49 protein-coding genes and 1 pseudogene are annotated in these 52,269 nt (G+C 65.5%); 19 read left to right on the top strand and 31 right to left on the bottom strand.

The annotated features are described in order from the left end of the window. From ACKODO_RS11515 to ACKODO_RS11500, 4 genes are all read right to left on the bottom strand, one after another. Window positions 1–293, bottom strand: a 293-nt coding sequence (locus ACKODO_RS11515) for a hypothetical protein (protein WP_408983571.1), incomplete at its 3' end; no start/stop codon positions are given. Window positions 294–505: 212 nt separating this feature from the next. Beyond that, complete coding sequence (gene soxX, locus ACKODO_RS11510; RefSeq protein ID WP_408983570.1) at window positions 506–946, bottom strand: sulfur oxidation c-type cytochrome SoxX; 441 nt, start codon at window positions 944–946, stop codon at window positions 506–508. Beyond that, on the bottom strand, window positions 943–3,114 hold the full coding sequence (locus tag ACKODO_RS11505) for a molybdopterin cofactor-binding domain-containing protein (protein ID WP_408983569.1): 2,172 nt from the start codon (window positions 3,112–3,114) through the stop codon (window positions 943–945). Before ACKODO_RS11505 ends, soxX begins: the two co-directional genes overlap by 4 nt. Before the next feature lie 11 nt (window positions 3,115–3,125). Further along, a complete protein-coding gene (locus ACKODO_RS11500; RefSeq protein ID WP_408983568.1) occupies window positions 3,126–3,575 on the bottom strand; it encodes a (2Fe-2S)-binding protein in 450 nt (149 codons plus the stop codon). A gap of 228 nt (window positions 3,576–3,803) precedes the next feature. Between ACKODO_RS11500 and bchJ the strand changes: the two genes are divergently transcribed. After that, window positions 3,804–4,088 carry a bacteriochlorophyll 4-vinyl reductase gene (gene bchJ / locus ACKODO_RS11495; RefSeq protein WP_408983567.1) on the top strand — a complete coding sequence of 95 codons (285 nt, stop codon included), beginning with the start codon at window positions 3,804–3,806 and terminating at the stop codon, window positions 4,086–4,088. 138 nt (window positions 4,089–4,226) lie between these two features. Here bchJ and pufM read toward each other — a convergent pair whose 3' ends face one another. From pufM to ACKODO_RS11440, 11 genes are all read right to left on the bottom strand, one after another. After that, complete coding sequence (pufM, locus tag ACKODO_RS11490; protein ID WP_408983566.1) at window positions 4,227–5,183, bottom strand: photosynthetic reaction center subunit M; 957 nt, start codon at window positions 5,181–5,183, stop codon at window positions 4,227–4,229. A gap of 52 nt (window positions 5,184–5,235) precedes the next feature. Then, window positions 5,236–6,081, bottom strand: a complete 846-nt coding sequence (gene pufL, locus ACKODO_RS11485) for a photosynthetic reaction center subunit L (protein ID WP_408983565.1) — start codon at window positions 6,079–6,081, stop codon at window positions 5,236–5,238. Between the two features lie 148 nt (window positions 6,082–6,229). After that, window positions 6,230–6,391, bottom strand: a complete 162-nt coding sequence (gene pufA, locus ACKODO_RS11480) for a light-harvesting antenna LH1, alpha subunit (protein WP_408983564.1) — start codon at window positions 6,389–6,391, stop codon at window positions 6,230–6,232. Window positions 6,392–6,433: 42 nt separating this feature from the next. After that, window positions 6,434–6,580 (bottom strand): light-harvesting antenna LH1, beta subunit, encoded by a 147-nt coding sequence (pufB, locus tag ACKODO_RS11475; RefSeq protein ID WP_408983563.1) that lies wholly within the window; start codon window positions 6,578–6,580, stop codon window positions 6,434–6,436. 123 nt (window positions 6,581–6,703) lie between these two features. Then, entirely contained in the window at window positions 6,704–6,997 is a 294-nt protein-coding gene (locus tag ACKODO_RS11470; protein ID WP_408983562.1) for a hypothetical protein, read from the bottom strand. After that, complete coding sequence (gene bchZ / locus ACKODO_RS11465) at window positions 6,994–8,442, bottom strand: chlorophyllide a reductase subunit Z (protein WP_408983561.1); 1,449 nt, start codon at window positions 8,440–8,442, stop codon at window positions 6,994–6,996. The genes ACKODO_RS11470 and bchZ overlap by 4 nt, the downstream gene beginning before the upstream one ends. Continuing rightward, window positions 8,442–9,992, bottom strand: a complete 1,551-nt coding sequence (gene bchY / locus ACKODO_RS11460; RefSeq protein WP_408983560.1) for a chlorophyllide a reductase subunit Y — start codon at window positions 9,990–9,992, stop codon at window positions 8,442–8,444. The genes bchZ and bchY overlap by 1 nt, the downstream gene beginning before the upstream one ends. A gap of 36 nt (window positions 9,993–10,028) precedes the next feature. Next, on the bottom strand, window positions 10,029–11,072 hold the full coding sequence (locus tag ACKODO_RS11455) for a chlorophyllide a reductase iron protein subunit X (protein WP_408983576.1): 1,044 nt from the start codon (window positions 11,070–11,072) through the stop codon (window positions 10,029–10,031). 2 nt (window positions 11,073–11,074) lie between these two features. Continuing rightward, entirely contained in the window at window positions 11,075–12,007 is a 933-nt protein-coding gene (gene bchC / locus ACKODO_RS11450; protein ID WP_408983559.1) for a chlorophyll synthesis pathway protein BchC, read from the bottom strand. 111 nt (window positions 12,008–12,118) lie between these two features. Then, a complete protein-coding gene (locus tag ACKODO_RS11445) occupies window positions 12,119–13,231 on the bottom strand; it encodes a methyltransferase (RefSeq protein ID WP_408983558.1) in 1,113 nt (370 codons plus the stop codon). A 7-nt stretch (window positions 13,232–13,238) separates the two neighbouring features. Then, a complete protein-coding gene (locus ACKODO_RS11440) occupies window positions 13,239–14,099 on the bottom strand; it encodes a polyprenyl synthetase family protein (RefSeq protein ID WP_408983557.1) in 861 nt (286 codons plus the stop codon). A 149-nt stretch (window positions 14,100–14,248) separates the two neighbouring features. Here ACKODO_RS11440 and crtD point away from each other — a divergent pair, with 149 nt between their 5' ends. Continuing rightward, complete coding sequence (gene crtD / locus ACKODO_RS11435) at window positions 14,249–15,805, top strand: 1-hydroxycarotenoid 3,4-desaturase CrtD (RefSeq protein ID WP_408983556.1); 1,557 nt, start codon at window positions 14,249–14,251, stop codon at window positions 15,803–15,805. A gap of 873 nt (window positions 15,806–16,678) precedes the next feature. On the opposite strand, the gene ACKODO_RS11430 is transcribed toward crtD, so the two are convergent. The 14 genes from ACKODO_RS11430 to ACKODO_RS11365 all read right to left on the bottom strand — a co-directional run bounded on the left by ACKODO_RS11430 (window position 16,679) and on the right by ACKODO_RS11365 (window position 33,090). After that, window positions 16,679–17,728, bottom strand: coding sequence for a phytoene/squalene synthase family protein (locus ACKODO_RS11430; protein WP_408983555.1), 1,050 nt, complete (start codon window positions 17,726–17,728; stop codon window positions 16,679–16,681). Further along, window positions 17,721–19,271 (bottom strand): phytoene desaturase family protein, encoded by a 1,551-nt coding sequence (gene crtI / locus ACKODO_RS11425; RefSeq protein ID WP_408983554.1) that lies wholly within the window; start codon window positions 19,269–19,271, stop codon window positions 17,721–17,723. The genes ACKODO_RS11430 and crtI overlap by 8 nt, the downstream gene beginning before the upstream one ends. Before the next feature lie 11 nt (window positions 19,272–19,282). After that, entirely contained in the window at window positions 19,283–20,179 is an 897-nt protein-coding gene (bchO, locus tag ACKODO_RS11420) for an alpha/beta fold hydrolase BchO (protein ID WP_408983553.1), read from the bottom strand. Further along, window positions 20,176–21,942, bottom strand: coding sequence for a magnesium chelatase subunit D (locus tag ACKODO_RS11415; RefSeq protein WP_408983552.1), 1,767 nt, complete (start codon window positions 21,940–21,942; stop codon window positions 20,176–20,178). The genes bchO and ACKODO_RS11415 overlap by 4 nt, the downstream gene beginning before the upstream one ends. Continuing rightward, window positions 21,939–23,156 (bottom strand): magnesium chelatase ATPase subunit I, encoded by a 1,218-nt coding sequence (gene bchI, locus ACKODO_RS11410; protein WP_408983551.1) that lies wholly within the window; start codon window positions 23,154–23,156, stop codon window positions 21,939–21,941. Before bchI ends, ACKODO_RS11415 begins: the two co-directional genes overlap by 4 nt. 9 nt (window positions 23,157–23,165) lie before the next feature. Continuing rightward, a complete protein-coding gene (gene ispH / locus ACKODO_RS11405) occupies window positions 23,166–24,158 on the bottom strand; it encodes a 4-hydroxy-3-methylbut-2-enyl diphosphate reductase (RefSeq protein ID WP_408983550.1) in 993 nt (330 codons plus the stop codon). Further along, window positions 24,155–26,068, bottom strand: coding sequence for a 1-deoxy-D-xylulose-5-phosphate synthase (dxs, locus tag ACKODO_RS11400; protein ID WP_408983575.1), 1,914 nt, complete (start codon window positions 26,066–26,068; stop codon window positions 24,155–24,157). Before dxs ends, ispH begins: the two co-directional genes overlap by 4 nt. A 113-nt stretch (window positions 26,069–26,181) precedes the next feature. Continuing rightward, window positions 26,182–26,460, bottom strand: a complete 279-nt coding sequence (locus ACKODO_RS11395; protein WP_408983549.1) for a hypothetical protein — start codon at window positions 26,458–26,460, stop codon at window positions 26,182–26,184. Next, window positions 26,457–26,972 (bottom strand): TspO/MBR family protein, encoded by a 516-nt coding sequence (locus ACKODO_RS11390; protein WP_408983548.1) that lies wholly within the window; start codon window positions 26,970–26,972, stop codon window positions 26,457–26,459. The genes ACKODO_RS11395 and ACKODO_RS11390 overlap by 4 nt, the downstream gene beginning before the upstream one ends. Continuing rightward, window positions 26,969–28,168 (bottom strand): geranylgeranyl diphosphate reductase, encoded by a 1,200-nt coding sequence (locus ACKODO_RS11385; protein ID WP_408983547.1) that lies wholly within the window; start codon window positions 28,166–28,168, stop codon window positions 26,969–26,971. The genes ACKODO_RS11390 and ACKODO_RS11385 overlap by 4 nt, the downstream gene beginning before the upstream one ends. A 12-nt stretch (window positions 28,169–28,180) precedes the next feature. Continuing rightward, window positions 28,181–29,521 (bottom strand): BCD family MFS transporter, encoded by a 1,341-nt coding sequence (locus tag ACKODO_RS11380; protein WP_408983546.1) that lies wholly within the window; start codon window positions 29,519–29,521, stop codon window positions 28,181–28,183. Further along, window positions 29,521–30,459 (bottom strand): chlorophyll synthase ChlG, encoded by a 939-nt coding sequence (chlG, locus tag ACKODO_RS11375; protein ID WP_408983574.1) that lies wholly within the window; start codon window positions 30,457–30,459, stop codon window positions 29,521–29,523. The genes ACKODO_RS11380 and chlG overlap by 1 nt, the downstream gene beginning before the upstream one ends. Window positions 30,460–30,556: 97 nt before the next feature. Beyond that, window positions 30,557–32,002: a transcriptional regulator PpsR gene (gene ppsR, locus ACKODO_RS11370; protein WP_408983545.1), complete on the bottom strand. Its 1,446-nt coding sequence runs from the start codon at window positions 32,000–32,002 to the stop codon at window positions 30,557–30,559. 137 nt (window positions 32,003–32,139) lie between these two features. Next, window positions 32,140–33,090, bottom strand: coding sequence for a B12-binding domain-containing protein (locus tag ACKODO_RS11365; protein ID WP_408983544.1), 951 nt, complete (start codon window positions 33,088–33,090; stop codon window positions 32,140–32,142). A 476-nt stretch (window positions 33,091–33,566) separates the two neighbouring features. Here ACKODO_RS11365 and bchF point away from each other — a divergent pair, with 476 nt between their 5' ends. From bchF to ACKODO_RS11285, 16 genes are all read left to right on the top strand, one after another. Then, window positions 33,567–34,106: a 2-vinyl bacteriochlorophyllide hydratase gene (gene bchF, locus ACKODO_RS11360; protein ID WP_408983573.1), complete on the top strand. Its 540-nt coding sequence runs from the start codon at window positions 33,567–33,569 to the stop codon at window positions 34,104–34,106. Next, the gene (locus tag ACKODO_RS11355; protein WP_408983543.1) at window positions 34,103–35,407 is read left to right on the top strand and encodes a ferredoxin:protochlorophyllide reductase (ATP-dependent) subunit N; all 1,305 of its coding nucleotides are present in this window, start codon (window positions 34,103–34,105) and stop codon (window positions 35,405–35,407) included. Before bchF ends, ACKODO_RS11355 begins: the two co-directional genes overlap by 4 nt. 2 nt (window positions 35,408–35,409) lie before the next feature. Further along, window positions 35,410–37,014, top strand: a complete 1,605-nt coding sequence (gene bchB / locus ACKODO_RS11350) for a ferredoxin:protochlorophyllide reductase (ATP-dependent) subunit B (RefSeq protein WP_408983542.1) — start codon at window positions 35,410–35,412, stop codon at window positions 37,012–37,014. Continuing rightward, window positions 36,989–40,708, top strand: a complete 3,720-nt coding sequence (locus tag ACKODO_RS11345; RefSeq protein ID WP_408983541.1) for a magnesium chelatase subunit H — start codon at window positions 36,989–36,991, stop codon at window positions 40,706–40,708. Before bchB ends, ACKODO_RS11345 begins: the two co-directional genes overlap by 26 nt. Next, complete coding sequence (gene bchL, locus ACKODO_RS11340) at window positions 40,705–41,610, top strand: ferredoxin:protochlorophyllide reductase (ATP-dependent) iron-sulfur ATP-binding protein (protein WP_408983540.1); 906 nt, start codon at window positions 40,705–40,707, stop codon at window positions 41,608–41,610. Before ACKODO_RS11345 ends, bchL begins: the two co-directional genes overlap by 4 nt. After that, complete coding sequence (bchM, locus tag ACKODO_RS11335) at window positions 41,610–42,335, top strand: magnesium protoporphyrin IX methyltransferase (RefSeq protein ID WP_408983539.1); 726 nt, start codon at window positions 41,610–41,612, stop codon at window positions 42,333–42,335. Before bchL ends, bchM begins: the two co-directional genes overlap by 1 nt. After that, window positions 42,332–43,756 carry a BCD family MFS transporter gene (locus ACKODO_RS11330; protein ID WP_408983538.1) on the top strand — a complete coding sequence of 475 codons (1,425 nt, stop codon included), beginning with the start codon at window positions 42,332–42,334 and terminating at the stop codon, window positions 43,754–43,756. The genes bchM and ACKODO_RS11330 overlap by 4 nt, the downstream gene beginning before the upstream one ends. 23 nt (window positions 43,757–43,779) lie before the next feature. Then, a complete protein-coding gene (puhA, locus tag ACKODO_RS11325; RefSeq protein ID WP_408983537.1) occupies window positions 43,780–44,556 on the top strand; it encodes a photosynthetic reaction center subunit H in 777 nt (258 codons plus the stop codon). Next, window positions 44,553–45,233 carry a photosynthetic complex putative assembly protein PuhB gene (gene puhB, locus ACKODO_RS11320; RefSeq protein WP_408983536.1) on the top strand — a complete coding sequence of 227 codons (681 nt, stop codon included), beginning with the start codon at window positions 44,553–44,555 and terminating at the stop codon, window positions 45,231–45,233. Before puhA ends, puhB begins: the two co-directional genes overlap by 4 nt. 21 nt (window positions 45,234–45,254) lie before the next feature. Next, window positions 45,255–45,746 (top strand): photosynthetic complex assembly protein PuhC, encoded by a 492-nt coding sequence (puhC, locus tag ACKODO_RS11315; RefSeq protein ID WP_408983535.1) that lies wholly within the window; start codon window positions 45,255–45,257, stop codon window positions 45,744–45,746. Between the two features lie 20 nt (window positions 45,747–45,766). Then, a complete protein-coding gene (locus ACKODO_RS11310; protein WP_408983534.1) occupies window positions 45,767–46,111 on the top strand; it encodes a hypothetical protein in 345 nt (114 codons plus the stop codon). Beyond that, complete coding sequence (gene acsF, locus ACKODO_RS11305) at window positions 46,108–47,190, top strand: magnesium-protoporphyrin IX monomethyl ester (oxidative) cyclase (RefSeq protein WP_408983533.1); 1,083 nt, start codon at window positions 46,108–46,110, stop codon at window positions 47,188–47,190. The genes ACKODO_RS11310 and acsF overlap by 4 nt, the downstream gene beginning before the upstream one ends. 10 nt (window positions 47,191–47,200) lie before the next feature. Continuing rightward, window positions 47,201–48,067, top strand: coding sequence for a putative photosynthetic complex assembly protein PuhE (gene puhE, locus ACKODO_RS11300; RefSeq protein ID WP_408983532.1), 867 nt, complete (start codon window positions 47,201–47,203; stop codon window positions 48,065–48,067). A 38-nt stretch (window positions 48,068–48,105) separates the two neighbouring features. Next, window positions 48,106–49,317, top strand: coding sequence for a 5-aminolevulinate synthase (gene hemA, locus ACKODO_RS11295; RefSeq protein ID WP_408983531.1), 1,212 nt, complete (start codon window positions 48,106–48,108; stop codon window positions 49,315–49,317). A 124-nt stretch (window positions 49,318–49,441) separates the two neighbouring features. Beyond that, window positions 49,442–49,828: a c-type cytochrome gene (locus tag ACKODO_RS11290; protein WP_408983530.1), complete on the top strand. Its 387-nt coding sequence runs from the start codon at window positions 49,442–49,444 to the stop codon at window positions 49,826–49,828. Between the two features lie 208 nt (window positions 49,829–50,036). After that, the gene (locus ACKODO_RS11285) at window positions 50,037–51,203 is read left to right on the top strand and encodes a M20 aminoacylase family protein (protein WP_408983529.1); all 1,167 of its coding nucleotides are present in this window, start codon (window positions 50,037–50,039) and stop codon (window positions 51,201–51,203) included. A 113-nt stretch (window positions 51,204–51,316) separates the two neighbouring features. On the opposite strand, the gene ACKODO_RS11280 is transcribed toward ACKODO_RS11285, so the two are convergent. Together ACKODO_RS11280 and ACKODO_RS11275 are read right to left on the bottom strand one after the other, a co-directional pair. Continuing rightward, on the bottom strand, window positions 51,317–51,568 hold the full coding sequence (locus ACKODO_RS11280; RefSeq protein WP_408983528.1) for a hypothetical protein: 252 nt from the start codon (window positions 51,566–51,568) through the stop codon (window positions 51,317–51,319). 61 nt (window positions 51,569–51,629) lie between these two features. After that, window positions 51,630–52,121: pseudogene (locus ACKODO_RS11275) on the bottom strand (oligopeptide/dipeptide ABC transporter ATP-binding protein); the annotation flags it as partial. On the opposite strand from ACKODO_RS11275, the gene ACKODO_RS11270 reads away from it, so the two are divergent. Continuing rightward, on the top strand, window positions 52,122–52,269 hold a 148-nt coding region (locus tag ACKODO_RS11270; RefSeq protein ID WP_408983572.1), incomplete at its 3' end, for an ATP-binding cassette domain-containing protein. It abuts the pseudogene before it with no gap.

Raw genomic sequence — 52,269 nt, 5'->3', positions numbered from 1 at the left:
TTGGGCGCCAGCGTCGCGTCTTCGTGCAGCGAGGGCGTGAGCAGCTCGCGAACCAGAGCCAGCTGCTCAGGGCTCGCCTCGGGGTAATCCCTCTCGGGCTCGATCGTCTCGCCCCGCTGGCGGCGATACTCCAGCTCGATCGGCACCAGCAGCCGGGCCAGTTTGGTTTGGTCTGGGGAGCCAACCTGCCGGAGCCACTCGGTCCACTTCGGTCCGCGCCCCCGCTGCCAGAGGGCGTCGAACTGGTCGACCAGTTGGTCCAAACGATTAGCGCCCGGTTCTTTGTCCGTCACGGCAAGTGGCTCCGCGGAATAGCGATTTTGAGTGTGGTGATTTTCTCCCGCTGGGGAGCGGTTTGCAATTGGCAGAGCGTGTTTGAGGGTTCGACCGGCGGCTAGCGCCGTGCCGCTCAGTTTTTTGTGTTTGAGGGACCGAAATGTTTTGTTCCATCATCAAATTGCAAAGCCAGCCCGCTCCCGCCGCGATCTCGCCGCGCCGGTCGAGTTCACTCCCGGAGTGTCGTGAGAAAGGCCGTGACATCCTCGATCTCCTCCGCGGTGAGGATCGGCTTGCCGGCGAAGGCTCGCCCGATCCGGTTGCCACCCTCGCTTTTGAAATAGGGCGGCATGATGGTGTCCGGGTTGATCGCCGTGCTGTCGATGAGGCGCGCGCGGATCTGCCCTTCGGTCCAGCGCGATCCCGTGCCGGCGAGCGAGGGCGCGAGATCGCCGTGGAACCGCTCCTCGGGGAACGGCCCGGCATGGCACAGCAGGCAGAGCCCGCGCCGCCGGTCCACCACGATCCGCCGCCCGTTCGCCGGATCGGGCGGGCGGGAGGTGGCGAGCGGTGCGGCTTCCGGCACCACCCCCTTTTCCATGGGTGCGCCGATGGCTGTCGGCCCCGCGAGCAGGGCCGCAAGGCCGATCGCCAGCGCCACACGCCTCATGCGCGGCGCAGATCCGCGTTCTTCAAGGGCAGCGAGCGCACGCGCTTGCCCGTGGCGGCGAAAATCGCGTTCATCACGGCCGGCGCCGCGACCGCGATGGTCGGTTCGCCCACCCCGCCCCAGAAATCGCCGGAGGGCACGAGAATGCTCTCGACCTTCGGCATCTCGGCCATGCGCAAGGCGGGATAGGTGTCGAAATTCTCCTCGACGATCCGCCCGCCCTTCACCGTGCATTCCTGATGGAACGCCGCCGAGAGGCCATAGACGAACGAGCCCTCGACCTGTGCCGCCACCTGGTCCGGGTTCACCACATGACCGGGATTGGTGGCCGCAACGATGCGATGGACCTTGATCTCGCCGGCATTTGAAACGGAAACCTCGGCCGCCGCCGCGACATAGGAGCCGAAGCCCATGATCTGCGCGAGGCCCTTCGCCGTGCCCGGCCGGGAAGGCGTGCCCCAGTCGATGCCTTTCGCCACGGCCTCCAGCACCGCGAGATGCTTCGGCGAATTCTTCATGAGCCTGCGGCGGAATTCCAGCGGATCGACACCCGCCGCATGCGCGAGCTCATCCATGAAGCATTCGACATAGATGGCGTTCTGGTTGAGGTTCACCCCGCGCCAGAAGCCCGGCGGCACATGCGGGTTGCGCATGGCATGGTCGATCAACAGGTTCGGGATGCCGTAGCCGAACGGCCCTTCCGCCCCTCCCGGATTGAGGCCCTGGAACACCACCGGGTCGCGGCCATTCTGCAGGCCCTGCGGGTTCACGCCCGCGAGGATCGACTGGCCGGAAATGCGCATGTGGAGGCCAACGAGGTTGCCGTCCTTGTCGAGCCCGCCCACCATCCGCGCCATGGTGATCGGGTGGTAGGTGCCCTGAAGCATGTCCTCCTCGCGGCTCCAGAGGAGCTTCACGGGAATACCGGGCATCTCCTTGGCGATGAGCACCGCCTGCGTGACAAAATCCGAGCGGCCGCGCCGGCCGAAGCCGCCGCCGAGATGCACCTTGTGCACGTCGCATTTCGCCGTCGGCAGGCCGGAGGCCTCGATGGCTGCGGCGAGCGCGGATTCGCCGTTCTGCGTCGGGCACCAGACCTCGCATTTCTCAGGGGTCCAGAGCGCGGTCGCGTTCATGGGTTCCATGCAGGCATGGTTCTGGAACGGGTAGGAATAGGTGGCCTCGATCTTCTTCGCGGCGCCCGCAATCGCGGCCCTGGCATCGCCCGCCCTGTTGCCCTCGAAGGCCTGCCCGGCCTCAAGGCCGTCATGCAGCATCGCCGCGATGGTCTCGGAGGAGGCATTGGCATTGGGGCCGTTATCCCAGACGATGGGCAGGGCATCGAGCGCGGTCTTTGCCTGCCACCAGGTCTCGGCGACCACCGCGACCGTGTGCGGATTGACCTGCACGACCTTCTTCACGCCCGGCATGGTCATGATCTTCGCAGCATCGAAGCGCGCGATCTTGCCGCCGAAAACCGGGCAGGCCCGGATCGCGGCATTGAGCATGCCCGGCAGCCGGATATCCGCGCCATAGACCTGTTTGCCGTTGAGCTTGTCGACCGTGTCGAGCCGATTCACGGATTGGCCGATGGTGGTCCAGGTCTTGGGGTCCTTGAGCGTGACTTCTTTCGGCGGCTCGAGCTTAGCGGCCGCTGCAGCCACCGCGCCATAAGTCACCGCGCGGCCCGTGGGGATATGCGTGATCACGCTCTTCGCGGCCCGGCATTCGGAGGCCGGAACGCTCCAGGCATTGGCTGCGGCCTGCACCAGCATGATTCGCGCCGCCGCGCCGCCCTCGCGGACATATTGATGGCTCTCGCGGATGCCGCGCGACCCGCCGGTGGAGAAATTCCGCCAGACGCGGTTGCGCTTCAGGTTCTCGCCCGGCGTGGGATATTCCCAGCCGACCTTCGACCAATCCGCCTCGAGTTCCTCCGCCACGAGCTGCGCGAGGCCCGTCAGCGTGCCCTGCCCCATCTCGGAGCGGGCGATGCGCACGATGATCCGATCATCCGGGTGGATCACCACCCAGGCATTGATTTCCGGCGTGCCGGCTTGTGCTTCCGCCGCCGAGAACGGCACGGCGAAACCGAGCGTGAAGGCCCCGGCCGAAGCGGCGGCACCCTTGAGGACGGATCGGCGGGAGAGCGAGAAAGGCGCGTTCATGTCCGTTCTCCTCAAATGCCGGCCGCGAGCTTGATGCCCGCCCGGACGCGATTATAGGTGCCGCAGCGGCAGATATTGGTCATCGCCTCATCGATATCGGCATCAGTCGGCTTGGGCTTCTTCGCCAGAAGCGCCGCGGCGGCCATGATCATGCCGGATTGGCAATAGCCGCATTGCGGCACTTCGAGTTGCAGCCAGGCCTTCTGGATGGGGTGGGAACTGTCGGGCGAGAGACCCTCGATCGTCACGATCTTCTGGTTCTCGGTCACACCACCGAGCGGGATGGAGCAGGAGCGCACCGCCTCGCCATCGACATGCACCGTGCAGGCGCCGCATTGAGCGATGCCACAGCCATATTTCGTGCCGGTGAGGCCTGCCTGCTCGCGCAAGGCCCAGAGCAAGGGCGTGTCGGCCGGCGCATCGATCTCGACCACGCGCCCGTTCACGTTGAGCTTCGCCATATAAACCTCCCCCTCGGCGTTTTCGCCATGCGGATCGAGCCGCTTGAGACAAGAAGATAACCGAGCCCGGCTTCTTGTCACCGTTACGACGAAAGTCGGATTCTCACGATCTCGTGAATTGATCGGCACGCCGCTGCAGGCAGGGCGGCGGGAAGCGCGGGAAGCGTGCAGATCGCTATCTCCCCGGGGGATCGCATTCCCCGGGCTGCGTAGCTTCGGTTGCCCCTGTTGCGCCCACGCCTCGCGCTGCGGATCCTTCTGAAGGCGGTTGAGCGCCATGGCTGGACCTTTGCCGGTCTCTTCGCCTGGAAAGCCACGCCCGAGGGCTTCGAACTGACGCTTCTGAACAATCCCGTGAGCCGGACCATCCGCGCCGATCAGCCGGTCTGCGATTATGATGCTGCGACCTTCGAGACGCTGTTCCGCGGGCTGGCGGGGCCCTCGACCCGCGTCGAGGAAACGGCCTGCTCCGCCAAGGGCGACGCGGCTTGCATGTTCCGCGTCACGCTCTGATGCCGAACAGGCAAAAAAACAGGCCACGCTCGGGGGGCGAGGTGGCCTGTTAGACGAAACCGGCGCTGAATGGCAGGAGAGCGAGCGGTTCCGTTTATCCGGAGGACACCGGATAACTCTCAAGGCTGGGGCCGGACCCTAGACCGGCGGCGGAGTCGCCGGCCACATGTTCGGATCTGCCGGAACGATCAGGTGCTTCACGCCCCAATCATACCAGTTATCCACCACCGTGCCGGTGAGCAGGATGCCGATGCCGCCGGTGATGGGGGTGAGGATCGCGAACCAGAAGGCCCAGCGATGGATCGATTCCATCGTCGCGTTGAAGCCCATCGTCCATCTCCAGAAGAGGGCCGCACGCTCGGAAGCCGTACCGCGATCCGTGATCTGCTCGATCTCGCGCTCGCCGCCGTAGCGGGAGACGGCCAGGATGGTCGCGGCGTGCATCGCGAAGAGCAGCGCCGAGCCATAGAGGAAGACAATCGAGAGCGCGTGGAAGGGGTTATAGAAGAGGTTCCCGTAGCGGATCGAGAAGTTCTGGGTCCAGTCCAGATGGCTGAAGATGCCGAAGGGCACCGCCTCGCTCCAGCTGCCCATCATGATGGGACGGATGAAGCCCAGCACGAGATAGAGCCAGATCGCCGCCGCGAAGGCCCAGGCCACATGCGTGCCCATGCCCAGGGCCCGGGCTCGACGATAGGTGCGCACCCACCACAGCAGGATGGAGGCGGTGAGAAAGAACCCCGCCAGCAGCCACCAGCCGCCCTCCGCCAGGGGCGGAATGGTGAGGCCGTATTCCGGCTTTGGCGGATCGAGCGAGAGCCAGAAGAGCTTGCGCACAAACTGCACCGGATCCCAGTTCACCGATGCCCACATGTTGAGGCCGATGATCTCGATTGCGACGATGCCGCAGAAGATGGAGGTGAGCCCCGTCCAGCCGAGATAGACCGGTCCCAGCTGTGCATCGCCAAGCTTGCCGAGCCAGTAGGAAGTCAGGGTCTGCTTGCCCCGTTCCGAGTCGCTGTTCTTCAGGGGAACGCCGAGATCGGGCTCGCCGTGGACCTGAACCTTGGTGAAGATGTTTTGATAATAGGCCATGTTGAAGTCCTCGCCACTTGGGGGAGCAGAGACCTGGGAAAGTGCCGGCCGGTCAGCGCGGAGAAATCGCGGTATCGGCCCAGAACCGCCAGTTGAGCCACCAGTTCCACCAATCCGCCCAGTTCTCGGTCCAGTATGGACCCGAGATGATGATGCAGACGGCGCTCCAGAAGCCGGATGACAGCGCAAGGAACAGCCCCAGGCGATGGATGCCCAGCGTGCCGATCGAGTAACCGATCGTGTCGCGGAAGAAGCTGTTCTCATGCTCGGGTGTCTTCACAGTCTCACCCTTGGCCGGGTTCGTGGCCGAGAGGATGAGGCCGCCATGCAGGGAAAGCGCCAGCGTGGTGGTGAAGAAGAAGGTGATGGCGATCATATGCGCCGGGTTGTAGTGGAACTGGAGATACTGATACCCCGTGTTCGACACCCATTGCAGATGGCTGAAGATGCCATAGGGAAACCCGTGTCCCCATGCGCCAAGGAGGATCGGGCGGAACACAACCAACGTGACATAGGCGAAGATCGCGACGCCGAAGGCGAAGGGTACATGATAGCCCATGCCGAGCTTGCGGCAGATTTCGACCTCACGCAGGGCCCAGGAACAGAAGGCACCGATCGCGCAGAACGTGATGATCTGCCAGAGGCCACCCTCCATCAAGGGCGCGAAGGCGAGGCCATAGCTGACATCCGGTGGATTGATGCTGATCAGCCATGGGTTCCAGGTGGGCCCCTGGCTTGCGCCGAAGATGATGAGCGTCGTGCCCAGAATGGCGAAAAAGGCCGAGGTCACGCCGAAAAACCCGACATAAAACGGCCCGACCCAGAAATCGAAGAGATCGCCGCCGACGAGCGTGCCCCCGCGCACGCGGTATTTCCGTTCGAAGCTTAGCAGTGCCATGGCTGCCTCCCAGTGCCCAGCGCCGTCAAACCGGGCGGACGAAAGCGTTTGAGGGAAGGCCGACGGGGAGCCCGATGGACACCTCGTCGGCCGTTATCGTCACCCGGTTCAGGTCTTCCATCACAAAGACCCTCCCGGACCAGTGCCGTTATTTCGGGGCCGCTTTCGCGGCCACCGGCGCGTTCAGCCAGCTGTTATAGCGAGGCGTGCTCAACTGGATGAAGTGATTGATCATCACCATCAGAAAGGCGAACGTGCACACCGCCACCAGCGTTCGCCGTGGATCAAAGATATACCAAATTTTCCACATGTATTTGTCTCCGTGTTTCTCGAGAATGAACTCGAGTCATGCTTAGAACCACGGTCGCCACATCCAGATAAGGATATGCGCGATCAGCGAAACGGCGGCGAATCCCAGTGTTCCTTGCATGAAGAAACCATGGAATTCCTTCGCCTCATTTTCGGTGAGGCCCGTCAGGGACCCTCCTTTGTCAGCCATGAGCGTTGTCCTTTCGGCTTTCCGGGGCTGGAAGTTACCGTGCATCTCCCGCACGGCCGGTGAGCTGCAGCCTTGCCCGCAGCATGCATCGGAGCAGGCCGGAGCCCGTTCCGCGGCAATTCTTCATCCCATGAAGATCCAGGGGATGATGGCTCCTGCATCCGCACGCGCTTCCATGAAGACGGAGGTGCGGTTGCGGGGGCCGGGAGTGTTCTTGGCACGCATGAGGCGGCGCCCGATCACGACGGGAACCAGCATGCAGGCGGTGACGAAGGTGATGCGCCGGCAAAGCCGGGCCTGATCCGCGCGCGATTTCAGGCGCTGCGGACGATCGAGCTTGGTGGCGTAGCTCATGGCAGGCTCCTTCTTGTTCTTGCGAGGGTCGGAGGGCGCATAGGTGATCGGCACATCCGTCATGTCTGCATCTCCGGTTTTGCGCGTGCTTCAGCATCAAGATGTTCGGGCTGCACGATTGTGAGGCCGGCAGCACGCGCCTGGCGTTCCGCGTTGTCGCGCAGGCGTTTGGCAGCGGAGATCCGCACCAGAACGGGTTGACGCTCGAGGAAGCGATCAAGAAGCGCCTTGGCTTCGCGCTCCCAGGTCAATTCGCGATGCTCGCGGGTGGGGGTTGCCTCCACCGCATCCATCTGGCTCGCAAGCGGCAGGATGTGGAACAACGCATCGAAGAGCGCATTGCACACTTCCTGCACGAGATAGACCGAGCCGGCATAGCCCATGAAGGGCGTGCCCGTATGCCGCCGGATGATCGCGCCGGGGAAGGAAGCCGGTATATACATGGCCCGCGCGCCCGCTTCCGCGAGATACATGCGTTCATTGTAGCTGCCGAACATGACGAGCGGCGGCTTTTCGCGGATCGACCGGATGATGGCTTCCGCATCCGTTTTCGTGCCGGCCGAGCGCGAGACCGCGAGCGTGCAGGGCAGGCCCATCTCGTCTTCGAGGAAATGGCGGACACCGCGGGCATAGGTCTCGTTCGCGACGATCGCGAAGGAGGCCGTGCCGAAGAAATCCTGCGTCACCGAGCGCCAGAGATCCCAGATCGGCTTGATGGTCGTGTGCTTCTCGCGCGCGATGAAGGGCTCGGGGTCGAGCCCCAGCAATTCGCCGAGCGAGCGCAGGAATTTCGTGGTCGAGTGCAGGCCGATCGGCGCCTGGAGATAGGGCCGCTCCAGCGCCTCGCAGAGCATGCGGCCGAATTCTCGGTAAAGGCAGACATTCACCTCCGCCTCGGCGAGCTTGCCGATATCGGCGAGATGCGTGCCGAGCGGGAAGCACATATGCACTTGCGCGCCGATCCCCTCGATGAGGCGGCGGATTTCGGCGAGGTCCGACGGCATGTTGAACATGCCATAGGCCGGGCCGATGATGTTGACCCTGGGCTTCGCGCCTTCCGCGCGCGGCTTCGGTTTCGGCACCTTCTTCGGGCCGAATTCGCTCCACAGCCACATCATCGCGCGGTTGGCGCTCTGCCACTGGTCCTCGTCGATCGTGCGTGGCAGGAAGCGCTGGATGCTCGTGCCCTGCGGGGTGACACCGCCGCCGATCATCTCGGCGATGGAGCCGGTGACCACCACCGAGGGCAAGCCGGAATCCAGCACCGAATAGGCCTGTTTCATGGCATTCTCGGTGCCGTGCTGGCCCAGCTCCTCCTCGCCAAGGCCGGTGACGACGATCGGCAATTCATGGGGCGGCAGCGCATCGGTGTAATGCAGCACCGAGGTGACGGGGAGGTTCTCGCAGCCCACCGGGCCGTCGATGATGACCTGCAGCCCCTTCACCGCCGTGAAGACATAGACCGCGCCCCAATAGCCCCCTGCCCTGTCGTGATCGAGGATCAGCATCACGGGATCTCCTCGGCCATGCGCTTCGCCTTGATGGCACGGGCCTCAAGACGCTTGCGCTTGTCAGGATCGTCGACGGGTTCGCCCGAGGGCCAGATGCCGGCGGCATGGCAGGTTCCGACGCCATCGAAGAATGCGTTCATCGCGTCGAAACGGGCCTTGTTGCCCAAAGCGCCATTGATGACCTGGGCGAGGCTGCCCGCACCCGCCGGACCCATGAGGGGCCGCGCGGAGATGAGGTTCGTGAAATAGAGAGCCGGTATCGCCAGTTCCTTCGCCTTCTGCACCACGGGCGTGGTGCCGATAACAAGATCGGGCCTGAACTCGGCCATCGCTGCGAGATCCTGCTCGAGCGAGGCGCGATATTGCACCTGCACACCATGGGCGAGCAGCCAATCGCGGTCATCATCCGACCAGACCGTGCGCGGGCAAGCGGTGCCGACGTAGCGCAGATCCGCGCCGCTTTCGACGAGGAGGCGGGCGACCAGCAATTCAGAGCCCTCATAGCCTGAAAGCGTGATGCGGCCCTCGATGGGCTTCGCGGAAAGCGCGCCCCTGATGGCGGGCAGGATCTTGTTCTGCGCAGCCGCGATGCGTTCGGCCGGCACGTTGCAGGCCTGGCCGATCTTCTCGAGCCAGGCGGCGGTGCCGTCATGGCCCACGGGCGCAGAGCCCACCACGCGGCGTCCCGCGACCTCGAACTCGCGGATCGACGCGGTGTAGAAGGGGTGGATGGCGGCGACCGCCGCGCAATCCAGCGCGGCGTAGAGTTCGCGCCATTCGCGGGTGGGAACCACGGGGCCGGCGGCAAGGCCCATAGGCTCCAGCATCATGCCGATGCCCACGGGATCGGCCGGGAACATCTCGCCGAGCAGCGTCACGGAGGGCTTCTCGGATTTACCCCCGCGCGGCGCCTGCACCGGGCCGTGCTCCGCCTCCTGGCGGGCATAGTTCAGCATCGCGCCGGCGAGGATATCCTTCGCCTCGGCATGGGTCGGCACACCGAAGCCCGGCACATCGATGCCGATGATGCGCACGCCGTTGATTTCCTTCGGGAGAAGCCGCAATGGCACGCCGGACGCACTCGGCACGCAGAGGTTGGTGACAACCACCGCATCATAAAGCTTGGGATCCGCCAGCTTGAAGACCGCGTCGCGGATATCCTCGAAGAGCTTGCCGGTGACGAGCGTCTCCGAATTGAAAGGCACATAGCCCACGCTCCGGCGCGCGCCGTAGAAATGCGAGGTGAAGGTCAGGCCATAGACACAGCAGGCCGAGCCCGAAAGCACGGTGGCCGTGCGGCGCATGCGCAAGCCCACGCGGAGCGAGCCGAAAGCCGGGCACATGCTCTGCGGCTTCTCATGCGGGCCGGCGGGGTAATCGGTCTCGTACCGCTGAAGCGTCTCGCCGAGGCCGGCCTCGGCCGCGCGGGCCTTCAGGCTGGACTTGTCCGCGTGGCAGCCGATGCCATCCAGCTGCCCCACAGGCTTCGCTTCCAGCGCAGGCGCGCCAGATGCAGAAGCATGGATCGGGTCCAGGTGGTCAGTCATCAGAAATTCCCCGGCGGAAACAGGCGATTGGAAGGCTCAGACGTTGTCGTAGACCACCTCCAGCGTCGGCTTCACGAGATCGGACTTGCCGCACATCTGCTCGAGCGTGGCCGGCACCAGCACCACGTCGCGGCCAACGGAATCGCCATCGAACAGACCGAGCAGGCCATCCGGCGTCAGCGGCTTCGGGCGCATCGGCGGGGCTTCCGCCACGTTCCTCGCGAGGTTTTCAAAGAGCGGGCCCCAGGGGCTGCCGGGGCGGCCGATGATCTCGTATTTCGCGCTCTTGCGGCGGATATCCTCATCTGCGGGAATGGCCGCGAGAACGGGAATCCCGGCGGCATCCGCGAAGGCCTGCGCCTCGCCGGTCCCGTCATCCTTGTTGATCACGATGCCCGCGACGCCGACATTGCCCCCAAGACGGCGGAAATATTCCACCGCCGAGCAGACATTGTTCGCGACATAGAGCGATTGCAGGTCGTTTGAGCCGACGATGATGACCTTCTGGCACATGTCGCGCGCGATCGGCAGGCCGAAGCCGCCGCAGACCACGTCACCCAGGAAGTCGAGCAGCACGTAATCGAAGCCCCATTCATGGAAGCCGAGCTTTTCGAGCAGCTCGAACCCATGGATGATGCCGCGCCCCCCGCAGCCGCGACCGACTTCCGGCCCGCCAAGTTCCATCGCGAACACACCATCACGCACGAAGCAGACATCGCCGATCTTCACCTCGTCACCGGCAAGCTTCTTCTTGGACGAGGTTTCAATGATGGTGGGGCAGGCCTTGCCACCGAAGAGCAGCGAGGTCGTGTCCGATTTCGGATCACAACCGATCAGCAGCACCTTCTTGCCCTGCTGGGCCATCATGTAGCTGAGATTGGCGAGCGTGAAACTCTTGCCGATGCCGCCCTTGCCGTAGATCGCGATCACCTGCGTCTGGCTGGTCGCCGGGGCGGTATGCACCTCCTGCTCCGCACAAGCCGCTTCCGCACGCAGCTTCTCGGTCATCGCGCCCGCGGCGGATTGGCCATTGCGGGTAACCTCGACCTTCAGGGCCTTGTCACGCAATTGCACATTCATCGTCAGGCTCTCCACTCGAGGATCATTTTCAGGCACTGGGCATCGCCAAAGGCGGTGCGATAGGCCGAAGGCGCGTTCTCGAACGGCTCCGCATGGGTGATGAGGCCATCGAGCGACAGGGCACCATCCACCACCAGCCGCTGCACGGCGGCGAGATCGGGCTCGCGCCATTCCGCCGCGACGCGCAGGCGCAATTCGCGCAGGAAGGCGGGCGCGAAGGCGAACTGGATCGGCGCGTGGTAGAAGCCCGCGAGAACCAGCTCGCCGCCGGGCAAAAGCCGGGCAATCAGCCGATCCATCAGGCCCGCATCGCCGCTGGCATCACAGATCGTGCGGTAGCGGCTGTCCTGATCTTCATCGGGGTGGCGGAGCGCATAGCCCTCTGCACCCGTTAGACGGACGGAATTCGTTTCCCAGACAACCGGCTTGCCGCCCAAAGCCACGGCAATGCGCGCGATGAGCCGACCCAGAACGCCATGGCCGATGATGAGATCGGGAAGCGCGCTCGCTTCCGCCACAATCGCGTGATGCGCGGTCGCCGCAAGTGCGAGCAGAACCGCTTCGCGGCCGAGGGACTCGGGCACCGGCTTCACACGGTTGCCCTGCACCACGACGCGGCTCGCCGCCCCGCCGAAGAGGCCGCGCGCGTCACGGAACCCTTTCGAGCCGGGCACGAAGACCTGCTCGCCGATATGGCGGCCGGATCGAGGCCCCGCCTCGATGACGCGGCCCACCGATTCGTAACCCGGCACCAGCGGATAGCCGAGGCCCGGGAAAGGCGGCATGGCACCGGTCCAGAGCAGCTTCTCGGTGCCGGTGCTGATTCCGCTCCAGGCGATATCCACCACCACGTCTTCCGCGCCGGGATCGACCAAGTCGAGCCGCCGCAGCGCGAGCTGCTCGGGCCTCTCCATGACGACCGCAAGCGTTTGCATGGCGGACTCGACCTTCTGTGTCAGGTTGGAATGACAGCCATCCGTAACTTTAGAGTGACGCTTTGGGTTGTCAATTTCTTTTGACAGGGATTCTATGATGTCTGTCACTTTTCAGGCGGGCTTGCGCGCCACGAGCCCGCTTGCCAGGAGCGGGCGGGGCATGGAAAGACTGCGAGCACCCTCGAAACCCGCCGTTTCCAGCATGGTCCGAATCTCTTCGGGCGTGCGCGCGCGGCCCGAGCCCATGGCCAGCAGGTAGAATCCGAAATAGGCATCGGCCATGGCTTCGGCGCCCTTCTGGCCACTCATCGGCTCGGCGATCAGCAGCGTTCCGCCCGGCGGAAGGGCAGCGAAAACACCTCTGAGAATCGCCTGCGCATCCCCATCGTCATGGTCGTGCAACACGCGGATCAGCGTGGCCAGATCGGCACCCCTCGGCAGGGGCCCAAGTCGCGCATTTCCGGGAAGGAGGGTGACGCGGTGGGCGATTCCGGCTTCCGCGAATCGCGGGCCGGCCAGCGCGCAAACCGGCGGCAGGTCGAAAAGCTGGAACCTGAGGTCGGGCGCGGCCGCCGCCACGGCGCGGATGAACCCGCCTGTTCCGCCACCGATATCCAGCATCAGCCGGTGCTGCGCGAAAGGATAGGCCGCGAGCACATCCTCCACCACGAGCGAGAGCGATGCCGCCATCAGGCGGGAATATTCCTCGACGCGCAAATTGCTTTCGGGATGCCCGGCAGTCGCATAGCCCCAGTAATCCTGCAGCGCCGTGCGGCCCGCCTCCCCGCGCAGCAGGCGAACGGGATCGGCGAGATCGGCGTAGAGCAGATGATGGTGCTCGATCATCCGGAGCGCACCGGGGTTGCCGAGCAAAGCCGCGCCTTTCATGCCGAGGCCATAGCGCCCGCCCCGCCGCGCGGCCGTGAGGCCCAGCGAGGTCGTGGCCTTCAGAAGGCGCGCGGTCGAAACCTCGGAGAGCGCGAGTTCGGGTGCGAGATCGGCCGGGGTTCGTGCCCCCTCCCGCAGGCGTTCGAGAAGGCGAAGATCCACCGCCGCCCGCAGGATCTGCGCATAAACGAAACCCGCGCACAGATCGAAAACAGCCGCAGCCTGCCGTGTCGCGACGGGACGGGTCAGTGGAAAACGGGCCGCAAACCTCTGAAATCGTGGGGAAGACGCCACAAGATCGCGGATGGCATAGAAGCGATCGGCGAGCGCGGCCATGGCAGGTTCATGCCGCGCGGCGGGCGAGGCTCTCCGGCAGGAAGCTCCGCGCCGTGATCCGCATCTGCGCCTGCAATTCCACCTGGCCCGGGCATTCCGGCACCACTGAAACCGCATCCTCGATCATCGCATCAAGGGCAGCGATGGCACCGGGAACGCCGAGTTCCAGCGCCAGATTCGGACGGTGCAGCAGGGCATCCTGCCCGGCGGGCTTGCCGATCTCGCCGGCGGTTCCGGCGACATCGCGAATGTCATCCGCGACCTGGAAGGCGCTGCCGAGTTTCTCGCCCAGCGCCCGCCACGGCGCTCCGGCATGGCCCGCCGCGGTTGCGCCAGCCATGGTGGCACCGGCAAAAAGCGCGCCGGTCTTCGCCTGATGGTAGCGCGCGAGATCGATCGAGCTTTCGGCCTCCCAGGCTTGTCCGGCGACAATGCCGCCGCGCGTGCCCACCGCACCGCCGAGAATAGAGACGAGCGCCGCCATCCGCGCGGGATGCGCAATGGCATGGCGTGCCACCGTCTCGAAGGCGAGAACGATGAGCGCGTCCCCGGCCAGCACCGCGAGCGGCTCGCCGAAGGCCTTGTGCACCGAAGCCTGGCCGCGGCGGATTTCAGCATCATCGAAGCAGGGCAGATCGTCATGAACAAGCGAGGCGCAGTGCAGGAACTCGATGGCGGCCGCGGCACCGGCGACGATCGGCCCGGCCTTCGCGCCGCAGGCTTTGGCGACCGCCATGGCGAGGCGCGGGCGAATGCGGGCGCCGCCAGGGAACACCGCGTAGTGGATGGCCTCGCCCAGCCGGGGCGGGCAGCCCTCCAGCCTTGCTTCCGACAGGATGGCCTCCAGGAACCGCTCGAACTGGACCATCCGCCCCTCCTCCCGCGAAACCATCCGCACAACCCGCATGGACAGCCTGTCTGACACTTGCGCGGATCGCGATCTGTGTAATGATGATTGGACAGTTTTTTATGTCAAGCGATTATGTCAGCGCCGCTTGACGCTTCCGGGAGCATCCCATGCGCCTCTCTCCGCCCGTGGCGGTGATCGGAGCCGGTTTCGGCGGGCTCGCGGCAGCGATGCGTCTGGCGGCCGGGGGCTGCGCGGTGACCGTGTTCGAGGCAATGCCAGAACCCGGCGGCAAGGCGCGCAGCGAGTTTTCCGGCCCGCATGCGCTGGAGGCCGGGCCAACGGTTTTCACCATGAAGCCGATCTTCGAACATCTTTTCGCGGAGATCGGTGCGGATTTCGATTCCGCAGTGAAGACCACGCCGCTGGCCTGCCTCGCGCGGCATTTCTGGCCGGATGGCTCTGAGCTCGATCTCTTCGCGGATCGGGATCGGTCGAGCGACGCGATTGCAGCCTTCGCCGGCCCCTTGGCCGCGGAAGGCTTCCGACGTTTCTGCACGGACAGTCGCAGCATGTTCGAGGCGCTGGATCTCTCCTTCATGCGACGCGCGAAACCGGGACCGGTGGAACTGGCGCGCATCGCGGGCCTGTCGGCCATGCTGCGGATCCGACCTTTCACCAGGCTGTGGGATGCCCTTGGCGATTACTTCCCCGATCCGCGCCTGCGCCAGCTCTTCGGGCGCTATGCCACCTATTGCGGCTCGAACCCCTTTCTTTCGCCCGCGACGCTGATGCTCATCGCCCATGCCGAGATGGAGGGCGTCTGGGCCATCGAGGGCGGCTTGCCAAAGCTTGCAAAAGCCATGGCGCGAGAGCTGGAACGTCTCGGCGGCACGTTGCGATGCGATGCGCGCGTCACCCGCATCGAAACCCGGCAGGGGCGCGTCTCGGCGATCGTGCTGGCGAGCGGAGAGGTTTTCCCGGCCGAGGCCGTGATCGTGAACGCCGATACGGAGGCCTTCCATCTTGGGCTTCTGGGCGATTCAATGCGAGAGGCCGTGCCGGCGCGAACCCGCGCCAGGCGCTCGCTCTCGGCGGTCACGGTCAGCTTTGGCGGGCACATTTCAGGGCCGGGGCTGCCGATGCACAATGTCTTCTTCTCGCGTGATTATGCGCGGGAATTCCGGCAATTGGCGCAAGGGCACATGCCCGAAGACCCCACGCTCTATCTCTGCGCGCTCGATCGGCGCGATTCCCCCATGAACCGTCGCGGCGGTGAGGAGCGCTTCCTCGCGCTCATCAACGCGCCGCCCCGCGGCGATGATCTCACCTTCGACAAGCTGGAGCCAAACCAATGCCAAGCCCGGATCGAGGCCGTCCTCTCCCGCCATGGCGTGCGAATCCTGCCGGGCCGCCACTCCCCGCGAACGATGACGCCGCAGGATTTCGAGGCACTTTTTCCGGGATCGGGCGGGGGGCTCTACGGCCAGGCAACCCACGGAGCCATGGCCTCGTTCCAGAGACCGGGGGCGCGAACCCGGATTCCGGGCCTCTATTGTGCCGGCGGGAGCGTGCATCCGGGGGCTGGCGTGCCGATGGTGACGATTTCGGGCAGCCTCGCGGCGGAGGCCCTGCTGACGGATCTCGCTTCGACCTCGCGGTTCCACCCGGTGGCTATGCCTGGTGGTATCTCGACGCCGTCAGCGACGATGGCCGGAACGCGCTGACAATCATCGGCTTTGTCGGCAGCGTCTTCTCGCCCTATTACGCCTTCGCGCGGCGCCAGAAGCCGGTTTCGGCCGAAAACCATGTCGCGCTGAATGTCGCGCTCTATGGCGAGAAGCGCGGCTGGGCCATGACCGAGCGCGGTGCCTCCGCCCTCGACCGCGACCGCGACCGGCTGGTGATCGGCCCGAGCGCGATGCGCTGGGAGGGGTGCGATCTCGTGATTTCCGTGCAGGAATGGGGCTTCCCCCTGCCCCGGCGCCTGGTGGGGGAAATCCGCGTCACGCCGCAGGTCTGGGGCGGGCAGGCCTTCGTGCTGAACGAGCAGGGCCAACATCTCTGGCACCCCGTCTCGCCACTCGCGAGCGTGCGGCTCGATTTCGAGCGGCCCGATCTCTCCTGGCGCGGCACGGGCTATCTCGATCACAATCGCGGCGATGCGGCCATCGCGGAGGGCTTCGTGGCGTGGAACTGGCAGCGCGCGGCGCATGAGAACGGCGCGCTCGTCGCCTATTCCGGCACCCGGCGCGATGGCCGGAACTTCGGTTTCTGCGTGGATTTCGGTCGCGACGGCGTGGAAATGGAGCAGGTTCTGCCACCGGCTCAGATGCTGCCGCGCACGCTGTGGCGCGTGCCGCGCATCGCCTATGGCGAGGCCGGGACGAAACTTCTGAAAACGCTGGAGGATACGCCCTTCTATTCCCGATCCATCATCGAGATGGCGCATATGGGCCGGAGGCTGGAGGCCGTGCAGGAGAGCCTGTCGCTCACCCGTCTCACGCGACCCATCGTGCAGGCCATGCTGCCGTTTCGCATGCCGCGAAGGGGCTAGAGCATCCGCCCGCCAGATGGATAAAGGTTGGCGGAAAAAGGGATCAGCGCGAAGGAACATCCAGCCGGCGCTCGGCCCATTCGAGCCTCTCGATGATCGAGAGCACGGGCAGGACGTGGCCGCTCACATCCCACCAGAGTGGCGGAAAATGCGGGAGGGCGCGCTGCGGGCTCGCCGCGCCGATGGCGTCGATCATGAACCGGTTGGCCAAGAGCGGCTCGGTGCCGGTCCGCCGGCGGCGCGCGGCGATTTCGCCCGAAAGCGGCGCATAGGCACGGAACGCAAGCACCATCTTCCAGCGATCCCGCACGACAGCGCGGCGGGCGATCGGATCGGCGCGATGGCGCAGGAGATCCGCGCCAATCTCCGCATAGATCAGCCGCGCCGCCCGGATGGCGGGGCGACAATCCGGCGGCAGCAGCACGATGCCGTTCTCCGCCCGCGCATAGAGCCGCTCGGCCTCGGCGAGAAGGCGCCTGACGAGCGCAGCGATGGCCAGGCTGAAGGCGGGGCGCGCGAGAAACTCTCGCGCGTCGATCCCCGCTTCCGCAACCCAGTCGCGCGGAAGATAGAGCCTGCCGTTGCGCGCATCCTCGCCCACATCACGCGCGATATTGGTAAGTTGCATCGCCACGCCGAGATCGGAGGCGGCCGCGAGCGCGGCATCGGAGCGCGCGCCCATCAACAGGCTCATGACGATGCCGACCGAACCGGCGACGCGGGCGGCATAATCCTGCAGCTCGCCAAGGGTTTCATAGGCCCGGCCCTTCGCATCCCAAGCGAAGCCCTCCACAAGGGCATCCACGGGCGCGCGGGGAAGATCATGCTTCGCCATCACGCTCGCGAAAGCGCGATCCGCCGGGTGATCGAGGGGCGCACCCCTCGCCATGGCCTCGATACGCTCGCGCACGCAAGCAAGGCCCGCTTCCGGGCTTTCGCCGAGATCGATCAGGTCATCGGCGACACGGCAAAAGGCATAGAAGGCGGTCGCGGGCCGCACGATCCGCTGCGGCAACAGCCGCGAGGCCATGGCGAAGGAGCGCGATCCCTTCTCGAGCAGCTGGCGGCAGGCCCGATAATCCGGTTCAAGCATGCGGCGCTCCTGCCGGGGCTGGCACGACCTCATCCAGCACCTTCGCCGAGCAGAGCACGCCCGGCACGCCCGCGCCGGGATGCGTGCCCGCTCCGACGAGATAGAGACCGTCGAGCTCCTCGCTCCGGTTATGCGGGCGGAACCACGCGCTTTGGAACAAGGTAGGTTCCAGGCTGAAGGCCGCACCATGCGTGGAAAGGAGCCGCGATTCGAAATCGAGCGGCGTCATCACGGCGGAGGTCACGAGGTTCGCGCCGAGCTTCGGCAGGAGCGTCGCCTCGAGATGCGACTGGATGCGCCGGCGCATGGGTTCGGCCTCGCGGCGCCAGTCAATCTTGCCCTGCAGGTTCGGCACCGGCACAAGGCAATAGAAGGCATCATGCCCCTCGGGCGCGACCGAGGGATCGGTGGCCGACGGCCGATGCAGGTAGAGGTTGAAATCCTTCGAGAGCCGCTTCCCGGTGAAGATGTCATCGAGCAGGCCGCGATAGCGCGGACCCATCTGGATCGTGTGGTGATGCAGGTGCTCGTAGCGATGCCTCGTCCCGAAATACCAGACGAACACCCCCATCGAGTAGCGCGCATTTGCGAGCTTCCTCACCGTCCAGCGCTTCTTCGGAAGGTCTGCCAGCAAGGTGCCATAGGTATGGGCGGTGCAGGCATTGGAGACGACGATATCCGCTTTCAGGCGCGCACCATCGGCGAATTCCACGCCCGTCACGCGGCCATGTTCATGCAGGATGCGCGTCACATCCGTGCCGGGGCAGAGCGCATGTCCTTCCCCGCGCACGAGATCGGCAAGGCCGGCGACCACCGCGCCCGTTCCGCCCATCGCATAATGCACCCCGAACTCCCGTTCGAGATGCAGGATCAGCGCATAGACCGCAGTGACATTGAACGGATTGCCGCCAATGAAGAGCGGGTGGAAGCTCAGCGCCATCCTGAGGCGCTCGTCGGTCACGTGCCGCGCGACCATTTTGTAGAGCGAGCGATCCGCCCGCATCATCGCCATCTGCGGCACCGCTTTCAGCATATCCGTGACGTGCGAGAAGGGCCTTGCGGAAAGCTGTTCGTAGCCCACGCGATAGATTGCGGCGCTCTCCTTGAGGATCTTCGCATAACCCTCCGCCTCGCCCGGCGCGAAGGCGGCGATGCGCGCGCGCATCGTTTCCTCGTCGCCGCCCCAATCGAGATGCGAGCCATCCGCGAAGGTGATGCGATAGAAGGGGTCGAGCGGTTTCAGCGTGACATGATCCGCCATCCGCTTGCCGCAAAGGGCCCAGAGCTCCTCCAGCAGGTCCGGGGCGGTGATGAGCGTCGGGCCGCGATCGAAAGTGAAACCATCCTGCTTCAGCACGGTCGCGCGGCCGCCGGGTGTGTTGAGTCGATCGACCACCGTGACGCGATAGCCCCGTGCGCCGAGCCGGATCGCGGCGGCCAAACCGCCGATCCCCGCGCCAATCACCACCGCGTGCGGGCGCAGCGGATAGGGCAGCGGTGCCCTTTCGCGCGCATCAGGCGGGAGAAGTGATTGCAGGCCCATGGTGCTCTCCCTCAGCCCGTCCGCCGCAGGGCGACAGGCTTCGCGATGTCGTGAATCAGGGCTGCGATTTCCAGCGGGTTTTCCTCGTGCACCAGGTGCCCGCCCTCCTTCAGCCAATGCAGGTGAATAGCCGGGTGCCTGCGCTTCAGATGCCGCGCATCCTCCGGCGAAATCGCCTTGTCGCCCTGCGCCACGATGAGATGGAGGATCGAATGCAGATGCCCCAGCTCCTCGTTCAGCGGCACGAGGTCCCAGTTCGCCATCATGGTGATGGTGGATCGCAGATGCGCGTGCGACCGGAAAAGGCGCTGGTAAAGATCAAGCCCGCGCTGGTCGATTCGGGAGCCCGTCCCCTCCATCAGCCGACGGATCGCGCTCGCGTCGTTCGCCTGCCAGGCGAAGAAGCGCGGCACGAGCGGGTTCAAGGCAAAGAACCGCGCAAGCGATGAAAAGGCCCGTCCCGCGCCACCACCGAAGGGGCGCAAGGCCGCATTAAGCCCGATGATCGCGTGCGGGTTGATCGCCCCGTCGAGCGCCATGCGGATGAGCAGGGCGCAACCGGCGGAATGGCCCACGGCATCCATCGGCTTCTCGCCAAGTTCCGCCACAAGCGAGCCCAGCAGCTTCGCCATGCCGGGCAGCGAGATTTCGGCCGAGCGCGGCATCTGCGTAAAGCCATGGCCGGGCAGATCGGGCGCGATCACCCGATAATCGCGTGCGAGCAGAGGCAGCAGGTCGCGCCAGGAATGGGTGGAAGCCCCCGTGCCGTGCAGCAGCAACAGCACCGGGCCCTTGCCCTTGCCCTCGACCTGCACGTGCCAGGTGATGCCGCCGGCCTTCACAAAGCGGCTGGCCTTGCGGTTCGGCCAGTCCTTGCCATCGCGAGCCCAATCCAGCGGCGCGTTCATGAGGCCCGCCTTTCCCGCTCCCGCCCCTGCAACGCGGAGACGGCGCTGACGAGCCTTTGCGGATCTGCCTGCGGCAGCGGCAGGTAGCGCGCCTGCATCGCGCGCGCCAGCGACGCCGCCTGTTCCGCAGGGCGGGCGGAGGTATCGATGACCATGATCGGCTGCCGCAATTCCGCGAGGCGACGGCCCGAGGCAAGCGCATCCTCCATCGCCTGAACGCGGCCGGGCGAACCATCGCGGGCGATATTCGCGCGGCCATCGGTCATGAAGACGAGGAAGGGTGTCTGCCCCGCGCGCAACACGGATTCGGCCGTCAGCCGCGCATTGTCGATGGCCGTGGCGAGCGGGGTGCCGCCGCCGCCGACCATCGCCGCGAGGGCACGGGAAGCTCGCGTCAGCGCGCGCGTCGGCGGCAGAACCACGTCCGCCTTCCGGCCGCGAAAGGCGATCAGCGCCACCTCGTCGCGGCGCACATAGCATTCGGCCAGCAGAAGCTGCACCGCGCCCTTCGCTTCCTGCAGGCGCTGGAGCGCGGAGGAACCGGAGGCATCCACGACAAAGATGGTGGTGGTGCGGCTGCGCGCCTTGCGCCGGACGATGCGGAAATCCTCGCGCCGCACGGCGATGCCCTGCACCGGCTCACCCGGCCCATGGCGGAGCTTCTGCCAGGGGGCGGCGGCGCGCAAGGTATCGATGACGCTGAGGCGCGCGCCGGTGCGCGGATCGCCCGCCTTCGAGCCAAAGACACGTCCGCGCTCGCGCGCATTCTTCGCGGCCTGCCCGGTCGAGCCGGTGCGGCGCACGCGGAGCGCCCCCATCTTCGCGAGCAGGCTTTCGAGCAGCTTCGGCGGAAGGCTCGCGAGCGCCGTCTCGACCGGAATGTCCTGCGGGATATCATCGGGTTCGCGGCGCGGCTGGCTCTCGTCCGGCGGCGGAGGTTCATCCGGCTCGGCCGGCGCTTCGTCGGGCTGCTCGGCACTTTCCGGCAGGCACGTCGCGCGCGGGAGCATCGCGAGCGCGATGGCGTTGAGGATATCAACGCTTTCAATGCGCAAGCGACCCTCCAAGGCCGCAAGCACGCGGGCGATCGCCAGGGCCTGCAAGGGCGTGCGCAAGGAGGGGATGCCGAGTTGCAGCGCGGCGGCACAGAGTTCCGCGAGATGGCGCGCCTCGGGCTGCACCTGCGGCAGCAGCAAGCGCGCCTGCCGCACCGCTTCGGGCTTGCAGGGCTGGCCTGAGGCGGGCAGCACCGCAAGATCCAGGCAAAGACCGAGACGATCCGTCAGCGCGAGCGGCGGCGCCTCCCCCGGCTCGCCCTCGTCGCAGGCGATGAGCCCAAATTCCGCCGGGTTCAACTGCGCCAGGCCATCGCGCTCGGAGCGCGCCTCGCCCGTATCCATCGCGCGGGTGATGAGGGCCGCGGCAGAAGGATCAAGTCTTTCAGCCATGGTCACCACCAGCACCCCGCCATGCGCCGTGGCAAGCAGGCCGGCCTCGCTCACGGGGCGGCCGGTCGCAAGGGTCGCCGAGAGATCAAGGCCGCCAAGCAACCGGGCCTCCGAAACGCCGGCCGGCACGCGCCGCCAGGGAATTTCCGGCGGCATGAGTTTGTTGAGTTCCGCCAGCCAGCGGTCCCGCGCCACGCCCGCCCCGGCGCGAAGCCACAACCCCCCGACAGCACGTGGCGCCACCGCGAGCACGGCGGCGGCCAGCCCCGCAAGATCGCCGACCGAGGGAGCCGGTGCGGCGGGTTCGGCCCTCATGATTCGGCCTTTTCTTGACCAGTCTTTTCTTGCCCGTTCTTTTCTTGCCCGAAGACTTCCTCGATCGCCCGTTCCACCCGCACGGCGGCGCGCGCTTCATCGAGTGGGTTGCGCCGCAGGCGATGCTGAAGCGCCATCACGCCCACGGCCTTCACATGCTCGCCCTCGACAGAGGTGGCCCCCTGCCAGGCGGCCATGGCACGCGCGGCGCGGATGAGCGTGAGTTCGCCACGCAGGCCATCAGTGCCGAGCGCAAGGCAGAGTTCGGTGGCCCGCCGCAGAGCTTGCTCGCTCACTGCCAGCATGGGCAGGCGGCGGCGCGCGGCGGCAATGCGCCGGCGCAGGGCGACATCCTTCGGCTTCCACCGGGCGCAGAACCCCTGGGGATCCCGGTCGAACGCATCGCGGCGGCGGATGACTTCGATGCGCGTTTCAAGATCGGTCGGCGTCACCACATCCAGCGAGAGGCCGAAGCGATCCAGCAATTGCGGGCGAAGCTCGCCCTCCTCCGGGTTGCCGGAGCCAATGAGCACGAAGCGGGCGGGATGACGGATCGAGAGGCCCTCGCGCTCCACCACGTTCTCGCCGGAGGCCGCGACGTCCAGCAGCACATCCACGAGATGATCTTCGAGCAGGTTCACCTCGTCTATATAGAGATAGCCGCGATGCGCCTTGGCCAGAAGACCGGGCTGGAAGGCCTTTTCGCCCCGCGCCAGCGCCTTTTCGAGATCAAGCGCGCCGACGACGCGATCCTCGGTCGCGCCAAGCGGCAGATCCACCACCGGCACGGCGATCTCGACGCTGGCATCGAGCGATTTGCCCGGCCTCAGGCCACGGCAATGCTCGCAGGAATCGGCAGGCCGCCCCGGTTCGCAGGAATAGGGGCAGCCGGCGACGGCCCGCATCGGCGGCAGAAGAGCGGCGAGCGCGCGGATGGCGGTCGACTTGCCCGTGCCGCGATCGCCAAAGATCAGCACGCCGCCGATCGTGGGGTCGACGGTTGTCAGCAGCAGGGCGGTCTTCATCGCCTCCTGCCCGACAAGGGCGGAAAACGGGTAGAGCGCGCGCCCCTTCGGCGCTTCGGCCTGCGGCTCGGGCGTGCGACGACGCGGACGGCTCGCGGGCCGGAAACGCGGCGCCAGCTCCTCCATGGCCTCGGCAAGGCCGTAGCCGGTATTGCTCGACGGGTCTGGAGAGATCTTGAGAGCGGACATCGGCCTCTCCTAGGCGGGGGGATCGGTGAGGCGCAGGGGCAGGCGGAAGACCACGTCTTCCTCCACGCCCTTGAGTTCGGTGAGGGTGACGGCGCGGAACTGCCGGAGATGCGCGATGGTCGCCTGGATAAGCTCTTCCGGCGCGGAAGCACCGGCCGAGAGCCCGAGGCGCGATACGCCGTCGAACCAGCGCATGTCGATGACCTCCGGCCCTTCCACGAGGCGGCTCGGCACGCCGGATTGCGCGCCGATTTCACGCAGGCGGCTGGAATTGGAACTCGAGGGCGAGCCGATGACGAGGATCAGCTCGGCGCGGCCCGCCATTTCCATCACCGCGCCCTGGCGGTTCTGGGTTGCGTAGCAGATGTTGCGCGTCTCCGGCCCGAGAATGGCGGGGAAACGCGCCTTTAGCGCCGCGATGACCTCGCGCGTATCCTGCAGGCCGAGCGTGGTTTGGGTAATGTAGGCGATGCGGGCCTCATCCTGCACCACGAGCCCGGCGACCTCTTCCGGCTTCGCGATGACATGCAGGCGACCATCGATCTGCCCGCGCGTGCCTTCCACCTCGGCATGGCCGGCATGGCCGATGAGGATCACGTCATAGCCGTTCTCGGCATGGCGACGACCCTGCACATGCACCTTGTGCACCAGCGGGCAGGTCGCATCGATCACATCGAGATGGCGCTCATCCGCCGCGCGCTCGACCGTGCGTGAGACGCCATGGGCGGAAAAGATGGTTACAGCACCCTCGGGGATTTCATCGACTTCCGAGACGAAAACCGCGCCCTTCTCGCGCAATTGCTCCACCACATGGGTGTTGTGGACGATCTCGTGGCGCACATAGACAGGCGCGCCATGAATCTCGAGCGCACGCTCGACGATCTCGATGGCGCGCACCACGCCCGCGCAGAATCCACGCGGATTGGCGAGGAAAATCTCCAGCGGCGGCAGGGGCGAGCGTGCCTCAGCCACCGGCACGAAGGGAGCCGAATGAGCGGTCATGCTTCCTCCCTCTCATTGTGTGAAAAGCGGCGGATTTCCGCGCGTTTCGAGCGCTCCGCGAGCGAGATCAGCAGGCCGCTCGCGCCACCCTTGCGCTGGCGCGGCGCACGCGGTGTGACCATCTCGAGCGAGGCACTCACGATGCCATCCTCATCAAGACCGGCCTCGGCATAGAGCCGCGCCGGGCTGTCCTGATCCTGGAAGCGATCCGGCAGGTGCAGCGCGCGGATCACCAGCTTTTCGGGCAGCCAGGGCTGCGTGACGAGATGCTGGATGACATGGCCGCAGAAACCGCCGATCGCGGCATCCTCCACCAGCAGCACGGCTTCATGCTCGCGCGCGAGCTGCTTCACGAGGGCCTTGTCAAAGGGCTTGGCAAAGCGCGCATCGGCCACCGTGACCGATAGGCCGATCGCCTCCAGCCGCTCGGCGGCTTTCAGGCACTCCCCAAGACGCGCGCCATAGGAGAGAATGGCAAGATCCGTGCCCTGCCGCAGCACGCGGCCCTTGCCGATGGGGAGCACCTGCCCGCGTTCAGGGAGCGCCACGCCAAGGCCATCGGCGCGGGGGTAGCGGAAGGCGATCGGCCCGGCATCATGGGCGGCCGCGGTCGCGACCATGTGAACGAGTTCGGCCTCGTCGCCCGCCGCCATCAGCACCATGTTTGGCAGGCAGCCCAAGGCCGCGACATCGAAGGCACCGGCATGGGTCGGGCCATCCGCACCCACCAGCCCCGCACGATCCATGGCGAAACGCACCGGCAGGTTCTGCAAGGCGACGTCGTGCATCACCTGGTCATAGGCGCGCTGCAGGAAGGTGGAGTAGATCGCGCAGAACGGCTTCATGCCATCGCAGGCGAGGCCCGCCGCGAAGGTCACCGCATGTTGCTCGGCGATGCCGACATCGAAGAACCGCTCGGGAAAACGCTTCTCGAACAGATCCGTGCACGTGCCGGACGGCATGGCGGCGGTGATCGCGATGATGCGCGCATCCCGCTCGGCCTCGGCGACCAAAGCCTGCCCGAACACCTTGGTGTAGGAGGGCGCGGCAGCGGCGGGCTTCATCTGCTTGCCGGTCGCAACATCGAAGGGCACGACGCCATGATAGCAATCGGCGCTCGCCTCGGCCGGGGCATAACCCTTGCCCTTGCGCGTCTTCACATGCAGGAGAATCGGTCCTCCGGCCTCGCGCGCCGCCCGCAAGGCGGGCAGCAGGCTCGCGAGATCATGCCCGTCCACCGGCCCGCGATATTCAAGACCCAAAGCGCCAAAGAGGCTGGCGGGCGTCTCGTCCGCCGCATTTCGGCCGCGCAGGGCGGTGAGATGCTCGGCCAGCGCACCAACCGGGGGCGCGATCGACATATCGTTGTCATTGAGCACGATCACGAGATCCGAGCGCAGCGAACCGACATTGTTCATCGCTTCGAACGCCATCCCGGCGGACATCGCGCCATCGCCAATCACGCAGACAACCTTGTTATCCTTGCCCTGCCGGTCGCGTGCGACGGCATAGCCGAGCGCGGCGGAGATCGAGGTCGAGGTATGCGCGGCACCGAAGGCGTCGTACGGGCTTTCATCGCGCCGCGTGAAGCCCGCGAGGCCGCCGCCCTGCCGCAACGAGCGCATGCGATTGCGCCGCCCGGTGAGAATCTTGTGCGGATAGCTCTGGTGGCCAACATCCCAGATGAGCACATCGCGCGGCGTTTCATAAACGCGATGCAGCGCGACGGTGAGTTCCACCACGCCGAGGCCCGCGCCGAGATGCCCGCCGGTTTCGGACACGGCATGGATCATCTCGAGCCGCAATTCATGCGCCAGCCGGGCGAGATCGCGCTCCGGCAAGGCGCGCAGATCGGCCGGAACCGTCACGCGATCCAGGATCGGAGTTGCGGGCTGCGGAGCATCCGGCATCATCGCCACCTCCCCGGAGTTGTTCCACGATCGAAACACTCGACTGTCAATTTATTTTGACATGTGCGGAGGCGCATGCAAGCGAAAAACGACAGACGCTCGCGGATTCCTGTTCAGCGGTCGGAGCGATGAAGCCGACGCAGAAGATCCCAGCCATGGGCGATGCCGGCAAAGGCCAAAGCAAGGCCGCTCCACCTTGCCGGCGCCCCGAGCATCGCGAGGATGAGCGCGCCGATGAGTCCCGCGCCGGCACCGACGATCAGGAAAATGGTGAGCCTGGGCAGCGCCTTCGGCGAGCCGTTCCGCGCCATCCGCCAGAGCCAGACCAGCTCGGCCAGCAGGATCAGCAAAGCGATCACCGCCCCCGCAAAGACCAGTCCCGGCTCATTCATGCGTTGAGGCTCCGGAAAAGCGCCGCGAAAGGCGCGTTGAGCCCGACAATGGTCCAGTTGAGGAATGCCGCGAAGCTTACCCAGAGCAGATAGGGCAGCAACAGCACGCCAGACAATCGGGACAGCCTTCCACACAAGATCACAAGAGAAAGGATCGAAAGCCAGAGAAAGACGACTTCCACCAAGGCCCAATCCGGTCGCCTGAGCGTGAAGAACAACACGGACCAGAGGAAATTCAGCCCACCGTTCAGCGCGAAGGCCACGACGAGCCAGCGCCGCATGGCGAGCGTTTCCGCTCGCCGCCAGGCCAGCACGGCGGCGATGACCGTGAGGATCGAAATCATCGTCCAGGCCGGGCCGAACACCCAGCCCGGCGGCTGCCAGGCGGGCTTGCGCAAGGCCTCGTACCAGGGCCCGAGCATGGTCGCGAAACCACCTGCGGCCATCACCACGACGGCTGCCAGCGTGGCGACAGCCACCTGCCGGGCGAGAGCCCCGCGCGCGCGCGTCATGCCCGGGCGAAGCCCATCAAATGCCGGATATCATTTATTAGAATGCGCATGTGAGTCATGAACCGGCCTCGCACCAGTGCCTTGTTCATGTAGGAATCCCAGGTGAGCTTCTGCACATCGGGATCTCGGCAGATCTTGACGAACTGCTCGCGGCGCTTGTCGTTCCGATACCAGAAATATTGCAGCAGCCCCAGGATCCAGAAGATGCGACCATGCGCCGCCATGAAGGCACGTCGCGCCTCGGAAAGCGCGCGCGCATCGCCGGTTTCGAGCGCTTTGGCAACCGCTTTCGCAGCGAGACGCCCGCCGAGCATCGCGTAGTAGATGCCCTCGCCCGAAGCGGGCGCAACCACGCCGGCAGCATCGCCCGCAAGCAGCACATCGCGGCCATTGTCCCATCGTTTCAGGGGCTTCATGGGGATGGGCGCGCCTTCCTTGCGGATGGTCTCGAGCTCATCGAAGCCTGTCGCGCGGCGCAACTCCGCGATGGAGCCGCGCAGCGAGAAGCCCTTCTGCGCCGAGCCCGTGCCGATGCTGAAAGTCTCGCCATGCGGGAAGATCCAGCCATAGAAATCCGGCGAGACCTTGCCCTGATAGATCACATCGCAGCGCTCGTGATCGTAATGCGGCGAGGCGACTGCCGGCGCCTTCACGACCTCATGATAGGCGAAGACGAAGGGCACGCGCTTCACATCCGGAAGAGCCGCCGCTGCCACGCGGGAATTCGCGCCATCCGCGCCGATCACCATGCGGGCACGAACAAGGCGATTGGGAGCCTCCGAGCCCTTCAGGGAATATTCGACGAGCGCCGTGCCATCGGCATCGCGCGAGAAGCTTTCGAAGCTGCCGCGAATCCGGGTGGCGCCGGCCTTCCGGGCCCGTTCGCGCAGCCATTCATCGAAGGTCGCGCGATCGACCATGCCGACGAAACCATCCTCGATGGGCATGTCCACGCCGATCGCGGAGGGGGCGATCATCCGCGCCGAACGCACCTTCGCGACGAGCATATCCTCGGGGATGTCGAATTCGCGGATGCAGCAGGGTGGCACCGCGCCACCGCAAGGCTTGATGCGCGCCTGCGGATCGAGCAGCAGCACGGAATGACCGGCTTCGGCCAGTTCCTTCGCGGCCGTCGCGCCCGAGGGGCCGCCGCCAACCACCACGACATCGAATTGGGAGCGGGTCTGATCGAGCATGGTCCCCTCCCCTTACCGGCCGAGTGCGAGGCCGGAGATATCCGGCTCCTTGCGGGGCTGTTCAGCCAGGCCTCGGGCCAGCCGCGATTGCCGCGCGATGCGATCGGCGAGCACGGCCGAGACGAGGAAGAGCACGCCTTCCGCTGCGAAAACAACGGCATAGGCCGCAACTTGCGAGGCGATGAAGAACCGCGCGATATCCGCGGCCATCGCGCCAACCAGACCACCGGCACCAAAGGCGATGCCCTGCGCCGCGCCCCAGAGGCCCATGCGAATGCCAGCACGAGAGGGGTTGCCCTCATTCACCAGGCGCATCATCGCGCCGATCGCGGCGGCGGCAAACGCACCATTCGCAAGGCCAAGGAGGAACACATTCGGACGAAACGGAAAGCCCTCGCCGATGATGGCCGAAGCCACGAGGCCGGCCAGCGCCAGAGCCGAGGCAAGGCAGCCGCCGACGGTCCAGAAACGCGTCGTCGCGGCCTTGTGGCGGCTGAAAACCGTGCTCACGAGCCCAACCATGATCATCCCGGCGAGCACGCCGGCATGCTGCAGCCCCGCAAGCTTGGTCGTCTCGCCCGGCGTGAGGCCGAAGACCACCCCCGCGAAGGGTTCGAGGATCAGATCCTGCGCGCTGTAGGCGACCATCGAGAGGAAGATGAAGATCGCGAAGAGCCGGGAATGCGGCTCGGCCCACACTTCCAAAATCGCCTCCCTGAAGGGGATTTTCGGCTCGTCCTCGGCCTTCTGAAGCACACCCGCGCCTTCAACGCCCGAGACCGCGAGGACGCTCACGAGGAAGGCCAGCGCGCTGACCGCGCCGGAGACGGCAAGCAGGCGCGAGAAGGAGAAGGGGTCGAGGAAATGCCCCGCGGTCGCCGCCGTGACGATGAAACCGATGATCATCATCACCCAGACGATGGTCGCCGCGGCGGGGCGGCGCTTGTCCTCCACGCGTTTCGAGAGGAGCACGAGGAGCGAGGTTCCGCTGGCACCAACGCCGATGCCGATCAGCAGGAAGGCGAGCGTGGAGACCATGAGGCCGAGAAGGGTCGAGTTCTGCATCAGCGCGACACCGAGCGCCGCTCCGAATCCGCCAAGCGCAAGCGTCGCCATGCCGCCGAGAATCCACGGCGTGAGGCGCCCGCCCACATCCGCGCCATGCCCCCAGCGCGGGCGCAAGACCTGCACGGCATAATGCAGGCCCACCAGCAGCCCGGGCAGCATGGCGGGCAAGGCCAGTTCCACCACCATCACCCGGTTGATGGTGGATGTGGTGAGCACCACGATGGCGCCCAAAGCCGTCTGCACCAGACCAAGGCGAAAAATTCCCAGCCATCCCAATGGTTTCATCACATCCCCCCGGTTGTGTTGAGGCTACGGAGCGCGAAAGCGCAGACCAGCATGCCCAGCACGTAGAGGGTCACCCCGGTGCCGTTATACCAGGGCGCACGCTCGCGCGGATGGGCGACCAAGGTGCGCATGAGCACGAGCTGCGCGAGCAGCATGGCGGTCACGATCCCCGCATGAACCGGCGCCCCCCATTGGACGAGAAGCCCGATGACGACCACCTGCGGCACCGCCATCACCCAGCAGGCGAGACGCGCGGCCCGCTCGGCACCGATCTGGACGGGAATGGAACGCACATGATGCTGCTTGTCACCCTCGATCGACTTGAAATCATTGAGCGTCATGATGCCGTGGGCACCAAGGCTGTAGAGCAGGGCGAGCGCGAGGATGCGCGCATCCGGCCATGTGCCGAGCACGGCAGCCGCGCCCGTGAACCAGGGCAGCCCCTCGTAGCAGAGGCCCACCGCGAGGTTGCCATACCAGCCATTGCCCTTGAGGCGGAGCGGCGGCGCGGAATAGGCCCAGGCGCAGGCGAGCCCCAGCAATGTGGCGAGCATCACCTGGGGTCCGAGCAGCGTGGCAAACAGGAAGGACAGAATGGTCCACGCCACCGCGAAGGCGAAACCCCAGCGACCGGGCACACGGCCCGAGGGTATCGGCCGGTTCGGCTCGTTCACCGCATCGACATGGCGATCATACCAGTCGTTCACAACCTGGCTCGTGCCGCAAACCAGCGGACCTGCCAGCAAGGCGCCGGCAAGAGCCGCCGGCCATGTCTCGGAGAAGGTGGAGCCTGCCGAAACCACGCCGCACAGATAGGCCCACATCGGCGGGAACCAGGTGATCGGCTTCAGGAGTTCAAGCAGGGCGCACGGCTGCGGATAGGAATGGCGGTGGATCACCATCGGCTCGGCAGCACCGGAAGGCAGAAGATCGCGCATCATCCAGCAAGGCTAGCCCCACCCGCATGGGCCGTCAATTTTATTTTACTCAAGTGTCAATTTTGATTGACGATCCTCAAGGGCGAGCCGTGATGCCTCACGCATCATTCTCGTCATCCTCCAGGCCGCCGAGATTGCCAAGACCATGACGGCGCATCTTCGCATAGAAGCTCTGGCGGCTCAGACCCAGCATCTGCGCGGCGGCGGCACGATTGTCGCCCGAACGCTTCAGCGCCGCCTCGATGCAGAGCTTCTCGATGATGTCGGCGGATTCGCGCACCATGTCCTTCAGCGAAACGCGGCCGACAAGCTCCGTCACCTGATCCACGGATGTGTAGGGATTTGGCTCGCGCATCGCGGCCGCAGGCTGCAGCAGCGCCCGGGACATCAGAAGGCCATAGATCTGCGATTGGCCCGAAAGGGTCGAGACCGCCGTGACCTCGATATCCTCGGAGCCGCCAAAGGACCCACGCAAGATGGTCGGGAAGCTGCGTACGCTCTGGCTTTCCCGCAGCCGCGCCATCAGCAATTCCATATCCACGCCCGGCCGCCCCAGCCACTTGCCGATTGCCTGCCCGAGGATCTGCTCCTTGGAAGCGAGATGCACCAGTTCAAGGAACGCCTCGTTGGCTTCCGTGACGCGCCATTCCTCGTCGATGACCACGAAGGCGAGCGGCAAATGCTCCACGACGCGCGCGACATCCTGCGCCGCACCACTGGCCTGCACCACATGGGCGCTCTCCGCCGGCAGCATCTGCAGCAGGAAGGAGACTTCCTGCTCCTGCCGGAACACCGCCACGCTGACGGCGAAGGCGGCGCCGGAATTGGCAAGCCGCGCCTCGATATTCGGCACCGTGCCCGTGCGGCGCGCGGTCTTCAGCGCCGATTCGAGGAGTTGCCCGCTGTCATAATCGAAGCACGAGAGCACGGTACGGTTCACGAGCCGGTCGGAGACGGGTGCCAGTTGCTGGATCGCGGCCGGATTGGCGTCCGTGATGCGAAGTGTCGCGCCATCCACGATCAGGACCGGATCGGTCGTCACATGGAAGAGCATGCGATAGCGGGTTTCCGCGGCGCGATAGCGGGTATAATCGCGCTCAAGAACGTCCTGCGTTTCGACAAGCTTGCGCTGCAGCGCCGAAAGCCGCCGCAAATCCCGCCCCACCGCGATGATTCGGCCCGTTCGCCCAAGCGCGACCGCCGAATAGCGGATCGGAAGATCAATGCCCTTGTCAGTCGGATGATTGATCTCGCGAGCCTGGGTGGGGCTGCCCTTGAGCGCCCGCCCGATGAGATCCTCGACCTTCGCGCGGCTCTCCGGCGTGACGATCTCGATCCAGGGCCGACCGCGCCAGCCCTGCCCCACTTCCCGCGCCAATTCGCTGTCGTTGGTCACCACATCATGGATCACGCCCGAGCCATCCACCACGATGGCGATGTCAGACAGGGAGGCGACCAGCCGTTCCGCTGAATCAGGGGTGACGTCCCCGGCCCATCCGGGAATGCCGCCAGAACCATTTTGAACCGAGACCTGATCTTCCATTGCTCTTGTGCTCGTTGGGGTCTTGGGCGGACAGCATCATGTTTCGTGATTTGGCCTTGGCAGTCGTTACAAACAAGGTCCGTGCCATACAAGACCGGATCAATGCCGGAACGATATTCGCCACCATCGAGCCGGGTTCAGGCCCCGTCAGCCGGTATCAAACGGTCGAGAGCCTCCGAAAGTTCCTCGAAAGGCACCGGTGCGAGGTCCGCGCCAAGCGCCAGCGCAACCCCCGGCCGGCCCGCAAAACGCGCACCGCCGAGCAGGACCCTGACCCTCGGTTCGCAGGACGCCTGCCTGATCCGAATGATCAATCCGGCCGCACGATCCTCGTCCTCGGCACATTGGGTGGAGAGGCCAACCACGTCATAGCGCTGCTCGCCCACGCGGCAAAGCAGGGCCTCTTCGGACAATTGCGATTCAGTCTGGCAATCCCAGCCCGCCTGCTGGAACCGGATGCCGAGCATCTTCAGGCCGAAACAATGCACCTCGCCCGGCATGGGCGCCAGCAACATGCGCCGGGCAACCAGCGGCAGCGCGTGGGGAGGAGGTGCGAATTCGCGCAGAACGCGCTGCAGTGTGACAACCCCCAGCGAGACCTCAGCGAAGGAAAGACTGTCATCTTCCCAGGCACTTCCAAGCTGCCGGGCGGCCTGCGACAGAAGGCCCGCCATGCGATCATCCAGCTGTCCCGACCGGTGACGCCACGGTGCCAGCCATTCGACAGCCCCGCGACCATCGCCCGCCACCAGCATGGCCGAGAACCGTTCCATATCGACGGGCCCGGGTTGCGCAGAAAGACTTTGCGCCGGGCCCGCATGGTTGCCGGGCGGGTGCAGAATGCCATGCCGGCGCAGCAAGGTCGTGAGCACGGAGGCCTCGACCGTACGCTCGATCAGGGCCTGCGAGGAGGGTGCGCGACCGCCATGAGAGCCTCGTCCGGAAGCATAGTCCTGCAGCGTCTCGAAACTTGGCGCATAGCGGCAGAAAGAGCCTTCGATGCCATCCAGAACATCGGGTCCTTTCAATCCGTCATCATACCCGCTACCCATCACGCCCTCCCCCGAGGTGTAATTGGAAATGGACATTTCCGCACTGCGAGCAATCGAACATCTTGATGCGCATCAAGGAACCCACATTTGAGACGTTATGTCGCAGACGGAGGTTTTGTCAAAGGAGCTCTCACTGGCGAGCAAAAAGATCACCTTTCCGACCCCGCCGCAATGAAATTCGACACCCGTTACAATAAGTGAACATTTTTCTTGGGTTGCAGCGCGATAAATTTGTGAATGCGGCGTGTTGCCGCAATTTTCCATCCAGACGCGCGGATGATCCGGAACCGCTTGCTCTGAATGATCGAAGCGCAACCTCTGAATGATCGAAGCGCAACCCGTGAACCGTCGCAAAAATCGCGCAACACCCCGTCCGAAAAATCATCGTGACAGCTCACTACAATTTCTGTGTCTAGTTTTATTGACATATCGGGAAAGCCGCGCGAAGGTTTGAAAACAAGGCGCAGGCATTGAGGCCGCGCCTCAGCCGGGAGGGCGGAATGGGCCAGTCGATGACCATCCGCAAGATGTCAGGCGGCGCGCAACAGGGCCGGAAGGTCGCGAAGCCGCTCTACACGCCGGAAGAACGGCGGCGGCGGGATTCGACCGGCTGGACCCTGGTGCAGGGCATTCTCGCGCCGGTGCAGTTCCTCGTGTTTCTCGTGAGCCTTGCGCTCGTGCTCCGCTACCTGCTGACGGGCGCGGGCTATGAGGCGGCCACCCTCTCGATCATCCTGAAAACGCTTGTTCTTTACCTGATCATGGTCACCGGCTCGCTTTGGGAGCATGCGGTGTTCGGCCGCTATCTTCTGGCACCCGCCTTCTATTGGGAAGACATGGTGAGTTTCGTGGTGATCGCCTTGCACACGGCCTATCTGGTGGTGGTTCTGGGCAACCTTGCCGGGCCGCAGGTTCAGATGGGCATCGCGCTTGCCGCCTACGCCACTTATGTGGTGAACGCCGCGCAGTTCCTGCTGAAGTTGCGCGCCGCGCGGCTGCAGGCCGAGAGCGAGCCCGAACTCACCTCCGAGGGTTTCGAGGTGATGTCATGATTCGTGGACAGCTGGATTCCCTGGCGATCCCGGCGCAGGGCTCAACGAAGGCAGGCTGCACCACCCCCCCGGTGCTGCGCGAACGCGGCCAGCGCGAAGTGTTCTGCGGCCTGACCGGCATCATGTGGCTGCATCGGAAAATCCAGGATGCCTTCTTCCTGATCGTCGGATCGCGCACCTGCGCGCACCTGATGCAATCCGCCGCCGGCGTGATGATCTTCGCCGAGCCGCGCTTCGCAACGGCGATCATCGATGACCGCGATCTCGCCGGCCTCGCCGATGCGAATGAGGAGCTCGACCGCGTGGTGATGCGGCTCCTCGAACGCCGCCCGGATATCAGGCTGCTCTTCCTCGTGGGCTCCTGCCCCTCGGAAGTGATCAAGCTCGATCTGAGCCGCGCGGCACGCCGGCTCTCGGAACAGATGCATCCGGCCGTGCGCGTGCTGAACTATTCCGGCTCGGGCATCGAGACCACCTTCACGCAAGGCGAGGATGCCTGCCTGGCCGCCCTCGTTCCCACCCTGCCGGAAGCGCCGGCCGGTGAGGCCTCACTGATGGTCGTCGGCGTGCTGGCCGATGCCGTGGAGGATCAGTTCCGGCGCCTTCTGGCCGCGATGGGCATCGAGAAGGTCACCTTCCTTCCCGCGCGCCGCGCGCACGAGATGCCGGCTCTCGGGCCATCCACGCGCTACATCCTCGTTCAGCCCTTCCTGACCGATACGGCGATGAAGCTGGAACAGCGCGGGGCCAAACGCATCGAGGCACCCTTCCCGCTCGGCGCTCATGGCATGTTCGGCTGGCTTGAGGCCGTCGCGAAGTCCCATGGCGTTTCTCCTCTCACGCTCGAGAATGTCACGCGGGCACCGATGGAACGCGCCAACCGCGCCGTCTCGCGTTATCGCGACACGCTTGCCGGGCGGCGCATCTTCTTCTTCACGGATAGCCAGCTGGAAATCCCGATCGCGCGGTTCCTCGCGAACGAACTCGGGATGAACCTCATCGAGGTCGGCACGCCCTACCTCCATCGCCAGCATCTTGCAGCCGATCTCGCGCTGCTGCCCGAGGGCACGCAGCTCAGCGAAGGGCAGGATGTCGATCGCCAGCTCGATCGCTGCCGGAAATCCGATCCCGATCTCGTGGTCTGCGGCCTCGGCCTCGCCAATCCGCTCGAAGCCGAGGGCATCACCACGAAATGGGCGATCGAACTCGTCTTCACGCCCATCCAGGGTTTCGAGCAGGCGGGTGACCTCGCCGAACTCTTCGCGCGGCCGCTCGTGCGTCGCGCCCGGCTGGAGATGTAGCCATGCATCTCACCGTCTGGACCTATGAGGGACCTCCCCATGTCGGCGCGATGCGGATCGCCACCGCGATGCGCGGCCTGCATTACGTGTTGCATGCGCCCCAGGGAGACACCTATGCCGACCTGCTTTTCACGATGATCGAGCGGCGCAACCGCCGTCCGCCGGTCACCTACACCACTTTTCAGGCGCGTGACCTCGGCGGCGACACGGCGGATCTCTTCCAGACCGCCTGCTCGGATGCCTATGAGCGTTTCAAGCCGCAGGCGATGATCGTGGGCGCCTCCTGCACCGGCGAACTCATCCAGGATGATCCCGCAGGTCTGGCGCGCGCCCTGGGCCTGCCGCTTCCGGTCATTCCTCTGGAGCTTCCGAGCTACCAGAAGAAGGAGAACTGGGGCGCGGCCGAAACCTTCTACCAGCTCGTGCGCGCACTGGCTGGCCCGCATGCGCCGCAACCGGGTTCGATCCGCGCGCCACGCCGCGCCGGCGAGCCCGCGCGCTGCAACCTTCTCGGCCCGGCCGCCGTCGGCTTCCGCCACCGCGACGATCTTCTCGCCGTGAGCCAAATCCTCGAGCGGATGGGCGTGGAAATCCACGTCGTGGCCCCTTGGGAGGCGACACCCGCCGATCTCGCGACCTTGGGCGAGGCCGATTTCAACATCGTGCTCTACCCGGAAATCGCCGGCCAGGCCGCGCAATGGCTGAAGCGGAGTTTCAACCAGCCGATGGTCACCGCCGTGCCGATCGGCGTGGGTGCCACCCGCGATTTCATCGTCGAGGTCGCGCGCTGCGCCGGCATCGACCCCGCGCCCTTCCTCGCCGAGCAGCCGGGGCGCTTGCCCTGGTATTCGCGCTCGGTCGATTCGACCTATCTCACGGGCAAGCGCGTCTTCATCTTCGGTGATGCGACCCATGCCCTCGCGGCAGCCCGGATCTGCAAGGAGGAACTTGGCTTCGATGTCGTGGGCCTCGGCACCTATTCCCGCGAATTCGCCCGCGATATCCGCCAGATGGCGACCCGCCTCGGCCTTGAGGCGCTGATCACCGATGATTACCTCGAGGTGGAAGCCAAGATCGCCGAATTGCAGCCCGAACTCGTGCTGGGTTCGCAGATGGAGCGGCATATCGCCAAACGCCTGCGCATTCCCTGCGCGGTGATCTCCGCGCCCGTGCATGTGCAGGATTTCCCCGCCCGCTATGCTCCGCAGATGGGCTTCGACGGCGCGGATGTGATCTTCGACACCTGGGTTCACCCGCTGATGATGGGCCTTGAGGAGCACCTCCTCGGCATGTTCCGCGATGATTTCGAGTTCCATGACGGCGCGGGCTCGAGCCATCTCGGCCACGGCTCGCATGCGCCTGCCCGCGAGCGCGCGACCGAGCCGCTCGCCGCGGCGGTGGCGGCTCCCGAAGCGGATCTGGCTGTCGCCGAATTGCCAGCCGGGGAGCCGGTCTGGGCGGCGGAGGCGGAAAAGGAACTGAAGAAAATTCCCTTCTTCGTGCGCGGGAAAGCGCGCCGGAACACCGAGGCTTTTGCGCGCGAACGCGCCATTCGCACCATCACCGTGGAGACGCTCTATGATGCCAAAGCGCATTTCGGGCGTTGAGGCCACCCCGATCCGGGTCGTGATCGTCACGATGGACGATCACCTGACCGGCACGATGGCGCGCATGCGCCCGCAACTGAAGCGGGAAATCCCCGGTCTCATCCTCGGCGTGCATTCCGCGGCGGATTGGGGCCGCTCGCCCGCGGCGCTGGAAGCGGCGAATGCGGCGATCCGCGAGGCGGATATCCTTGTCGCGTCCATGCTCTTCATGGAAGACCAATACACGCCGATCCTCGCCGCCCTTCAGGCCCGCCGGGCAAACTGCGATGCGATGATCTGCTGCCTCTCGGCGCCCGAGGTGACGAAGCTCACCCGCATGGGCGCCTATGACATGAGCCAGCCGGCCACCGGCTTCACCGCCCTGCTGAAGAAGCTGCGCGGCAATGCGAAGCCCGGCGGCAATGCCGGCGCGAGCCAGCTGAAGATGCTGCGCCGGCTGCCGCAGATCCTCCGCTTCATTCCCGGCACCGCGCAGGATGTGCGCGCCTATTTCCTGAGCCTTCAATATTGGCTCGCGGGCTCGGACGAGAATTTCCTCAACATGGTCCGCTACCTGGTGAACCGCTATGCGGCGGGGCCGCGAGCGGTCTATCGCGGCACCCTGAAAGCCGAAAACCCGGTCGAATACCCGGAGACCGGCGTCTATCACCCGGCGATGAAGGGCCGGATGCAGGAAGCCGATGCAGGGCTTCCGAAGAACGACAACATCCGCGGCACGGTTGGCGTGCTGCTGATGCGCAGCTACCTGCTCGCGGGAAACACCGCGCATTACGATGCCGCCATCGCGGCCATCGAGGCACGCGGCTATCGCGTCATCCCGGCTTTCGCGAGCGGGCTCGATGCACGCCCGGCGATCGAGAAATTCTTCCTGAAGAACGGCGCTCCGGCGATCGATGCGCTGGTCTCGCTCACCGGTTTCTCGCTGGTGGGCGGCCCGGCCTATAATGATGCCGCAGCGGCGGAAACCGTGCTGAAACAGCTCGATGTTCCCTATATCGCGGCCCATGCCGTGGAGTTCCAGTCGCTGCAGGAATGGGGCGGCTCGGATCGCGGCTTGATGCCGGTGGAGGCGACCATCATGGTCGCGATTCCCGAACTCGATGGCGCGACGGGCTCGATGGTGTTCGGCGGGCGCGTGGAAGCGGGGGGCGCCACCTGCGCCGGCTGCCATCGCCGCTGCGTGTTCGAAGCGGATCGCGACCTGCGCGCCATGGTCGGCTGCCCCGAGCGCATCGACATGCTGGCGGCGCGCATCGACCGCCTGGTGTGCCTGCGCCGCGCCGAGCGCGCGAAGCGCAAGCTGGGCCTCGTGATCTTCAACTTCCCGCCCAATGCGGGTTCGACCGGCTCTGCCGCCTATCTCGCCGTGTTTGAATCGCTCCACCGCACGCTTGGAGCCCTCCGTCAGGCGGGCTACACGGTGGAAGTTCCGCCGTCGGTGGATCACCTTCGCAAGGCCCTCACCGAGGGCAATGCCGCGATCTATGGCGCGCATGCCAATGTCCATGCCCGCATTCCCGCTTCCGACCACGTGCGGCGCGAGCGCTGGCTTGCCGAGATCGAGCGCGCCTGGGGCCCCGCCCCCGGCAAGCACCAGACCGATGGCGGCAACATCTTCGTGCTCGGCGCGCAGTTCGGGAATATCTTCGTCGGCATCCAGCCCGCCTTCGGCTACGAGGGCGACCCGATGCGGCTTCTGTTCGAGAAGAGCTTCGCGCCAACCCACGCCTTCTCGGCCTTCTATCGCTGGATGCGCGAGGATTTCGGCGCGCAGGCTTATCTCCATTTCGGCACGCACGGCGCCTTGGAATTCATGCCCGGCAAGCAGGTGGGGCTTTCGGGTTCCTCCTGGTCGGATCGCCTCATCGGCGACATCCCGAATGTCTATCTCTACGCCTCGAACAACCCCTCCGAGGGCTCGATCGCGAAGCGCCGTTCGGCGGCGACGCTGATCACCTATCTCACCCCGCCAGTCGCGCATGCCGGGCTTTATCGCGGATTGCTGGAGCTGAAGGCCTCGCTTGATCGCTGGCGGTCGCTCAACACCGGCGGCGAGGAACGCGAGACGCTCGCGACGCTGATCCAGGCGCAGGCCGCGGCGGTCGATCTCGCTGCGGCAGAACCCGCCTGGGGCGCTGCGGCCGAAAGCGAAATCGGCAGGCTCACGCATGCCGTGCTGGAACTCGAATACACGTTGATCCCGCACGGGCTTCATGTGGTCGGCGAGCCGCTGAGCCGGGCCGAACGCGCCGATATGCTGCTCGCGGTGGCCGATGCCGGCCATGGTGCGCGGCTCGATCGCGAAGCGGTGGAAGCGATCATCGACCGCAAGCCCCTGCCTGCTGTCATCGATGCCGCGCTCGCCAGGAAGCTTTCGGACATGGATCGGCTGCTGGAAGACGATCACGAACTCCCGGCCATCCTGCACGCGCTCGATGGCGGCTTCACCCCCCCGGCGCAGGGCGGCGATGTGCTCAGAAGCCCGGCCGTTCTGCCCACGGGGCGGAACATGCACAGTTTCGATCCCTTCCGCATCCCCTCGGCCTTCGCGATGGCCGATGGCCGCCGGCAGGCCGCGAAACTGCTCGCGCGCCACGCGAGCGACGGCCATGCCGCGCCCGAAAAGGTCGCGATGGTGCTCTGGGGCGCGGATAACGTGAAAACCGAAGGCGGCCCCATCGCGCAGGCCATGGCGCTGATCGGCGCGGAACCACGCTTCGACCATTACGGTCGCCTCACCGGCGCGAAACTCGTGCCGCTCGCCGAACTTGGCCGCCCGCGCATCGATGTGGTGCTGACGCTCTCCGGCATCTTCCGCGACCTGCTGCCGCTGCAGACCAAGCTTCTGGCCGAAGCCTGCTTTCTCGCGGCCGGCGCGGATGAGCCGGAAGCCATGAACTTCCTGCGCCGGAACACGCTCGCCTACCAGCGCGAGCAGGCTTGCGATTTCGAAACGGCGGCATTGCGCGTGTTCTCGAATGCCGATGGCGCCTATGGCTCCAATGTCAGCCACCTGGTCGAGAACGGCCAGTGGGATAGCGGCGATGAACTCGCCGAAACCTATTGCCGCCGCAAGAGCTTCGCCTATGGCCGCGATGGCGCGCCGCAGGCGCAGACGAAGCTGCTGACCGGGATGCTCAGCCGCGTCGATCTCGCCTACCAGAACCTCGAAAGCCTGGAGGTCGGGGTCACCAGCCTCGACCAGTATTTCGACACGCTCGGCGGCATTTCCAAGGCTGCCCAACGCGAGAAGGGCACGACGATCCCGGTCTATATCGGGGATCAGACCCGCTCCGAGGGGGTGGTCCGCACGCTCGGCGAGCAGGTCTCGCTGGAAGCGCGCACGCGTATCCTCAACCCCAAATGGTTCGAGGGCATGCTGAAGCACGGCTACGAAGGCGTGCGGCAGATCGAGGAGCATGTGCGCAACACCGTCGGCTGGTCCGCCACCACCGGGCAGGTGGAGCCCTGGGTCTACAAGCAGATGACCCAGACCCTGATGCTCGACGAAACCTTGCGCGAACGCCTGATCGCGCTGAACCCGGTCGCCGCGAGCAAGGTCGTGAAGCGGCTCATCGAAGCGCATGAACGCCAATACTGGAAGCCGGATGCGGCCACCGCCGAAGCCCTGCTGCAAGCCAGCGAGGATCTGGAAGACCGCATCGAAGGCATCGGAACCGAGGTTGCCGCATGACAACGCTTTACCGCCACCCCACCCTGAAGGACCGCGCAACCGGCGATGGCGAGGGCTCCGTGCAGGTGCATCTCGATCCCTCGAGCCAGATCGAGACCGCGAAGGTCTTTGCCGTCTACGGCAAGGGCGGGATCGGCAAATCCACAACCTCGTCGAACCTCTCGGTGGCCTTCTCCAGGCTCGGAAAACGCGTGCTGCAGATCGGCTGCGACCCCAAGCATGATTCGACCTTCACGCTCACGAAGCGCCTCATCCCCACCGTCATCGACGTGCTGGAGACGGTGAACTTCCATTCCGAAGAGCTGCGCGTCGAGGATTTCGTCTTCGAGGGCTATAATGGTGTGATGTGCGTGGAAGCGGGCGGCCCGCCCGCCGGCACCGGCTGTGGCGGCTATGTCGTCGGCCAGACCGTGAAGCTCCTCAAGGAGCACCACCTTCTCGACGATACGGATGTGGTGATCTTCGACGTGCTGGGCGATGTGGTCTGCGGCGGTTTCGCGGCCCCCCTCCAGCATGCCGAGCGTGCGGTGATCGTCACCGCGAATGATTTCGACTCGATCTTCGCGATGAACCGCATCGTGGCGGCCATCAAGGCGAAGTCGAAGAACTACGATGTGCGCGTCGGCGGCATCATCGCGAACCGCTCGGCCGGCACGGACGAGATCGACCGCTTCGCCGCCGCCACCGGCCTGAAGCGCCTCGCGCATTTCCGCGATGTCGATGCCATCCGCCGCTCACGGCTCAAGAAATCGACCATGTTCGAGATGGATGACACGCCCGAGCTCGCGGCTGTGAAGGCCGAATACATGCAGCTCGCCGAAACCCTCTGGGCGGGCACCGAGCCGCTCAACGCGCAACCCATGAAGGATCGCGAGATCTTCGATTTCCTGGGGTATGAATGATGGCAAACGCCGCCTATCACAAGCGCAAGGACGAGCTCGAGACCTATTTCGACCGCACGGCAGTTGATGCCTGGGCGAAGCTCACCTCGGATGCGCCGGTGGGCCGCATCCGCCGCACCGTGCGCGCCGGCCGCGATTCCATGCGGGCGAAGCTGCTCTCCTGGCTGCCGGCGGATCTTTCCGGCATGCGCCTTCTCGATGCCGGTTGCGGCACGGGCGCGCTTTCGGTGGAAGCTGCGCGGCGCGGCGCTGAGGTTGTCGCCATCGACATCTCCGCAACGCTCGTGAACCTCGCTGCCGAGCGCCTGCCGCGCGATCTCGGCCAGAATGGAACCGGCGGCCGCATCGATTTCCGGGTCGGCGACATGCTCGACCCCGCCCTCGGGCGCTTCGATGCGGTGGTCGCGATGGATTCGCTGATCCATTACGAAACCGACGATATTGCCCGCGCCTTGGCGGCCCTCGCCCCGCGCGTTTCGGGCCCGATTCTGATCACCATCGCGCCGCAGACGCCGCTGCTCACCGTGATGCATCGCGTGGGCCGGTTGTTCCCGCGCGGGGATCGTGCGCCGGCGATCGTGCCGGTCAGCGCAGCCGGCCTGGCCCGCGCGATGAAGCGCGAAGCCAGCCTCGCCGGCTGGCGCCTGGCTGAAAGGCACCGCACCACGAGCGGCTTCTACATCTCGGAGGCCCTGCGCCTCCTGCCCGGAGAGCGTCAGGCATGAACGTCCAGCGCCTTCTCATCGAGAAGATGAAGCGGATTGATCCGCGCCTGCTGCCTTTTGCGGATGCGGCTTCGGCCGAACTTCCGCTCGGTCGGCTGCTGCGGCTCGCCCTGTTTCAGGTCTCGGTGGGCATGGCCTCGGTTCTGCTGCTGGGCACGCTCAACCGCGTGATGATCGTTGAGCTTGGCGTGTCTGCCTCGCTTGTGGCGCTGATGGTGGCTTTGCCTTTCCTCTTCGCGCCGTTCCGAGCGCTGGTCGGCTTCCGGTCCGATATGCATCGCTCGGCCTTTGGCTGGCGGCGTGTGCCTTATGTCTGGACCGGCACGATGCTGCAATTCGCCGGATTGGCGATCATGCCCTTCGCGTTGCTCCTGCTCGGCTCGGACCATGATGCGCACCCGGCGGTCGGACAGATCAGCGCGGCGCTTGCCTTCCTGCTGACCGGCGCGGGTCTTCACACCACGCAGACTGCGGGCCTGGCTCTGGCAACAGACCTTGCGAGCACCGAGCAGCGCCCGCGCGTTGTCGCGCTGATGTATGTGGTCTTGCTGCTGAGCATGATCGTGAGCGGCTATTTGTTCTCGTTCGTGCTCGCCGACTTTTCCCCGGTGCGCCTCATCCAGGCGGTGCAAGGTGCCGCTGCGGCGACCCTCGTCCTGAACGTCATCGCGTTGTGGAAACAGGAAGCCCGCCGCCGGCCCGAGCCGCGCGAGGCGAGCCCGGGATTCGGCGAGGCCTGGAAGTGCTTTGCCAACAAGCCGCAGGCGCGCCGCTTCCTCGTGGCCGTCGGCCTCGGCACGGCTGCGTTCAACATGCAGGACATCATCCTCGAGCCCTATGGCGCGGAAGTTCTCGGCCTATCCGTGAGCGCCACTACCATGCTGACGGCCCTGCTCGCGGCGGGTTCGCTCGCGGCCTTTTCGCTGGCGGCCGGTTTGCTGGCCAGGGGCACGCACCCCTGCCGCCTCGCGGCGATGGGGGTGCTGGTGGGTGTACTGGGCTTCTCGATGGTCATCTTCGCCGGAGCCTTCATCGCACCGCTGCTCTTCCGCGCAGGCGTGGTGGCCATCGGTTTTGGCGCGGGGCTCTTTTCGGTCTCGACGCTGATTGCCGCGATGAACCTCGATTCCGGCGAGCAGACCGGGCTTGCGCTCGGCGCCTGGGGCGCGGTGCAGGCCACCTGTGCCGGCCTGGCAATCGGCCTTGGCGGCGTGCTGCGCGACAGTCTCGCCATGCTGGGGGCGACCGGGCAGCTCGGCAAGGCGTTTCTTGCCTCATCCAGTGCCTATGGCGTGATCTATCACCTTGAAATTCTTCTTCTCTTCCTCACCCTCGTCGCGCTCGGTCCACTGGTCCGCGCCTGGCGGCGGGATGAGCCTGCCGCGCCGACCCGCATCCAGCTGGCCGAATTCCCCAACTGATTGAACTCCAGGAGCACATTCTCATGGAACCCGCCTCTGTCTCCTCCTCCTTCGATCTGGCGCAGATCGCGCTGTATCTGTTCTGGATCTTTTTTGCCGGGCTGATCTACTACCTCCAGCGCGAGGCGCAGCGGGAAGGATACCCGGTCGAAGTCGATGGCCCGAACCCGGGCCGTTTCCGGGCGAAGAGCCTGCTCTTCTACCCGCCTCCGAAGACCTTCAAACTTCCCGATGGCACGACGCGCCTGGTGCCGGATGGCGTGGCCGATACGCGCCCGATCGCAGGCAAGCCCACCTCGCGCCTGCCCGGCACGCCGCTCGAGCCGAACAGCGCAGCCCCGCTCGCCGATGGCATCGGCCCCGGCGCCTGGGCGGAACGGGCCGACAAGCCGGATCTGACCACCGCGCTCACCCCGCGCATCGTGCCGATGCGGGTCGCCACCACCTATGCCACCGCCTCGCGCGATCCTGATCCGCGCGGTTTCCCGGTCGTCGGCTGCGATGGCGCAACCGGCGGCACGGTGGTCGATATCTGGGTGGATCGCTCCGAGCATCTCGCGCGCTATCTCGAGGTCGAAACCACGGGCAAGCGCCGCATCCTGCTCCCCATCACGTTCTCGGTGCTGAAGAGCTTCCCGAACCGGGTGCATGTCGAGGCGATCACCGGCGCGCAGTTCGAGGGCGTTCCCGGCACCGCGAAGCCGGACAGCGTGACCCTGCGCGAGGAAGACCGCATCTGCGGCTATTATGGCGCGGGCACGCTCTACGCCACACCGGATCGTGTGGAGCCGCTGCTGTGAGCCATGATGATTTCGCCTTCGAGCCCATTCCGGGCCTGCCGGCGGAATTGCCGGCCGGCGAGAGGCTTCTCTGGCAGGGCGCGCCCGCGTGGCGCCCCCTGGCCTGGCGGGTCTTTCACCTGAGGGAAGTGACGGCCTATTTCCTGCTGCTGATGGGTTGGACGGCCTTTTCGACCGCCTGGACCCACGGCACCGCGAAAGCGGTTCTGGCCGCCCTCGGCCCCGTCACGATCGCCGCCTTGATCGCCTGCGGGCTGATCGCACTCATCGCGCGGTTCAGCGCCAGGACGAGCGTCTATTCCATCACCTCCGAACGCGTGGTGATGCGGATCGGCATGGCCCTGCCCATCACCTTCAACCTGCCTTTCGCGATCATCGAGACGGCAGCGGTGAAGCAGGATTCCGATGGCTCCGGCGATATCTCGCTCGCACTCTCGGCGGAGAACCGCCTCGCCTATCTCGTGCTCTGGCCGCATGCCCGGCCCTGGCATCTGCGCCAGACCCAGCCGAGCTTGCGCGCCCTGGCCGATGTGGCGGAGGTCTCCCGCATTCTCGCCCGCGCGCTCGCCGCGAAGGCTCCACCCCATGCGGTCTTGACCGACCTCGCAACGCGGCCCGGGGCGCATGAGAAACCGGTCGAACCCGCCCTTCCGGGCGCGGCCGAGCCGGCCCACTGAGAAGCGCTTTCGGGGGAAAGCATGAGCACGACGAGCAACAATCCGGTCTTCCCGCGCTGGTTCCTTTTGGGAGCCGCAGGCCTGATGATCTCGACGATGGTTTTCGCCTTCGTGGCGCGGCAGACCGATGCCGGTGCATTGCGGGTGAGCCGGGCGCCGGATGCGGCCCAGGTGATGATCCGCTTCGATGAGCAGCCAGATGGTTCGGTGCTCGTGCGCCGGCTGCCGGATGACACCGTTCTCGATGTCCTTCCCCGCGATGGCTCCACCTTCCTGCGCGGCGTGCTGCGCAGCCTGCACCGCGAGCGCGCGATGAAGCGCGTGGACCGGAACGCACCCTTTCTTCTCGCGCGGCGGCCGGATGCCCGCCACGCCATTGTCGATCCCGTCACCGGTTCGCGCATCGAACTCGACGGTTTCGGCCCCAGTCACTCCGCCGCGATGGCACGGCTGATGGATCTGGGTCTCGCGACGGCCCGCTCGGCGATCAGCGCCGGTCAGGCGAACAACTGACAACAGAGGGGGAATTGACCATGCAGAACCATGTCGATCCCGGCCCCGCTGCGGCCGGCCCAACCATGGGAGCGCTGCCGGAGGGCCGGCGCTTCGAGGTGGGATGCACGATTTACGTATCCCACACCTTCGAGAGCCTCCACGCCCATGTGGAGCTGGACGGCAACATTCCGATCTATCCCGGTGACGAGGTGATCGTGCATGGCGCGCCGGTGAAGGTGCCTTACGGGGAAACTGCCGAGATCCGCCGCGTCGCGACCGTGGTGCGTGCAAACCCGCTGGAGCGGCTCTGGACGCGCGCCACAGGCCGCCTCGAAGTGATGGAACTCCTCGAATTCAGCTTCTCTGAAAGGACCCGGCTATGAGCGCGACCACGATGGATGTGCGCGGCCCGGCCGCGATCGATACCACGGAAGCCACCCGGATCGCCCAATCCGACACGGTGCTGACGCCCCGCTTCTACACCACCGACTTCGAGGAACTCGACAAGATCGACGTGACCCCGGTCCGCGAGGAATGGGATGCGCTGCTGGCCGAGATGAAGAGCGACCCCAACAAGGGCCATTTCACGCGCAATGAGGAGTGGAACTCGGACATGTCCCACCTCAACGGTCAGCTCCGCAAGGAGATGATCGACTTCCTCATCTCCTCCTGCACGGCGGAGTTCTCCGGCTGCGTGCTCTATGCGGAAATGAAGAAGCGGGGCACCAACAAGGATATCTGCGAGCTCTTCAAATACATGAGCCGCGACGAGGCCCGCCATGCCGGCTTCATCAACGATGCGTTGAAGGATTTCGGCATCGGGGTGGATCTCGGATTTCTCACAAGATCGAAGAAATACACCTATTTCAAGCCAAAATACATCTACTACGCGACCTATCTCTCTGAAAAGATTGGCTATGCGCGCTACATCACCATCTTCCGCCACCTGGAGCGGAACCCGGACAAGCGCATCCACCCGATCTTCAAATGGTTCGAGGAATGGTGCAACGACGAGTTCCGCCATGGCGAGGCCTTCTCGCTGCTGATGCGCGCGAACCCGCATCTGCTCAAGGGTGGCAACAAGTACTGGATCCGCTTTTTCCTGCTTGCCGTCTTCTCGACCATGTATGTGCGCGACCATGCGCGCCCCGCCTTCCACGAGGCGCTCGGCATCGACCCCAAGGAATACGGCATGCGCGTGTTCCGGGTGACGAGCGAGATTTCGCGGCAGGTCTTCCCGCTCGAACTCGACATCGACCACCCCGCCTTCAGGGGCGGACTCGAGAAGCTGCTGGTGCTGAACCGGCGCATCGCCGATGCGGACGAGCAGGGCGGCATCACCGGCAAGCTGAAGCGCTACGCGGCCATGGCCGGGGTCGCGACCACGCTGGCGCGGATGTATTTCCTGCCCGTGAAGCGGAACGAGATCCCGGCCACCAGCCGGCTCCATCCGAGCTATTGAGGAGAGGGACTTGGAACTCCTCATTCCGGTCGCGCTCACGATCTTCGTCTGGTGGTTCGCCACGGGGGCGGTGCTGTACTTGAACGGCCTGCCCGCCTGCACCTTCCGCTGGAGCAACGGGATCACGGGCCTGATCGGGCTGTGCGGGCTCTTCGCCCTCTATCTCACCCGCGAGGACACCACGCCGATGGGGGCCTATACGGCCTTCTTCGGTGCCCTCGCGGTCTGGGCCTGGAACGAGATGAGCTTCCTTCTGGGGCACATCACCGGTTCCAGCCGCGAGGATTGCCCGGGGGGAGTGCATGGCGTGCGCCGGTTCATCCTGGCCACGCGGAGCATCATCTACCACGAGCTGGTCATCCTCGCCTCGGCCGCGGCCATCGCCCTCGTGACATGGGGCGCTGCGAACCGCTTCGGGCTCTACACCTTTCTGGTCTTCTGGGTGATGCGGCTCTCGACGAAATTCAACATCTTCCTTGGTGTCCCGAACATCACGGTGCAGTTCCTGCCCAAGCACCTTGCCTATCTCGCGACTTATTTCGCGCACCGGCCGATGAACCTGCTCTTCCCGTTCTCGGTCACGGCCTCGACGCTCGCCGCTGCCTGGCTGATCCATCTGGCGATCCAGTCACCCGCGGGCGGCTTCGAAAGCGTGGGTTACGCGATGGTCGCCACCCTTCTGGTGCTCGGCGTGCTCGAGCACTGGTTCCTGGTCATTCCTCTGCCCTTCGGCGAATTATGGTCCTGGGGCCTTGGTTCGCGCGAGGATCGGGTGCAGCCATCCGCTCACAAATCTGAAAAGTCCCAGCCTCTTGCCCTGACTTCCGCCATCGCCACCCCGCCCATCGGGGGGCCGATCAAGACCAGCCGGACCTGAAAATCCGGGCCAACAGTATCGCTTTGGAGGACACGACCATGAGTTTCGAACATTTCTTCCGTCAGGAATTGTCCTCTCTGAAGAAGGAAGGGCGCTATCGTGTCTTTGCCGATCTCGAAAGGCAGGCGGGCCGCTTCCCCAAGGCGACCTTCCACGGGCCGAAAGGCGCGCGCGAAGTTACGGTCTGGTGCTCGAATGATTATCTCGGCATGGGCCAGCACCCGGATGTGGTGGCCGCGATGCAGGAAGCGCTCGACAGATGCGGGGCGGGCGCGGGCGGCACACGCAACATCGCGGGCACGAACCACTACCACGTGATGCTCGAGCGCGAACTCGCGGATCTTCATGGTAAGGAAGCGGCACTGCTCTTCAATTCGGGCTACATCTCGAACTGGGCGGCGATCAGCACCATCGCCGCGAAGATCCCGGATTGCGTCATCCTCTCGGATGCCCTGAACCATGCCTCGATGATCGAGGGCATGCGCCACAGCCGCGCGACCAAGGTCATCTTCGCCCATAACGACCCGGACGACTTGCGCCGGCAGCTCGCGCGGCTCGACCGCAAGGTGCCGAAATTCGTGCTTTTCGAGAGCGTCTATTCCATGGATGGCGACATCGCGCCGGTCTCGGCGATGCTCGATGTCTGCGAGGAATTCGGCGCCTTCACCTATATCGACGAGGTGCATTCGGTGGGGCTCTATGGCCCGCGCGGGGCGGGCATCGCGGCGCGTGAAGCGCAATCGCATCGTCTCGACGTGATCGAGGGCACGCTAGGCAAGGCGTTCGGTGTGCTCGGCGGCTATATCGCCGGCTCGGCGGCGATGTGCGATTTCGTGCGCAGCTTCGCCTCGGGTTTCATCTTCTCCACCGCCCTGCCCCCGGCCATCGCCGCCGGCGCGCTGGCGAGCATCCGCCACCTCAAGGCGAGCGATGTGGAGCGGCAGCAGCACCAGCAGCGCGTGAGCGAGGTTCGCGCGGCACTCGATGCTGCAGGAATTCCGCACATGATGAACCCCAGCCATATCGTGCCGGTGATGGTGGGGGATGCCGCGCTCTGCAAGCGTCTCAGCGATGATCTGATCGCCGAGTTCGACATCTACGTGCAGCCGATCAACTACCCCACCGTGCCGCGCGGCACGGAGCGCCTGCGCATCACTCCGACCCCGCTGCACACAGCCGAGGATATTGCCCGGCTGGCAGAAGCGCTTTCCTCCATCTGGTCGACCATCGGGCTGAAGCGTGCCGCCTGAGAGGGACGGCCCATCATCGCTGTCAGCAACCGTTAAGGTTGCTGATGGCACTCATCCAATCGGTTCGGACCGGCGTAAAGACATCGTCGCAGACCCAACACTGTCATCGTCTCGAGGAAATGCCATGAAGATTGCCTTGTTCTCCCTTCTCGCCGCCGCTGCGCTCGTTCCGGCTGCCGCCCAGGCACAGGATGCCGCCGCTGGTGAGCGCGTCTTCGCGCAGTGCCGCACCTGCCACCAAGTCGGCGAAAACGCGAGGAACGGTGTCGGGCCGCAATTGAATGGCCTGTTCGGCCGCAAGGCCGGCTCGGTCGAGGGCTACAGCTACTCGAACGCCTACAAGGCTCTCGACAAGGTCTGGAGCGTCGAGAATTTCACGGTCTACATCAAGGACCCGCGCGGCGTGACCCCGGGCACCAAGATGGTCTATCCCGGCCTCAAGGACGAGACCGCGATCGGGAACCTCATCGCGTTCCTCCAGCAATTCGATGCGACCGGCAAGAAGAAGTAAGTTCTTCACGCTGCGACGCAGTTATTGGCGAGCCGTCCGGATCATTCCGGGCGGCTTTTGCCTTGAAGGGCAGGATGGAACTGACGCTACAATTTCACGAGGTGACACCTCTGGAAGCCGAGATTTCCCGCGATGAAATGGTGACCATGCGGCCGGAAGATGCTTTAAGGAAAGCCTCAAGACACGCATTCGAATCCCCGGAGTTCCCATGTCGATCGATCCGCGCATCCTCGCCCTGCAAGAGGAAGTCACCGGCTGGCGCCGGGATTTCCACGCGCATCCGGAGCTTGGCTACGAGGTGCATCGCACAGCCGGAATCGTGGCGGCGAAGCTGCGCGAATTCGGCTGCGACGAGGTGACCGAAGGCATCGGCAAGACCGGGGTCGTCGGCATCATCCACGGCAGGAATGGCCCCGGCGGCCGCGTCGTCGGCCTGCGCGCGGATATGGACGCGCTGCCGATCGAGGAAGAGACCAACCTCCCGCATCGCTCGACGAATTCCGGGAAGATGCATGCCTGTGGGCATGATGGCCACACCGCGATGCTGTTGGGCGCGGCGAAGCACCTCGCCGAGACACGAGATTTTGCGGGTACCGTGGCGGTTATCTTCCAGCCCGCCGAGGAAGGTGGCGCCGGTGGCAAGGCCATGGTCGATGATGGCCTGATGGATCGCTGGAACATCAGGGAAGTCTACGGCATGCACAACATGCCGGGGATTCCAACGGGCCACATCGCCGTGCGCCCCGGCCCAATCATGGCGGCGGCGGACCAGTTCGTCATCCAGATCGAGGGCCGCGGCGCACATGCGGCCGCGCCGCATCTCGGCGTGGACCCGGTGGTGGTGGGCGCGCATATCGTGGCGGCGCTGCAGTCGATTGCCTCGCGCAATGCCGACCCGCTGAAGGCGGTCGTCGTCTCGACCACGATGTTCCATGCCGGCACGGCCTTCAACATCATCCCGCAGCGCGCGGAACTCACCGGCACGGTTCGCACATTGGAACTCGGCATGCGTGACCTCGCGGAGAAGCGCCTGACCGAGATCGCCACGGGCACCGCGAAGATGTTCGGCGCGGTTGCGACCGTGAAATATGAACGCGGCTATCCCGCGACCATCAATCACCCGCGCGAAACTGCCGAGGCTGTCACCATCGCAAAGCGCCTTTTCGGCTCCGCGGCGGTCGATGCCGAGGTGGCGCCGATGATGGGCGGCGAGGATTTCTCCTACATGCTGGAGGCCCGGCCGGGCGCCTACCTGTTCATCGGCAACGGGGATACGGCGGGCCTGCATCACCCGGCTTATGATTTCAACGATTCCGCCCTGCCGCATGGCATCCAGTTCTGGGCGGAAATCGCACGCAGCAGAACCGTAGCCTGAGGCTCAAGCATTTTCCGATCCATTGGATACCGGCCGGTCGAAGAAAATGCGTGAGATAAGGAGGAATGAGAGCATCGGCCCGCCAACCTTTATCCACTTGGCGGGCGGATGCTCTAGCGCGTCAGCATGTCATGCGCGAATTTCAGCGCGATGATCAGCGCGGAGAGCGCGGTGGCCAGCGCCGCGCGACGGTTCAGCAGCTGTGTGCGGTTGATGGCCGTGACGATGCGGTTGAGATCAAGGGAATTGATATCCTCGCTCTTGCTCACGCGGCGCACCTGATAGCTGCTCGCACGAAACCAGAGATAGGCGGCGGCCAGCGCGGTGAGCAGCGCCAGAAGGTCGAGAAGAAAATTGATCGACATGCCCTGGCAATAAGGGGCAGACCCGCCTCGTTTCAAGAGCCTTCCGCCACCTTTCGCGCCTTCAGGCCTGATTGCGCCCCTCCTCGACCGCGTGGCAGGCCACGCCGTCGATCATCGCCGGAGCCTCGTGCCTGCAGCGCTCGTTGGCGAGCGGGCAGCGCGGATGGAAGGTGCAGCCCGAGGGCGGATTGATGGGGTTGGGGATTTCACCCGCCACCATCTGCCGCTTGCGGCCAGTCATGCCGAGATCGGGCACGGCATCGAGCAGCATCCGCGTATAGGGGTGGCGCGGCGCGCGGAACATCGCCTTGCTGTCGCTCACCTCCACAAGACGACCCAGATACATCACGCCGATGCGGTCGGCCATGTGCCGGACCACCGCGAGATTGTGCGAGATGAAGAGGGAGGTAAGCCCGAATTCCTTCTGCAAATCGCGCATCAGGTTCAGGATCTGCGCCTGCACGGAAACATCGAGCGCGGAAGTGGGTTCATCGCAAACGATGAATTCGGCGCTGGAGGCGAGCGCCCGGGCAATGGCGATGCGCTGGCGCTGGTGGGCCTGCACCCCGACGACGGGAAGAAATTCCCGCACGAAGTCTCGGGCGGCCAGCGCCAGCGCATCGCCATTGCCCGGGCGCTCGCCTCCAGCGCCGAATTCATCGTTTGCGATGAACCCACTTCCGCGCTCGATGTTTCCGTGC

It is taken from the genome of Rhabdaerophilum sp., assembly GCF_046092605.1.
Classification (GTDB): domain Bacteria; phylum Pseudomonadota; class Alphaproteobacteria; order Rhizobiales; family Beijerinckiaceae; genus Rhabdaerophilum.
This window is presented reverse-complemented; position numbering and strand designations above follow the sequence as displayed.

Bases quoted from the DNA above. Each gene is read 5' to 3' on its own strand.
- soxX (WP_408983570.1), bottom strand. From the start codon at position 946: ATGAGGCGTGTGGCGCTGGCGATCGGCCTTGCGGCCCTGCTCGCGGGG.
- ACKODO_RS11505 (WP_408983569.1), bottom strand. From the start codon at position 3,114: ATGAACGCGCCTTTCTCGCTCTCCCGCCGATCCGTCCTCAAGGGTGCC.
- ACKODO_RS11500 (WP_408983568.1), bottom strand. From the start codon at position 3,575: ATGGCGAAGCTCAACGTGAACGGGCGCGTGGTCGAGATCGATGCGCCG.
- pufM (WP_408983566.1), bottom strand. From the start codon at position 5,183: ATGGCCTATTATCAAAACATCTTCACCAAGGTTCAGGTCCACGGCGAG.
- pufL (WP_408983565.1), bottom strand. From the start codon at position 6,081: ATGGCACTGCTAAGCTTCGAACGGAAATACCGCGTGCGCGGGGGCACG.
- pufA (WP_408983564.1), bottom strand. From the start codon at position 6,391: ATGTGGAAAATTTGGTATATCTTTGATCCACGGCGAACGCTGGTGGCG.
- pufB (WP_408983563.1), bottom strand. From the start codon at position 6,580: ATGGCTGACAAAGGAGGGTCCCTGACGGGCCTCACCGAAAATGAGGCG.
- ACKODO_RS11470 (WP_408983562.1), bottom strand. From the start codon at position 6,997: ATGACGGATGTGCCGATCACCTATGCGCCCTCCGACCCTCGCAAGAAC.
- bchZ (WP_408983561.1), bottom strand. From the start codon at position 8,442: ATGCTGATCCTCGATCACGACAGGGCAGGGGGCTATTGGGGCGCGGTC.
- bchY (WP_408983560.1), bottom strand. From the start codon at position 9,992: ATGACTGACCACCTGGACCCGATCCATGCTTCTGCATCTGGCGCGCCT.
- ACKODO_RS11455 (WP_408983576.1), bottom strand. From the start codon at position 11,072: ATGAATGTGCAATTGCGTGACAAGGCCCTGAAGGTCGAGGTTACCCGC.
- bchC (WP_408983559.1), bottom strand. From the start codon at position 12,007: ATGCAAACGCTTGCGGTCGTCATGGAGAGGCCCGAGCAGCTCGCGCTG.
- ACKODO_RS11445 (WP_408983558.1), bottom strand. From the start codon at position 13,231: ATGGCCGCGCTCGCCGATCGCTTCTATGCCATCCGCGATCTTGTGGCG.
- ACKODO_RS11440 (WP_408983557.1), bottom strand. From the start codon at position 14,099: ATGGTCCAGTTCGAGCGGTTCCTGGAGGCCATCCTGTCGGAAGCAAGG.
- crtD (WP_408983556.1), top strand. From the start codon at position 14,249: ATGCGCCTCTCTCCGCCCGTGGCGGTGATCGGAGCCGGTTTCGGCGGG.
- ACKODO_RS11430 (WP_408983555.1), bottom strand. From the start codon at position 17,728: ATGCTTGAACCGGATTATCGGGCCTGCCGCCAGCTGCTCGAGAAGGGA.
- crtI (WP_408983554.1), bottom strand. From the start codon at position 19,271: ATGGGCCTGCAATCACTTCTCCCGCCTGATGCGCGCGAAAGGGCACCG.
- bchO (WP_408983553.1), bottom strand. From the start codon at position 20,179: ATGAACGCGCCGCTGGATTGGGCTCGCGATGGCAAGGACTGGCCGAAC.
- ACKODO_RS11415 (WP_408983552.1), bottom strand. From the start codon at position 21,942: ATGAGGGCCGAACCCGCCGCACCGGCTCCCTCGGTCGGCGATCTTGCG.
- bchI (WP_408983551.1), bottom strand. From the start codon at position 23,156: ATGTCCGCTCTCAAGATCTCTCCAGACCCGTCGAGCAATACCGGCTAC.
- ispH (WP_408983550.1), bottom strand. From the start codon at position 24,158: ATGACCGCTCATTCGGCTCCCTTCGTGCCGGTGGCTGAGGCACGCTCG.
- dxs (WP_408983575.1), bottom strand. From the start codon at position 26,068: ATGCCGGATGCTCCGCAGCCCGCAACTCCGATCCTGGATCGCGTGACG.
- ACKODO_RS11395 (WP_408983549.1), bottom strand. From the start codon at position 26,460: ATGAATGAGCCGGGACTGGTCTTTGCGGGGGCGGTGATCGCTTTGCTG.
- ACKODO_RS11390 (WP_408983548.1), bottom strand. From the start codon at position 26,972: ATGACGCGCGCGCGCGGGGCTCTCGCCCGGCAGGTGGCTGTCGCCACG.
- ACKODO_RS11385 (WP_408983547.1), bottom strand. From the start codon at position 28,168: ATGCTCGATCAGACCCGCTCCCAATTCGATGTCGTGGTGGTTGGCGGC.
- ACKODO_RS11380 (WP_408983546.1), bottom strand. From the start codon at position 29,521: ATGAAACCATTGGGATGGCTGGGAATTTTTCGCCTTGGTCTGGTGCAG.
- chlG (WP_408983574.1), bottom strand. From the start codon at position 30,459: ATGCGCGATCTTCTGCCTTCCGGTGCTGCCGAGCCGATGGTGATCCAC.
- ppsR (WP_408983545.1), bottom strand. From the start codon at position 32,002: ATGGAAGATCAGGTCTCGGTTCAAAATGGTTCTGGCGGCATTCCCGGA.
- ACKODO_RS11365 (WP_408983544.1), bottom strand. From the start codon at position 33,090: ATGTCCATTTCCAATTACACCTCGGGGGAGGGCGTGATGGGTAGCGGG.
- bchF (WP_408983573.1), top strand. From the start codon at position 33,567: ATGACCATCCGCAAGATGTCAGGCGGCGCGCAACAGGGCCGGAAGGTC.
- ACKODO_RS11355 (WP_408983543.1), top strand. From the start codon at position 34,103: ATGATTCGTGGACAGCTGGATTCCCTGGCGATCCCGGCGCAGGGCTCA.
- bchB (WP_408983542.1), top strand. From the start codon at position 35,410: ATGCATCTCACCGTCTGGACCTATGAGGGACCTCCCCATGTCGGCGCG.
- ACKODO_RS11345 (WP_408983541.1), top strand. From the start codon at position 36,989: ATGCCAAAGCGCATTTCGGGCGTTGAGGCCACCCCGATCCGGGTCGTG.
- bchL (WP_408983540.1), top strand. From the start codon at position 40,705: ATGACAACGCTTTACCGCCACCCCACCCTGAAGGACCGCGCAACCGGC.
- bchM (WP_408983539.1), top strand. From the start codon at position 41,610: ATGGCAAACGCCGCCTATCACAAGCGCAAGGACGAGCTCGAGACCTAT.
- ACKODO_RS11330 (WP_408983538.1), top strand. From the start codon at position 42,332: ATGAACGTCCAGCGCCTTCTCATCGAGAAGATGAAGCGGATTGATCCG.
- puhA (WP_408983537.1), top strand. From the start codon at position 43,780: ATGGAACCCGCCTCTGTCTCCTCCTCCTTCGATCTGGCGCAGATCGCG.
- puhC (WP_408983535.1), top strand. From the start codon at position 45,255: ATGAGCACGACGAGCAACAATCCGGTCTTCCCGCGCTGGTTCCTTTTG.
- ACKODO_RS11310 (WP_408983534.1), top strand. From the start codon at position 45,767: ATGCAGAACCATGTCGATCCCGGCCCCGCTGCGGCCGGCCCAACCATG.
- acsF (WP_408983533.1), top strand. From the start codon at position 46,108: ATGAGCGCGACCACGATGGATGTGCGCGGCCCGGCCGCGATCGATACC.
- hemA (WP_408983531.1), top strand. From the start codon at position 48,106: ATGAGTTTCGAACATTTCTTCCGTCAGGAATTGTCCTCTCTGAAGAAG.
- ACKODO_RS11290 (WP_408983530.1), top strand. From the start codon at position 49,442: ATGAAGATTGCCTTGTTCTCCCTTCTCGCCGCCGCTGCGCTCGTTCCG.
- ACKODO_RS11285 (WP_408983529.1), top strand. From the start codon at position 50,037: ATGTCGATCGATCCGCGCATCCTCGCCCTGCAAGAGGAAGTCACCGGC.
- ACKODO_RS11280 (WP_408983528.1), bottom strand. From the start codon at position 51,568: ATGTCGATCAATTTTCTTCTCGACCTTCTGGCGCTGCTCACCGCGCTG.